This is a genomic window from Hephaestia mangrovi (assembly GCF_019880555.1).
Lineage (GTDB): Bacteria > Pseudomonadota > Alphaproteobacteria > Sphingomonadales > Sphingomonadaceae > Sphingomonas > Sphingomonas mangrovi.
This window is the reverse complement of the sequence record NZ_JAINVU010000003.1, coordinates 1-57,671: the sequence shown is the minus strand read 5'-3', so window position 1 is coordinate 57,671 and position 57,671 is coordinate 1. Positions and strand designations below refer to the sequence as shown.

Genomic DNA, 57,671 nt, shown 5'->3' with positions numbered 1-57,671 from the left:
CAGCGCTTCGGCCGCGAGTTTCGGTGTTGCCGCGCCGGCAATATTCGCGGACAAGCGGCGCTATTCGATCGTCAATCAGGAAGTGCGCCTGTCCCCTCGGTCGCCCGGCCCGGTGCGCTGGGTTGCCGGGCTCGCCTATCTCCACGCGTCGAGCAGTCTCGACGGCACGATCACCGCTCAAGGAGCGGCGCTGCCGGTCGAGTCGATCGATCAGGATGTCGCCGAATATGCGGCTTTCGGAGAATTTTCCGCGCCGATCGGCCCGCTGCGGTTGACTGCCGGCGCGCGATTGTTCGACACCGATGCGTCCGACAAGCGCAACGAAGCATTGTCGCGCCGCGAGCGATCGCGCGACAAACTCGGCTTTTCGCCGAGCCTTTCCTTGTCGTGGACGCCAGCCAAAGGGCGTTTCCTGTTCCTGCGTTATGCCCGCGCGCTGCGCCCCGGCGGGCTCGCGGCCGGCAGCGGCGCGCGCGAGGGTCGGTTCGATTCGGATGAACTGGAGAGCCTCGAGACCGGGGGGCGACTGGCGATCGGTGACCGTCTCTCGCTTGGTGCGGGGCTCTATTACACCAACTGGCATGACGTACAGTCGGATTACCTGCTGGCGAACGGCCTGATATCGACCCGCAACGCCGGCCAGGCGCGAATCATCGGCGCCGATGGCAGCATCGATTGGGCATTGGGAAGAGGCTGGTCGCTGAGCGCCGGCTTCAATGCGGAGCGGGCCGAACTCGTATCGACGGCAGACGGCACCCGACTTGAAGACCGGCGGCTGCCGGTTTCGCCCGATCTCACGCTCAGAGGACGAATCGACCATCGCTTCGTGCTCGGCGAGTGGACGATGCGGCTGATCGGGCAGGGCAATTATGTCGGCAGCGCGCGGCTCAGCTTTGATCCCGATCTCGATCGGCACATGGGCGACTATGCGGTGTTCGCCGCCGCCGCAACTGCGCGCAAAGGGCCGTTGAGTTTCACGGCACGGATCGACAATGTGTTCGATATTGCCGGTGACAGTTTCGCCTTCGGTAATCCGTTCTCGATCCGTCTTGGGCCGCAATATACACCGTTGCGGCCGCGCTCCTTGTCGATCTCCGCTGCGATCGACTGGTAACGAATTTCGTCATGAACCGACTGCGGTGCCGGTCCGCTCGCGTCGTCCTAGCTGCCGCAGGGAAAGCAGCTCGGATCGATCATGACTTCAACCATTGGTGGTACTACCGCCCTTGCCGCCCCCTCGGCCCGTATTGACAGCACGTTAGCCAACTCTGTCATCCTCGATTCTCCCCTGGCCGAGCGTCGCTGGACGGCATGGGCCGGTGGCGCCATCTCGCTCGCGATACTGGCGGTGGCGCTGGTCCAGCTTCGCGACATGCCGGTCGCGCATATCCTGTCGCTGGTCCCTCGCAGTACGGGATTCTGGGCGGCATTTGTGCTCGCCTATCTTGCGACGCCGATATCGGAGTGGCTGATCTATCGCCGGTTGTGGGCAATTCCGGCGCGGGGCTTCGCCGCGCTGCTGCGCAAGCGCGTCACTAACGAAATCGTGCTCGGCTATCTCGGCGAGGTGTATTTTTATACCTGGGTGCGCAGAGCGGGACTGATTACCCGTAGCGCACCGTTCGGCGCGATCAAGGATGTCGCGATCCTTTCCGCCTTTGCCGGCAATGCGATGACGCTCGTCATGCTGGCGGCGGCGGCGCCCTTCTTCGGGCTGCTCCAGTTGGGGCTTGGCGGGCGCGCGATGGTCGGATCGCTTTCGGTACTCGCGATCACGTCATTCGCCATGCTGCTGCTCCGTCGGCGGTTGTTTTCCCTGCCGCGCCCGGAATTGACGTGGATCCTTGCCCTGCATATCGCGCGGATCGTGGCGATGATCGGGCTGACGGCGCTGATGTGGCATCTCGCGCTCCCCGCCGTGGGCGTGACCTGGTGGCTGGTGCTGTCGGCGGTTCGCCAACTCCTGTCGCGCTTGCCGCTGGTGCCCAACAAGGATCTCGCCTTCGTCGGTGTCGCGGTGTTCATTATCGGGCGCGAAAGCGACGTTGCCGCGATGATCGCCATGATCGGCAGCCTGATCCTGTTGACGCATCTGCTGGTCGGTGCCGCGCTTGGTGCCGCTGAATTGCTCCAGCGCGAGCGCGCAGCATGATTGTCGCAGCCATGGCGCTGGCGCTCGGTGCTGGCCAGGCGCTTCCGTCGACGCCTGATCTCGGCAAGGCCGCCGGCAAGTGCCGGACACCGGAAACCGGGCCGTCGTTCATCGTTTCGGTGGTCGGGCTCAAGGACCGGCGCGGCAATCTCAAGCTCGAACTCTATCCGGATAACGATGCCGATTTCCTGGCCGACGACAACAAGCTGATCGCCGCAGGCAAGACGTTCCGCCGCGTCGAAGTGCCCGTGCCGCAATCGGGGCCGGTGCAGCTGTGCATCCGCGTGCCGGGGCCAGGGCGTTACGCTGTCAGCCTACTTCACGATCGCGATGCCAATCGCAAGTTCGGCCTGTCGACCGACGGGATCGGGTTCGCGGGCAACCCGAAGCTCGGGTGGTCGAAGCCGCATGCCGCCGCGGCCAGCGCAGAGGCAGGTGCGGGGCCGACGCCGATCACGATCGTGATGAACTATCGACACGGGCTTTTCAGCATGCGCCCGATTTCGGGAGGACGGTGATGCGGATCGTCGACGTCTGCGCCTTCTACACGCCGGCGGGCGGTGGGGTTAAAACTTATGTCGAGCGAAAGCTGCGCGCCGGCGCGGCCGCCGGGCACGAGATCGTCGTGCTGGCGCCGGGAGCGGAACATGGCGTTCGCCATTTCGGACGCAACGCCCGGATCGTGACGATCCCGGGGCCCACGTTCCCGCTCGATCGTGCGTATCGCTATTTCGATGACGAGCCCGCGCTCCACGCCGCGCTCGATGCGCTGGTACCCGACATGGTGGAAGTATCGTCGCCATGGACGAGCGCGACGATGGTCGCGCGGTGGCGCGGCAGCGCCCCGCGCGCGCTGGTGATGCATGCCGATCCGCTGGCAGCCTATGCCTATCGCTGGTTCGGCGCGGTAGCGCGCCGCGAAACGATCGATCGACAGTTCGACTGGTTCTGGCGGCACTTGCGCGCGCTCGACAAGCGCTTCGATCTCATCGTCTGCGCCAGTCGCGATTTGTCGCGTCGCCTGACGGCGGGCGGGCTTGAGCATATCGTCACCGAGCCGATGGGGGTCGAGCCGGGCATCTTCTCGCCGACGCTGCGTGACGAAGTCCTGCGTGCCACCCTGCTGGCGCGATGCGCCCTGCCGCCGGACGCGACGTTGCTGGTCAGCGTTGGGCGGTTCGCGCCGGAAAAGCGCTGGCCGATGGTCGTCGAGGCCGCCACGCGGGCAGGGTATGACCGGCCGGTTGGGCTGCTACTGGTCGGAGCCGGGCGCGAATGCGGCCGTATTCAACGCGCGACGCGGGGCAATCCGCACATCTGCATGGTGCCCCCCATTGGCGATCGCGCCGCGCTCGCCACGCTGTTGGCTTCTTGCGACGCGCTGATCCATGGCTGCGAGGCGGAAACCTTCTGCATGGTCGCCGCCGAAGCGCGGGCCAGCGGGCTGCCGCTGATCGTCCCGGAGGCTGGCGGCGCGGCCGATCAACTCGTGCCGGGCGAGGGGATCGGATATCAGCCGGCCGACACGCGGTCGCTGGCCGCCGCGCTCGAGACGTTCCTTGCTGGTAGCGCAGCGGCTTATCGTGCCCGCGCCGCCGTTGCGGCGCCCGGCGTCCGGACGATGGATGCGCACTTCGCAGACTTGTTCGCGCGTTATGCGGCGCTGACACCGGGGATCGTCGATGTCGCTTGATCGCACGCGACGCCTGCTCGTCTCGATCCACGATGTCGGTCCGAAATTTGGCCCGCAGGTCGATCAACTGGCCGATCGTCTCGCGGAAAGGCTCGACGGCTTGCGGTTTGCCATGCTGGTCGTGCCCAATCATTGGGGCGAGGCGCCGCTCGCCGGCGATCCTGCCTATCAGGCCAAGCTGCGGCGCTGGTCCGATGCCGGTGTCGAGATGTTCGCGCATGGCTGGTATCACCGTGACGACAGCTGCCATCGCGGCACGCTGGCCCGGTTCAAGGCGCGCCGCATGACGGCCGGAGAGGGCGAGTTCCTGGGGCTCGGCAGGAACGAGGCCGTGCGCCGCATGGCCGATGGCCGCAAGCTCATCGAGGATATCACCGGCCGGCCGGTCGCTGGCTTCGTGGCGCCCGCCTGGCTCTATGGCGACGGCGCCAGGCAGGCCCTGGTCGAAGCGAACTTCGCGCTTGCCGAGGATCACATGACCGTCTGGCGCCCCGCCACGGGCGCGGTCGTGGCGAAAGGGCCAGTTATCACCTGGGCCAGCCGCAGCGGACCGCGCATCGCGAGCTCGCTGATCGCCGCGCGGCTGGCTCGTGTCGGGTTGCAGCGGCAGCGCGTCGTCCGGATCGCGGTCCATCCGGGCGATACGCGCGTGCCGCGGCTGCTCGACAGTATCGACGGCGCGCTTGCGTCCTTCAGAAACCGCGTGGTGTCGCGCTACGCCGACCTTCTGAAAGCCCCTTGCTTGCCCGCAGCCAAGGACGGCGGCGGTCTGGTCCGCTCAACCCAAGTCTAGCGTGCCGGTCAGGTCGCCGGGCGGTGGCCCTCCGGCAGCGACCATCGCCCGCTCGCGCTCGATCAAGCCGGGGAGCTTCTTCAGCCCGAACCGGCGCGTAATAAAGCGGGCGATCGAGCCGGTGTCGTAGATCGTGTGATCGACTTGGCCGCGGCGTGCATGCGGCGAGATGACGATCGCCGGAATGCGCGTGCCAGGACCCCAGCGATCACCCTTGGGCGGCGCGACATGATCCCACCAGCCGCCGTTTTCGTCGAACGTGACGACGACCAGCATCTTCTCCCATTGCGGGCTCTTTCTCAGCGCATCGATCACGCCGGCGATATGCCGATCGCCGGCATCGACATCGGAATAGCCGGCGTGCATGTTGAGGTTGCCCTGTGGCTTGTAATAGGTGACCGCGGGCAGCCGGCCGGCTTCGACATCGGCGAGGAACTTGTTAGTCCGCGCCGTCTCGCCCATGCCGCCGTCGCGCAGATGTCGTTCGCGCGCCGCCGTACCCGGCGCGAACTGGACGAAATAATTGAGTGGCTGATGATGCGGCTGGAAATTGGGCCGCGAGGGGAACTCGGCGTCGGTGCCGTGCCCGGCCAGCGCCGCATCCCAGCCACCGGCATACCAGGCCCATGCCACGCCACGCGCCGACAGCCGGTCGCCGATCGTCTCGTGATGTTGCGGCATCATCGTCTTGGCGCTCGACCAGTCGGTATAGCCCGGCCGGTTCGGATCGAGGTCATAGCTTGGCGCATAAGGCGGCAGCATCGTGTTGACCGAATAGAAATCGGGGGTGAGCGAATTGGGCACGAACCGCACCGGGCCAACCATCGCGCTGGGCGGTGACCGGTCGGTCTGTTTGGGGCGGACGCCGTGCGGATCGCTGCCTTCCAGCACGGTGATCCGGCCCTTAGCCGGGCTCTTGTCGGCATTCGGATAATAAGGCGGTCGCGCGGCGATCAGATATTGGTGGTTGAGATACGAGCCACCGAATGCGCCCATGAAAAAATTGTCGCACAAGGTGAATTCGCGCGCGATCTGCCACAGCCGCAGGTTCGCGGCGTTGTCGGCATAATGGCCCATGACGAGCGCGCCGCTGTCGCCCCAGGCCACGAAGCCATCGTTGCGACCGCCGTTGATTTGCAATTGATTGTTGTAAAAGGCGTGGATCAGATCGCGGGTGACGAGACCGTGCGGCAGAGGGTCACCCTCCGGCGTGCTGAGCGCGAAGGGCGCGTTGGGAAGTGTGGCGATGTCCTTCTCGTCGATCAGATATTCGCGATGCTCGACGACCTGTTTGTTGGGGACGAGGCCTTCCCAGATCGGCGGCAGATGTTCGAGTACGCTGCCATTGCGATCGCGCTGGATGTAGCGCGCCGGCGATACCTTCGAGAGCGGCTGTTCAAGCCCGGGGAAGTCGCCGAACAGATTGTTGAAGCTGCGGTTTTCGGCGAAAATCACCACGACGGTGTCGATCGAGTCACGCAGCGCGGCATCGGATATCGCCGCGCCGCTCGCGCGCTTTGCAGGCGCTGCTTCCGCCGTGCCGATCGCGGCTGTGCCAACCGCCGCGGCCAACCCGCCCAGAAGCAGGCGGCGGTTCGGATCGACCGGACCGTCGGCGCCGGATTGATCGCGATCTGACATCGGGTTCTTCCTCATGGCGCCTCGTCATCCGGTGTGGATTGTCGCCGGCGGCAGTCGTGCTAGCCGCTACCGGGCCGGCCGGGACTAGGCAAGGAAATCAGAGGTGCCCGATCGGTGGCGGCGTCGTCCGAATTCATCGCCTGACATCCACTCCTCCCGCTACGAAGCTGTCCAGCTCGGCACGGCCGAACAGGCTCGCGTCGCCGGGCAGCGAATGTTTGAGCGCGGTGAGCGCCAGGCCGTCTGCTGCGGCTTTGTCGATCCCCTCGCCGATCCGCAGCGCGTGGAGCACGCCCGCGGCAAAGGCATCGCCCGCACCGATGCGGTCGACGATGCCCGAAAGCTCGAGTTCCTCGGTCTGCGCATGGCCGTCGCGCGCATCGACGCGGGCCGACAGGCGGTGATGGTCTGAATCGACCACATGGCGCGCGGTCGAGGCGATGATCTGAAGTTTGGGAAAGGCCGCGAATGCCGCCTCGGCCGAGGCGCGACGGCGATCTCCGCCATCGCCGCCAAACTCGCGGCCGAGCAGCAATGCGACATCGCGATGATTGCCGAACATGATGTCGGCATGGGTGATCAGTTCGGTGAGGATCGCGCGCGGATCACTGTCCCAGCTTTCCCACAGCCGTGCGCGGTAATTACCGTCGAACGAGATCGGTATGTTGCGTGCCGCGGCGGCGTCAGCGGCGGCCAGTGCGGCGGCGGTGGGAACGGGCCCGAGCGCCGGGGTGATGCCCGACAGATGCAGCCGGTCGACGCCGTCCAGCAGCGCCGCCCAGTCCCAGGCGTCGGCAGGCGCCTCGGCGAAGGCGGAATGGGCGCGGTCGTAGATGACCTCGGTGGCGCGCATCCCGGCACCGGGGACGACGTAATAGACCCCCATGCGCCCGTCGCGGCGCTGGACGCGGCGGCAATCGATGCCGTGGCTGCGCAGGCTCGTCAGCACGCCGTCGCCAAGCGGATTGGCGGGGAGCGCGGTGGCGAAGCCGACGTCATGACCCAACCGGGCGAGTGCAGTGGCGACGTTCGCCTCGGCGCCGGCGGTCCAGACGTCGAGGCGAGGCGTTTGCAGCAGCAGCTCGCGATTGGGTGGCGAGAGCCGCAGCATGACCTCGCCGAACGCCAGGAATTGAGACATTTACATCCTCCCCGTTCGTGCCGAACCTGTCGAAATCCCGTTCTTCTTCCACCTCGCGGAACAGAAGAACAGCCCTTCGACAGGCTCAGGTAGCGGCCTTCATCGCGCCAGCCAGCCGCCATCGACGGCGAGGATGTGGCCCTGGACGTAATCGGCGGCGCGGCTGGCGAGGAACACCGCGGCGCCGCCGAGATCGGCGGGGGCGCCCCAGCGCTCGGCCGGAATGCGGTCGAGGATCGCCTTGCTGCGCGCTTCGTCGGCGCGCAGCTGTGCGGTGTTGTCGGTCGCGATATAGCCCGGTGCGATCGCGTTGACGTTGATGCCTTTCACCGCCCATTCGTTGGCGAGCAGCTTGGTGATGCCGGCGACGCCCGATTTCGACGCGGTGTAGCTCGGCACGCGGATGCCGCCCTGGAAGCTCAGCATCGAGGCGATGTTGATGATCTTGCCCGATCCGCGCTCGATCATGTGACGCCCGGCCGCCTGGCACAGGAAGAACACGGTCTTGACGTTGATGTTCATCACGTCGTCCCAGTCCTTCTCGGAAAAGTCGACGGCGTCCTCGCGGCGGATGATGCCGGCGTTGTTGACGAGGATGTCGACCTTGCCGAGTGCGGCGATCGCTTCGTCAACCACGCGGCCGACCGGCTCGATCGATAGCAGATCGGCCTCGATGAAATGCGCGCGGCGGCCGAGTGCCTGGGCCTTCTCGATCGTCTCGCCGGGCGAGACATGGCCGACCACCGCAAGGTCGGCGCCGGCTTCCGCCAGCGCCAGCGCGATGCCCTGGCCGATGCCGGTATTGGCGCCGGTGACGAGCGCGACCTGGCCCGTCAGGTCGAACGGATTGTTCATGATGCTGTCTTCCCTGTTCGCGGTTTCGCCGGTCACGCCAACTGGCAGATGTCGAGGACGTTCATGTCGGTATAGTCCTGGTTTTCGCCGGCCATCGCCCAGATGAAGGCATAGGCCTTGGTGCCGGCGCCCATGTGGATCGACCAGGGCGGCGAGATCACTGCTTCCTCATTGGCCATGGTGATGTGCCGCATCGCCTCGCCTTCGCCCATGAAGTGCATCACCCGGTCGGTGTCGGCATTGTCGAGCTCGAAGTAGAAATAGATCTCGCTGCGGCGCTCGTGGATGTGCGGCGGCATGGTATTCCAGACCGAGCCGGGCTTCAGGACGGTCAGCCCCATGACCAGCTGTGCGCTGTCGCAGATACCGGGGATGACGAGCTGGTAGATGGTGCGCTCGTTCGATTCATCGAGGCTGCCGCGCTCGAGCGCATTGGCGTTTTCGATCGAAAGTTTGCGCGTCTGGCATGCCTTGTGCGCCGGACACGACGCGAGATAGAAGCGCGCGCCATCGCCGGCGAACACAACTTCCCTAGCGCCCATAGTGACATAGAGGCAATCCTTGTTGGCGAGCTCGAATCGTTCGCCATCGACCGTGACGACACCTTTGGCCGTGCCAACATTGACGATCGCCAGTTCGCGCCGCTCCAGAAACGGGTGGCCGGCTGCCGAGGGCGGCTCGGTCTGATCGGGCAGCTTGACCTCGCCCGTCGCGACGGCCACGCCGCCGATCACGAAGCGATCGGCATGCGTGTAGTTGAGCACGCATTCACCGTCGCGAAACAGTCCCTGGATCAGATAGCGATCGCGCAATTCCTCGTTGGAGACGCACTCCATCATGTCCGGGTGCGTGGCGTAATAGGTCCGGTCGAACATCGATAACTTCTCCATGGATTGCAGGCGCGGGACGCCAATGAGCGGCTATGCGACAATCACGTCGCATATTTTGGGATATTATCCCATAGTGAACAACGATCAGTCAATGCGGTAGGCCTTGCGAACGAGCCGGCTGGTAAGATCGAGCGCCACTTCGGCGGCTTCCCAATCCGCCATGCGTCCTTCGGCGACGAGACGGGCGAGGAAGGCGCAATCGGCGCGGCGCGCGACATCGTGGCGCGCCGGAATCGACAGAAAGGCACGGGTGTCGTCGTTGAACCCGACGGTGTTGTAGAAGCCGGCGGTTTCGGTCGCCAGTTCGCGGAACCGCCGCATTCCCTCCGGACTATCATGGAACCACCAGGGCGGGCCGAGGCGCAGGCACGGATAATGGCCGGCGAGCGGGGCGAGTTCGCGCGAATAGCTGTCCTCATCGAGGGTGAAGAGGATGATTGTCAGACCGCGCTCGTTGCCGAAGCGATCGAGCAGCGGCTTCAATTGCTCGACATAGCCGGTCTGAGTGGGAATGTCGGCGCCCTTGTCACGCCCGTGGCTTTCGAACAGGCCGGCATTGTGGTTGCGGAACGCGCCGGGATGGATCTGCATCACCATCCCGTCCTCGACGCTCATCGCCGCCATTTCGGTGAGCATCTGCGCGCGGAACAATTCCGCGTCCGGTGGCGTCCAGTTGCCCGAGACGATCTTGCGGAACAGTCGTTCGGCCTCGTCGGGAGCGAGGTTGGCGGTCTGCGCAGTCGGATGGCCGTGATCGGTCGCGGTGGCGCCGGCAGCGCGGAAATCGGCGCGGCGCTTGCGGTGCGCGGCGAGGTAGCCCGACCAGCTATAGACATCCTCGCCGGTCAATTCGGCAAAGACCTGCATCGCCGGCTTGAACGCTTCATGCTCGACGTCGATCACCGCGTCGGGGCGATAGGTGGTGACGACGCGGCCGCGCCAGCCCGACCGTTGGATGCGATGGTGGGCGTTCAAATCGTCCTGCGGTCCTTCGGTGGTCGCGAGGAAATCGATATTGAACCGGTCGAACAGCGCGCGGGGACGGAAGGCGTCGGTCGCCAGCGCGGCATTGATCGCATCATAATAATGATCGGCACTATCGCCATCGAGCGCGACGTCGATCCCGAACACCTCAGCGAAGACATGGTCGAGCCAGAGGCGCGACGGTGTGCCGCGGAACAGGTAATAATGGTCTGCGAACAACCGCCAGGCCGCGCGCGGATCGGTCGCCGGCGTGCCGTCGCGGCGCGGGATCGCCAGCGCGTCGAGATCCACGCCCTGGCTGTAGAGCATGCGATAGACATAATGGTCGGGCGCGAGCAGCAGGCTGGTCGCATCCTGCCACGGCGTATCGTCGGCGAACCAGCGCGCATCGGTATGGCCATGCGGGCTGACGATCGGCAGGCCGGCGACGTCCGCATAGAGCGCCCGCGCGATCGCGCGCGTCGTGGAGTCGGCCGGGAACAGCCGGTCGGGATCGAGGTCAAGCGGTCGTTTCATGCATCCTTCCCGGGGTCGCGCGATGATCGCGATTAGCGGTGATGGTAACCGGTGTCAGAGTCAAACTCAACCGGTAGCGGCGTTCAATCGTCAGGTTTCGGCCGGCGGCGCCACCGAAGCGCGACGGATCAGCGTCGATCTGAACATCGACGGCTCGGCGACGGGTTCCTCGTCGCCGGCGATCAGCTTGAGCGCCGCCGATCGCGCCATCGAGGCGATCGGCCAGCGCACCGTCGTCAATGGCGGCCAGATATGCGGCGCGATCGGCGTATCGTCGAAGCCGATGATCGAAAGGTCGCGCGGCACGTCCAGCCCGCGCGCCCGCGCAGCGTGGATGACGCCGGCCGCCATCTCATCGTTGCACGAGAAGATCGCGGTCGGCCGCGGCATCAGGTCGAGCAGGCGTTCAGCGGCGATGAGCCCCGATTCGAACGTGTAATTGCCGTCGGCAACCAGGCTGCGCGGAAAATTGATCTTCGCGGCTTTCAGCGCCTCCTCGAACCCCAGGCGGCGCTCGCGGGCCGAGCGGAAGCCGTGCGGCCCGGCGATCAGCCCGATTCGCTTGTGCCCGCAGGCGATCAGATATTCGGTCGCCGCGCGGACCGCCTCGCGATCGTTGGAGGCGACCATATGCTCGTCACTGTCGAGATGAGCAGACCCCATCCGCACGTAGCGGCAACCGATTTCGGTGCAGGTCTGCGCGACCTGATCGTTCTCGCTGACCGGCGGCATCAGTAACACACCGAACAGGCGCTGCCGTTCGAGGAAGTGACGCAGATCCTCGAGCATCGTCGCCGAGCCCCGGTCGACCGGGCGCACCACCATTTCGAACTCGGTGCCGTGCAGCGCTTCGAGCATGCCTTGCTGAACGTTCATCACCGTTTGCGCGTTGGGATTGTCATGGACCAGGCCGATCAGGAAGTTGCGCCGCAATGCCAGCGCCCGCGCCTGCGGATTGGGAATGTAGCCCAGTTCGGCGATCACGTCCTCGACGCGCTTGCGCATGTCGTCCGAAAGCAGCGGGGAGCGGTTGATTACCCGGCTGACGGTTTTCTTGGAAACGCCCGCGATGCGCGCGACATCGTTGATTGTCGGCTGACCTGTCTTCGCCATGACCGACGGCATAGCGGCGAATGACGAATTGCGCCATTGCCTTCCGCTGACCGAGCTATAGGTTCGCGCGCGAAAGCTGACACCGGTTAACTGACGAGGATACATGCAAGCGTTGCAGATCAATCCCGCCGATAGCGTCGCGACGCTGATCGAGGCGGTGGAGAAGGGCGGTCGCGCAACGGTTGCCGACGTGCGTCGCCATGGCGAGCGCGAGATCGCGTTGTGGAAGCGCGGGGTGACGCTGTGACGCGCCTGAATGCCCGGACAGTGGAACAGGCGAACGCCGCCAGGCCTGTCGCGCGGCCGACGGGGACCGGTATCGTGCATTTCGGCCCCGGCGCTTTCCACCGTGCGCACCAGGCTGATTTCATCGACCGCCTGATCGCGCAAGATCCGCGCTGGGGAGTCGCGCTGGTGTCGCTGCGCAGCGGCCGCACGGTCGTCGATATGGCGGCGCAGGACGGGCTCTACACGCTGGCGGTCCGCGACGCGCAGCCATCGAACCGCATCATCGGTTGCCACACGCACCTGCTTGGCCCCGACGATGCGGCGGAAACCCTGCGGCTGCTGTCCGCTCCGGAAACGGCGCTGGTGACGACGACGATCACCGAGAAGGGTTATTGCCTCGCGCCCGACGGGACGCTGGATATCTCGCATTCCGACATCGCCCGCGATCTGACGGGGGAGAGCGCGCCGGCGAGCGCGATCGGCTGGATCGTCGCCGGCCTTGCCGCGCGCCGTGCGGCTGGCCTGGCCGCCTATGTCGTGATGCCGTGCGACAATATGGCGAACAACGGCGCCAAGCTGCGCGCCGCGCTGCTGACCTTCGCGGCCGCTCGCGACACCGATCTGGCAGACTGGCTCGACGCCGAATTGCGGGTTCCGGCAACGATGGTCGATTCGATCACGCCTGCTTCCGATCCCGATTTCCTCGCCGCGCTCGCCGACGAGATCGGGCTGGAGGATCGTGCCGCGGTCCAGCGCGAGGCGTTCGCGCAATGGGTGGTCGAGGATATCGGCCCGATCGGCCCCGACCTCGCCGCAGCCGGCGTCGAGATCACGTGCGATGTCGCCGGGTTCGAACGGGCCAAGTTGCGCATCCTCAACGGAGCGCATTCGACGCTCGCCTATCTCGGGCTCTTGCGGGGTCATGCCAGCGTTGCGGAGGCGATGCGCGACGCGGCGCTGGCCGATTATGTCGAGGCGATGATCGTCGAGGAAATCCAGCCGATGCTGCCGCCGGTCCCCGGCCTCGATCTCGACGCTTATCGCGCGGCGGTGCTGACGCGCTTTCGCAACCCGGTCATCGTCCACGCGCTCGCCCAGATCGCCTATGACGGGTCGCAGAAGCTGCCCTATCGCCTTTACGATACGATCCTCGCCAACCGTGCTGCGGATCGCCTGCCGCGCCGCGCGCTCGGCGCGGTGGCCGGCTGGCTCGCCTTTGTCGCGATGCGCACACGTGCCGGCGAAGCGATCGTCGACCCGCTCGGCGAGACGCTGGCCGCGCTCGGCTCGCGCGGCGATGCCGAGACGATGATCACGGCGTTCGTCGCAGACCCTCGCCTTTGCCCGCCACGGCTCGCGCAAGATAAAGAAGCGATCGACAGCATCGGCCGAGCACTGGCGGCTTTGCACGCCGATCCGAAAAATCTCCCGGAATAACGGTAAATTAGACAGAATATTTCGATCCCTCTTGTTACTGACACCGGTTTCCCTTAAGCCCTCGAACATTCACAGGTAGAGCAGGGGAGGGTTCCGACTTGCCATCGGACGATTTTGCCGAACAGGCGCCGCGCATTGCCGCTGCGTTCGTCAGTGCCCGGCGCGAAGCGCGCGCATTACCCGATTATCCCGGCGTGTTGCCGACCCGGCTGGCCGACGGTTACGCGGTGCAGGACGCCGCGATCGGCCTGATGGGCGAGCGGATCGGCGGATGGAAGGTCGGGCGAGTCAATCCTCCGATCGGCGACATCGCCCGGCTGGCCGGCCCGATCTTCGCCGACCGTATCGTCGAGGCGAACAGCGAAACCCCTGAAATGGTGATCTTTTCGGAGGGGTTCGGCGCCGCGGAGGCGGAATATCTGCTGCGCGTCGCGGCCGCCCCGCTGATCGGCAAGACCCGGTTCACTCACGAAGAAGCCAAGGCGCTGATCGGCGGCGTGCATGTCGGCATCGAGGTCGCGAGCTCGCCGTTTCCAGGCATCAACAGCTATGGCGCACCCGTTACCGTTTCGGATTTCGGGAACAATAACGGCCTGGTGATCGGCGCACCGATCGCCGGTTGGCAGGACGATCGTTTCGAATCCTGGGCCGTCGAGCTGCGCATCAACGGCGACGTCGCGGGTTGCGGCCAAGCGGTAGACATGCTTGACGGCGCGATCGGCGCTGCGCGCTTCCTGTTCGAGGCGATGGCCGAGCGCGGCATCTCGCTCGAGGCGGGCCAGTGGATTTCGAGCGGCGCGGTGACCGGTGTCCATCCCGTCGGGGTGGGCGATACGGTCGAGGCGCTGTTCGACGGGCGGATGGGCGTGACCTGTACGATCGGAGCAGCGTAGATAAGGCAACCGAGAGAAGCCGCACGAGACGGCGATCAAATGGAGAGAGTGAATGGCTGAAGCGGACGCCGTGATCGATCGGGCAGCGGAGCGGGCGGGGCGCTATCGCTGGGTGATCTGCGGGCTGCTCTTCGCGGCGACGGCGATCAACTATGTCGATCGCCAGATGATCGGCGTGCTCAAGCCCACCATGTCAGCGGAAATGCACTGGACCGAGTCGACCTATGCCGACATCGTCATCTGGTTTCAGTTCGCCTACGCAATCGGTTATCTGGGCTTCGGCAAGCTGGTCGACCGGATTGGTGCGCGCTGGGGATATGCGCTGGCCTTCACGCTATGGACGATCGCGCACATGCTGCACGGCGCAGCGCGCAACGCGGCGCAATTCTCGATGGTCCGTTTCCTGCTCGGCATCGGCGAATCGGGCAATTTCCCCGGCGGCCTCAAGGCGGTCACCGAATGGTTTCCAGCACGCGAGCGCGCGCTGGCGACGGGCATCTTCAACGCGGGGTCCAATGTCGGCGCAATCGTCACGCCGATCATCGTGCCGATCATCACCATCGCGATGGGGTGGCGCGCGGCGTTCGTCATCACCGGGTTGTTCAGCTTCGTCTGGCTTGCCGTCTGGATCGCGGTCTACCGCCGCCCGCGCGAGAAAGCCGGCGTCTCCGCCGCAGAAATCGCGTGGATCGAGAGCGACCCTGCCGATGTCGGGGAGACAATTTCCTGGACGCGCCTGCTGCGCTATCGCCAGACGTGGGCCTTCGCGATCGGCAAGTTCCTGACCGATCCGATCTGGTGGTTGTTCCTGTTCTGGCTGCCCGATTATCTGTCGAAGCGCTACGATCTCGATCTCGTGAGCTTCGGTCCGCCGCTGGTTGCAATCTATGTCCTGTCGGACCTCGGCTCTGTTGCGGGCGGTTTCGCCTCGTCTCGGCTGCTGCGCCATGGCTTTTCGGCCAATGCTGCGCGCAAGCTGACAATGCTGGGTTGCGCGATCCTCGTCCTGCCGATTTTCTTCACGCAATATACGCACAACCTCTGGGCCGCCGTCGGCATCATCGGTCTGGCGACCGCCGCGCACCAGGCGTGGTCGGCAAACATCTACACGCTGCCGTCGGACATGTTCCCGCGCACGGCGGTCGGCTCGGTGATCGGGATCGGCGGAACGGCGGGGGCAATCGGCGGCATGGTGATGGCGAAATTCACCGGCTACATGCTCGATACGACCCACAGCTACACGCTGATTTTCGCAGTAGCGGGCTCGGTCTATCTGATCGCGCTGGCAATTATCCAACTGCTCGTGCCACGCGTCGAGCGCGTTGATGTCGCTACGCTGGAGGCGGACGCGGCCTGATCGGTCCGCGCGGAAGCGCCGAGCGGGCTCGACTAAGCTGAACCCTCGGCCGGGAGCCGTCTGGCCGCGCCGCCTCAATCGCGTTCGAGCGACTCGATCACGCCGGAAAAGTCGAGCCCGCCCTGGCCGGCAGCGACAAACGCCTCATAGATTTCGCGTGCCTTGGCGCCGACCGGGGTCGAGGCATGAACATCCTCGGCCGCTTCCATCGCCAGCCGGAGATCCTTGAGCATCAGCGCGGCGGCGAAACCGCCTTGATAATCGTGGTCGGACGGGCTTTCGGGCCCGACGCCGGGCACCGGGCAATAGCTCGTCATCGACCAGCTCTGCCCCGACGAGACCGAGGCGATGTCGTAGAAGGCCTGCGGCGCGAGCCCGAGCTTCTCCGCCAGCGAGAACGCCTCGCAGGTGGCGATCATCGTCGCGCCGAGGATCATGTTGTTGCAGATCTTGGCGGCCTGCCCCGCGCCGTTGGCGCCGGCATGGATCACCGCCTTGCCCATATCCTCGAGAAAAGGCCGGGCACGTTCGAACGCCTCCTCGCTGCCGCCGACCATGAAGGTCAGCGTGCCGGCATTGGCCGCGGCGATCCCGCCCGATACGGGCGCATCGACGGCCGTCAGTCCCTCGCCCTCGGCCGCTTCGGCGATCCGCTTGGCGGTGGCGACGTCGATCGTCGAGCAATCGATCAGGATCGCGCCTGAAGGCGCCGCGCCGAACACGCTTTCGGCATAGACCTGCTCGACATGCTTGCCGGCGGGCAGCATGGTGATCACCGCCTCGGCGCCATCGGCCGCTTCGCCGGCCGACGCGACCGGGAGGCAGCCGGCCGCCTTGGCCCGCTCCAGCGCTTCGGCCGAGATGTCGAAGGCGCGGACATCGTGTCCCTTCTTCGCCAGGTTGGCAGCCATCCCGCCGCCCATATTGCCGAGACCGATGAAACCGACGCGTGCCATTCTTCTCTCTCCATTACCGTCATCCCGGTGCAGGCCGGGATCGCATATTGCATGAGATGCCGGTCTTCGCCGGCCTGATCCTCTTTATTTACCCGTCCACTTGCCCGGCCGCTTCTCGACGAAGGCGGCCATGCCTTCCTTCTGATCCTGGGTGCCGAACAGGCCGTTGAACAACCGACGCTCGAACTGGACACCCTGCGCCAGCGTCGTCTCGAACGCGGCGTTGACCATTTCCTTGTTCGCCTTGACCGCGAGCGGCGCCATGCCGGCGATCGTCGCCGCCGTCTTCACCGCTTCCTCGACGAGCTCGGCGGCCGGGATCACGCGGCTGACGAGGCCGGCGCGCTCGGCTTCCTCGGCGTCCATCATCCGGCCGGTGAGCACCATCTCCATCGCCTTGGCCTTGCCGACCGCGTGGGTCAGCCGCTGCGAGCCGCCCATGCCGGGCGACACACCGAGCTTGATCTCCGGCTGGCCGAACTTGGCGGTATCGGCGGCGAGGATGAAATCGCACATCATCGCCAGCTCACAGCCGCCGCCGAGCGCATAGCCGGCGACCGCGGCGATCACCGGCTTGCGAGTGCGGGCAAATTGCTCCCAGCCGGCGAAATGGTTGGTGCCGTACATTTCGGCGAAGCCCATGTCGGCCATTTCCTTGATGTCGGCGCCGGCGGCGAACGCCTTCTCGCTGCCGGTCAGCACCGCGCAGCCCTGGCTATCGTCGGCATCGAAGGCTGCTAGCACGTCGAGCAATTCGCTCAGCACCTGCGCGTTGAGCGCGTTCAGCGCCTTGGGCCGGTTCAAGGTAATCAGCGTGACCGCGCCGCGCTTCTCGACCAGCAGGGTTTGATATTCAGCCACTTCCATCTCCATATTCGTCACCCTGAACTTGGTTCAGGGTCCATGGACCATCATCGCCGTTTCGCGCGCCATCAGTGTTGCGCCATGGATGCTGAAACAAGTTCAGCATGACGGTTCGAGTCAATTCGGCGTCCACGCCTCGTCCTCGGGCAGCGGCGCGAAGATCTGGTCGATCACATGGCTCGTCACGCCGTCGGGCGTCGCCGGGTTCCAGTGCGGCGCGTTATCCTTGTCGACGATCACCGCGCGGACGCCTTCGAGGAAATCGTGGCGCTGCACGACGCGGCTCGCGACGGCATATTCCTGACGCATCTCGTCGGCGAATGTCTGCATCCGTGCGCCGTCGGCGAGCAGCCGCAGCGAGACTTTCATCGTCTGCGGGGATTTGGCCTGCAACGTCGCAAGCTGCGCCGTCGCCCATTCGCTGCCATCGGCTTCAAGCGCAGCGAAAACCTCTTCCAGCGTATCGGAAGCGAACAGCCGGTCGATCGCATCACGATGCTCCATGATCGGCGCCGCCGGCGGGTCGGCCGCCAGCGGTTCTAGCGCCAGATCGATCGCGTGCGGCTTGTCGGCGATCAGCTCCTTGGCCTGGGTCAGCGCATCGGCGGGCAGATAGTGCGTCGCTAGCCCCAGCGCGAGGCACTCGGCGCCATTGAGCCGGTGGCCGGTCAGCGCCAGGTATTGGCCCATTCGCCCCGGCAGGCGCGACAGATACCAGCCGCCGCCGACATCGGGGAACAGGCCGATTCCCGTTTCGGGCATCGCGAACCTGGTATTCTCCGTCGCGATCCGCACCTTGGCCGGCAGCGAGATGCCGACGCCGCCGCCCATGGTAATGCCATCCATCACCGCCACCACCGGCTTGGCGTAGGTGAACAGCGCGTGGTTCATCCTATATTCGGCGTGGAAGAAGGCACGCGCGTCGGCGCCGTCGGTCCGGCCGCTCTCGGCGAGCATGCGGATGTCACCGCCGGCGCAGAAGCCGCGTCCTTCGGCATGGTCGATCAGCGCCGCTTCGACCGCGAGGTCGCCGCGCCAGTCCTCCAACGCTGCCGACATCGCCAGACACATCTCGGTATTGAGCGCGTGCAGCGCCTTGGGTCGGTTGAGCCGGATGCGGCCGATCCGGCCTTCCTTGAACGTCAGTACGTCGTCAGTCACGAATGCTCCCGTCTTGAATTATTGCCGCAGCAGATCGCGGCCGACGATCATCCGCATCACCTGATTGGTGCCCTCCAGAATCGAATGCACGCGCAGGTCGCGCCAGAAGCGTTCAATCGGGTAATCCATCAGATAACCATAGCCGCCGTGAAGCTGTAGCGCGCGATCGACCACCGCCGAGCCGGTATCGGTGGCAAGCCGCTTGGCCATCGCCGCGAAGCGCGTCTTGTCGGGCGCATTCGACGTCACCTTTGCGGCAGCGGTGTAGAGCAGCATCCGCGACGCCTGCAGCTCCGTTTCCATGTCGGCGAGCATGAACTGCGTGTTCTGGAAATCCGCCACTGCTTTGCCGAACTGGTGCCGCTCCTTGGTGTAGCGCACCGCCTCGTCGAGGCAGCGCTGCGCGCCGCCCAGTGAGCACGCACCGATATTGAGCCGACCGCCATCGAGCCCCATCATGGCGATGCGGAAGCCCTCGCCCTCGCCGCCGACCACATTTTCGGCGGGCACACGGACGTTATCGAACATCACTTGGGCGGTTGGCTGAGAGTGCCAGCCGAGCTTGCGCTCCTGCGCGCCGAAACTTACGCCCGGCATGTCCTTTTCAATGACGATGCAGGTGATGCCCTTGGGCCCATCCTCGCCCGTGCGGACCATGCAGACATAGATCTCGTTCTCGCCGCCGCCCGAGATGAACTGCTTCGAACCGTTGACAACGTAATGGTCGCCGTCACGCACCGCCCTGGTCTTGAGCGCCGCCGCATCCGAGCCCGACGAGGGCTCGGTGAGGCAATAGCTCGCGAGTCTGTCCATCGTGACGAGGCTGGGCAGATACTTGTCCTTGACGGCCTGACTGCCGAACCGATCGATCATCCACGACGCCATGTTGTGGATCGAGATGAAGGCGCTGGTCGAGGGGCAGCCATAGGCCATCGCCTCCATGACCAGCGCCGCCTCGAGCCGGCCTAGATTGATGCCGCCGCTCTCCTCGCTGACGTAGATCGACGCGAAGCCGAGTTCGGCGGCTTCCCTGATCACGTCGCGCGGAAAGATATGCTTCTCGTCCCACTCGGCCGCATGGGGCGTGATGCGGTCCGCGGTGAACTTGCGCGCCATCTCCTGGATCGCGCGCTGATCGTCAGTCAAATCGAATTGGTCGGTCATATCTCTTTCTAACACCGCTGGTAGCGATAGTGATCCGGCGTGCCCCCTTCGGCGCGCACCAGTTGCGTGGCCGCAGCATCGAGCGTCAGCCGCGTCGTGCTGGTCCAGCGTTGTCCTTCGCCGGTCATGTCGAGCACCAGCGTGACGTCATAGGGTGAATGGCGGACGATCCGTTGCACCGATCCCTTCGACTCCCAGAACTTCAGGTGATCGGCGCTGATCGTCAGCAATCCCTTGGTCGCAAGGCTGTTCGGGTCGCAATCGGCCTTGGTCATGCCCCAGCGCCCGACGAAGCTGGGCGGCAACTGATAGGCGAGGGCATGCGCGGTTGGCTGCGGCACCGGCAGCCCGCCGAGCTGTGCCGCCGTCTGATTGACCGATACGGCATTGTCGATCGCCGCCTTGGCCTCACGATCCTCATGCGACAGCGCATTGCCATCCTCGCTGGCGTGGCATCCCGCCAGCGCGATTGCGGCACCGATCAGAAGCGAGCCTGCCTTCATCGTCAGCCCATCGTCGGGATGACGAAGGCGTTCTCGCCGGTCGGCGAGCCGTCGGGCCAGCGCTGGGTGACGGTCTTGACCTTGGTCCAGAACTTGACGCCCTCGGTGCCGTATTGATTGGTGTCGCCGAACGCCGAGCGCTTCCAGCCGCCGAACGTGTGATAGCTGACCGGCACCGGGATCGGCACGTTGATGCCGACCATCCCGACATTCACGCGGCCAGCGAATTCGCGCGCGGCGTGGCCGTTGCGCGTAAAGATCGCGACGCCGTTGCCATATTGGTGATCCGAGGGCAGTCGCACCGCTTCCTCGAAATCCTTGGCGCGGACCATCTGGAGCACAGGGCCGAAGATTTCCTCCTGGTAGCTCTCCATGTCGGTGGTGACATGGTCGAACAGGCTGGGGCCGATGAAGAAGCCCTTCTCATGCCCCTGCAACGTGAAGCCGCGGCCATCGACGACCAGCTCCGCACCCTCGTCGACGCCTTTCTGAATCCAGTTTTCGATGCGCGCCTTGTGCTCGGCGGTGACCACCGGACCGTAATGCGCCTCGGCATCGGTCGAAACGCCGACACGCAAGGCTTCGATCGCCGGGATCAGCTTTTCCTTGAGCGCCTCGGCGGTCTTGTCGCCGACCGGCACCACCACCGGTAGCGCCATGCAGCGCTCACCCGCCGAGCCGAACGCCGCGCCCGACAGCTCGTTCACGACCTGGTCGAGATCGGCATCGGGCATGACGATGCCGTGGTTCTTGGCCCCGCCCATCGCCTGCACGCGCTTGCCCGCCGCGACGCCGCGCTTATAGACGTAATGCGCGATGTCCGACGATCCGACGAAGCTCACCGCGGCGATATCGGGATGGTCGAGGATCGCGTCGACCATTTCCTTGTCGCCATTGACCACCTGCAAAATGCCCTCGGGCGCGCCCGCCTCGCGGAACAACTCGGCAAGGCGCATCGGCACACTCGGATCGCGCTCCGAGGGCTTGAGGATGAAGGCATTGCCGCAGGCGATGGCCATGCCGAACATCCACATCGGGATCATCGCGGGGAAGTTGAACGGGGTGATGCCCGCGCCGATCCCGAGCGGCTGACGCATCGAATAGACGTCGATGCCGGGCCCGGCGCCATGGGTATATTCGCCTTTGAGTACCTGCGGGATGCCGCAGGCATATTCGATCACCTCAAGGCCCCGCTGCACATCGCCACGCGCGTCGGCGATCACCTTGCCGTGCTCGGACGAGAGGAGGTGCGCGAGCTCCTCCATATTCGCCTCGATCAGTTCCTTGTACTTGAACATCACGCGGGCGCGGCGCTGCGGGTTGGTGCGCGCCCAATCGGGCTGCGCGGCCTTGGCGGCGGCGACCGCCTTGTCGAGTTCGGCCTGGCTGCCGAGCGCGACCGTGGCCTGCACCTGGCCGGTATTGGGATCGAACACCACATGGCTACGCGAGGCGCCGCCGCCCGAATGGCCGACGATATGGTGGTCGATGGTACGCATGGTCTCTCTCCTTCAGGGGGAGGATGGCCAGTCGGACGGTTGCAGGCAACAGCGAGTTTTGCAATTAACATCTGCATTCATGCAGGCGCTTCAGTGGAACGATCTCCAGGATTTCCTTGCCATCGCGAGAACCGGTCAGCTCGCCCGCGCCGCGGCGCAACTCGGCGTCGATCCCACCACCGTCGGCCGGCGGCTTCGCCGGCTGGAGGAACGGCTCGGCCGCACGCTTTTCGAGCAGACGCGCGAAGGGCAGGTATTGACCGAGGCCGGCGAGGCGCTCCTCGCCCATGTCGAGACCATGCAGCGGGCGGCGGAGCGGATCAGCGAGCAGCCCTCGGGCCAGTCGCTGACCGGGCAATTGCGGGTGAGCGCGTCGGAAGGTTTCGGCACCTGGTTTATCGCGCACCACCTTCATCACTTCATTGATCGTCATCCCGATCTGACGATCGATCTGGCGGCAACCAGCGGATTCCTCAGCCCGTCGAAGCGGGAGACCGACATCGCGATCCTGCTGGCGCGCCCCCAGGCCGGCCCGGTGGTGAGCGGCAAGCTGGCCGACTATCGGCTGCGACTCTATGGCAGCCGGCATTACCTGGCGCAGCGCGGGACGCCGGATAGCCTGAGCGAACTCGCCGCAGGGCATCACCTCGTGGGCTATATTCCCGATCTGCTTTACGCGCCCGAGCTTCGTTACCTCGACGAGCTCGACGACCGCTTGTCGCCGACAGTGCGCAGTTCCAGCATCAATGCGCAATACCGGCTGATCCAATCAGGGAGCGGCATCGGCGTGCTGCCCTGTTTCATCGGCGATTCGGATCAGACGCTCGTCCCGCTGCTGCCGCGGGCGACGATCACGAGATCGTTCTGGATCGTCACCCACAAGGATACGCGACAGCTGCAACGCGTCCGCGCGTTCAGCGAATGGTTGACGGATACCGTGCGCCGGCATCGGCAAAAGCTGCTCGGCACGCGTGACCGAACGGCGCCGGAGCCGGCGCGATCAAATCATCTCTTGATATAGCCGGGTCGGCTCGCCGCTGATCGCGAACCACGGCAGGAACGTCTGCGGATCGGGGCCCGCCGACGTCCAGATCGGCGACCCGCCGGTCTTCCGGGACGCTGCCATCATGTCGCCGAGACGTTGCGGCGGGAAGCGATCGCCCGCCGCGAACAACGCCAGCGGGCCCTGCATCAGCGCGACACGATCGGGATGCTGGGCGTCCACCGCCTCACCGCGTAGCGGCATGTCGATATCGAGCGCGACGCGGTCGCCGCTCCGCCATTCGCGGGTGATGGTCGCGAAGCGGCCCGGCCGAATGCCCGAGACGGCGCGCTCGTTGACGGTGAGCCGTGTTTTCGGGCCGGCCCATGCCGGGATGCGCACGCGAAGCGCCATGGTCGTCGGCCGATCGGTCTCGATGCGCATCCGGATATCGGGCGAAAGTGGATAGCCGCCCGACTGGACCAGCGTCACCGCCTGTCCGCGCGGCGAGCGCCAAATGGCCTCGGAGGGGGTGTAGAGATTGACGTACAGGCCGCTCGCGTCGCGCAGATAGGCGCTGATCGCGTAATCCGCGGTAAGCTGGCCGATCGTTCCCGAGCAGCACGGGCAAGTGTAATCGAAATAGGTCTTCGCGCCGATGCGGTTGTAATCGGCATAATAGAAGGCCTCGCCGGTCGGCTTGAGCGGCAACAGGCCGAGCGCGGCATTGTAGAACAGCCGCTCCATGCTGTCGCCAAAATGGCTCTCGCCGGTTGCGCGCATGAGATATCGAGCGACCTTGAAATGGCCGTATGTGCCGCACGGTGCCTCGAAGCTGGCATGGGTTCGATCGAGACTGTCGCCCAGTCCGCCGGAGCCGGGCTCGATGAACGCCTCGTTCGGCCCCCAGCCGCCGGTGGCGAAACTCTGATCGAGGACGAAGCCGAAGCCGTTGCGCGCGGCGGCGAGGTGCAATGCGGTGCCGTCGACCAGATAAGCCTTCATCGCCGAGGCGAGCGCGTTCATGTGGCTATAGGCATGGCGATGCGGCAACACGTTGCGGCCTGCCGCTAGGGGGCCGAAATAGGTGCTGTCGAGCAGATAGGCCTGCGCCATCCGATGGAAGCGATCGCCGGCGCCGCACTCGGCCGCGATGTAGAGGTTTTCCGCCAGCGTGTAGGTCTCGTCCCAATTGAACGCGACGTTGGGATAGTGGCGATGCTGGTCTATTTGCCTGTCGAGCGCATGGCCCGGCAGATAGGGCGTGACGGCATCGGTCGCCTTCGGCACCAGCGCCAGTGCTTGACGATTGCCCGCGAACCGCCAGGCATCGAGCAAGCCGATCAATATCTTGTCGAACGTGTAAGCGGGGAGGGGATAGCCGCGGTAGAAATCGGGCGTGATCGTCGGCGCGAAGCCGGCCACCAGGCGATCGACCTTGGCCTTCGCCGCCGCATCGCCGAATGCTGCGTGGCCGCGGGCCATGGCGGACAGATACTGGCCCATGCTGTGGCCGGGGATGAACCCGTGCATGTCGCGCGGCGGATCGAAATCGGGCGAGGAATCGTACCAGCCGCCGAACCCGTTCGATCCTATCGGCATCCCGGCCGCCGCGCGGAACGGGCGCAACAAGGCGTCTTCGTCCATCGCCAGCAATGCGTCGAGCGTCTGCCGGGCCTGGCGGCGAGCGATGCCGTCGTGCAGCGTTACGTCCGCATAGTCGAGAAGCTCGAGCGCCTTGCCACGAACCGGCGCCGCATCGAGCCGGCCGCCACCGATCAGCGGCGCGGCAGACAGGATAAGAGCGCCTTTGACTATGGCCCGGCGATTCAGCGCCACGATAGTACCCGCGCCCTGTCGACCAAACCTCATGGCGCGGACCGGCTCGGCGTGGTGACGCTGCCGAAATCGACCAGCGACACCGTGCCCAACCCACCCGCGCTCGCATCGGGCTTCCAGACTGCGACGACGATGCTGTTGTGGCCCTTCGGATCGAGCACGCCGGTCGGGATGGGGAAGCGATGCTGCGGACCCATGCCGGCGATATAATTGCCCATCTGCCAGCCGTTGACGAAGATCGTCGCGCGATAATGCCGGCCCGGCGGATCGGTGATGTCGATCCCCACAGATGTGTCTTGCCCGCGAGGCAGATCGAGCGTCACGTCGGTGCGATACCAGGTAACGCCGGCGCCTGGATCGCTGGCGGGAAGCGTTGCTGGCTGCCAGGCGCCGGCCTTGCCCGGATCGAGCGGCCAGCGCTGGCGCTCGCCATACAGGCCGCCGAAATTGTACGGCCCGCGCAGGGCATCGGGCGCCGTGGCCCCCTGGATACGCCAGGTGACGGCATTCGCGGGGGCATCGATCGGCTTTGCCTCGATCAGGCCGCGCGCGGTGCGGTTTTCGCCGGTCGAGTTGTAATCCTCTTCATGGCCCATATCGACGGTGAGCACGGAGACGACATTGTCGCCCTCAGCGAGATATTGCGCCGGAAAGCCGAAGGACCGCTCCTCGTTGCCCGTAAGGCTGCCGAGGAAATGGCCGTTGAGCCAGACCGAGAAGGCGCCGGCCGGACCACCGCTCCGCGCCTTCAGATAGATGCCGGTGGGGGCAGCCTGGTGCGCGTCGGCGGTGAAATGGCCGCGATACCAGGTGTTGCCGGTGTGGAAGCCGTAATCGTCGGCGAACAATACCGGCAGCGATCCCGGCTCGGTGATGCTCGCGGTGGTCGTTTTGTCGGCGATCGTCCAGCCGGCGTCGTCGAAGCCACGCTCGATCTCGGGCGCGCCGGTGTGGGTCTGCCAATGATCGAGCGCCGGAAGCGTGATGGCGCGCGCGATGGGCAAGGTGACCGTTACCGAATGCGATGGCGTCGCGACGGTCGGCAGCGTCGCGCTGTTCCAGGTGATGGACGTGCCCGAAGCCGCGAAGATCTCCGCGGCGGGATTATCGGCGTTGTCGCCGGTGAGCGCGAGCGTATTGCCGTCATACCGCGCTGTCCGCAGCAGATGGCCGCCGAGCATCAGGACGGGGCCCTGCGGCGTGTCCTGCCGCCAGATGCGGCGCGTGGCGGGCGTGTCGGCGAGCAGCAGCAGCAGCGGCTTGGCGCCGCCTTCGATCAGCACGCGCGCGATGCCGTCATGCTTGTAATCGAGGGTGAGTTGCCCGTTCTTCCATTGCTGCGCGACCTTGCCTGACAGGACGGAGACGCGGGGGCGTGAAGCGAAGGTGAGCGTGGTTTCGCCGTCGGTCCCGGGCCGGCCATAAAGAACCGCGACCTCGCGCCCGCCGATCGCGGCATCGGTCATCAGCTCGGACGTCGAATAGACAAGGCGCGAACCGCCGAGATCGTAATCGGCGAGCAGCATCCTGCTCTCGCGGCCGTCGACGGTGATGGCGGTGCCCGGTGCCTGCGGCACGCGATCGAAATGACCCTCCATGGTATCGAGCGCGAGATGCGTTTGTTCGACCGAGGTCGCGGTGGTGTCGCCGTGCCGGATCAGGTGAAACTGAGTGCCGGTATCCGGATTGGTGCGCGCGATATCGACCAGTTCGGGATTGTCGAGCCGCGCCGCCGCGCTCGCCTTCGTCTTGAGGAGCGGTGCTGTGCTGTGCAGGAAATAGCCGATCCGCTTGTCCTCATAGTATTTAGGGCCGAGCTGTCGCGCCTCGGTGATCGCCGCGCCGTAATCATAGGAGGTGTAGTTCTGCGGGATCGCCTGCCAGCCCCAGGACGTGCCGCCAAACAGCATGTAGAAATTCTGCGCAGTGGCGCCGCGCGCAATATTCTCTTTGTAGAAGACGTTGGCGAAGCGATCGTTGATCAGATCGGCGCATTTGTCATAACCGGGGCCGCCCCAGGGATCGAAGGCGCCGCCCTGGAATTCGGCGGTGAACAGCGGTTCGCCGGCGAACTTGTGGGATGCCATGTTCGGCGCGGGCTTCCACTTTTCGGGATGCGAGCAATCGAAGCCCTGCGGGTAATAATCCCAGCCGCTGACCTGGACCGCGCCGGTGCCGCTGACAAAGGTGGCGTCGTGGTTGCCGACCAGCGGCACGGTGATGCCGTCGGCCCGCGCCTTGTCCTCCAGATGCTGCATATAGGCACGGCCGTCGTCGGTGCCTTTATAATATTCGTTCTCGATCTGATAGGCGATCACACTGCCGCCGCCGTCGGTGATCTGGTGGCGCGCGAGGATGCGATCGATTTGCGTCATCCACTCGTCGGCGAGCCTCAGATAAGCAGGATCGGGGCTGCGGTTCTTGACCGGCTTGTTAGTCAGCCAAAGCGGAAAGCCGCCGCTGTCCACCTCTGCATTGATATACGGGCCGGGCCGGGCGATCACGTAGATGCCGGCATCTCGCGCGTCGTCCAGCAGCTTGTCGAGATCGCGCACCCCGGTGAAATCATATTCACCCTCGCGCGGCGAATGATATCCCCAGGAAAAGTAGATCGAAGCGGTGTTGAAGCCGGCCGCCTTCATCTTCTGGAAGATATCGGGCCACAATTCGGGGCTCGGCAAACGATAGGGATGAACTTCGCCCGACCAGAGATAAACTCGCTTGCCGTCGATCATGAAGCTGTAATCATCAAACGTGACGCGGTGGGGCCGGGCGGAGACCGCGGCCGGCGCGGCGTGCCCCGCGCCCGATGCCGGAAGCAACGAGACGGCAATCAGCGAGGCAAGCGCGCGGCGTTTCATGATAATCCCCTCGATTTTTGTCTTCGATCGGCGACGACGCGGTGATTGACCGGGTGGCGCGCGCCGCCAACATCGCCCGCACCGTAGCAATCTGTCCTCGAAAAACAATATATCTGTTATATATGACGATCTGCGTGACGGTCTCGTGCCGATTCTTGGTCAGGATCGCTGAAATCGAGCCCTTTGGATTTATCAGACAAGCTGGTTGGGCGCCAGTTTTCGGATTCTTGCCGGTATGACACTGGGCGAGATCAATCGGTGGGATGCGTTTCGCCATCGAGATCGATCGCTTCGCGCACCACGGCAATCCGATCGCCGTCGTCACGCATGACGTAGAGCTTGCCGCGCGCATGATGGAAGGGGCGGTGCAGCACCATCATCAATTGGCCATCGAAACGGCGGAACAGCATGCCGTGGCCACTATCATGCTTGACCAGTGGCGCCAGCTGTTCCCACGGCCCAGTGATCCTGCCGCTTGTGGAGCGCGCCAGGGTCTCAACATAGCTGCCCTTCTGATAGCTCGACCAGAGCATCAGAAGCGTGCCGGTATGCGTGCGGAAAAGTTCAGGCCCGTCGGTGACGAGATTGCCCTTGGCCTTGTCAGCCGGGGTCAGCCACGGCGCCGCGGAGGCGTTGAACAACAGGCGCGGCGGCCCAGCCTCGCCGAGACGGTCGTCGAGCGGCATCGCCTCCATCGCGCCGTCGCCGATCTGTACCCATTCATGCGCGTAGACGAGCCACGGCTTGTCGTGCGGATCGACATAGAGCGTGCCGTCGAGCGTCATGCGACTCTTGTCGGCGATCGGCGCGCCGTTGCGGACCAGCCGATAGGGGCCGTTCAGTCGATCCGACACCGCGAGGATCGTGCTGCGTCGAATGCCCTCGCGATTGCCAACAGCCGGAATCGGCGCGTCTTGATTGTGAAAGGTGGAAAACAGATACCAGCGGCCGCGCCAGCGATGGACTTCGGGTGCCCAGGCGCCGGCGTTCGCCCAGCTGTTCTTCGGCAGCGCGAAGACGACTGCAGGGCGCGTCCAGTGTTTAAGGTCGTGGCTCGAATAGGCCATGATGCCGAGCCGGGGATCGCCCGTCATGCGCGGCTGGTTGGTGGTGAACAGCCAATAGGTCCGCGTTGCCCTGTCCGCGATGATCCACGGGTCGTGGAGCGGCATGTCGGGAAGCGTCAGCGGCGCAGATGCCGAGGCGATGGCCGGCGGCACGTTCGGTGCGGCGAGGGCGGGAGCGCACAGCAGCAGGGCACCGCTCATCAACGATAGGAGGCGCATGGCTCTCCTCCTGCATCGCCCCGGCGCAAGATGAGCGTCGCAATCGCACGCGGCGGAACCGTGGTGCCGTCGACGCAGGCGGCATCATGGGTTGCATCGGTCAGCACCATGCGTGCGGTCCACCCCTTGGGCAGCGCTAGCGCGCGCGCCACGAGGCCGCCGTTGACGTGCACCAGCACGAGTTCGTTGCCGTCCGGCGACAGCGCGCCGGCAGTATCCACGTCGTCTACCGCGACCAGCCGGAATCCCGGCCGTATATAGCGGCTGAACTGCGCCATCGCCCAATATTTTCGGGTGACATGAATGGGATGAGGCACATCGGCGGACGCGCGCAAGTCGGTCTTGATCAAGCCCCAGTTGGAACCGCCCGCGCCATCCACGGCGCTGACATTCTCGACCGCTTGCCAGAACACCCAGGCAGAGGGCCGGAGCCGCTTGAGATCGAGAACGACGTGCTCGGCGAAGGCGAGCGGCGAGGTCATGCCCTCAAAGTTTTCGGGATCGTCCGGCATCGGATGGTCGTTTTCGCTCATCCACAAACGGATGTCGGCGGCGCGGGCGATATCGCGCACCGCGCTCTGGTGGACGGTGCCGTAGCTGTGGACGTTGAGCTGACCGATCTTCGCGCGCGCCGCCGGCGGAAAACCGGCCCAGTCCGTGACGAACAATTGCGAGCTGGTTTCATCGGGGGCAGCGACCGCCGTGTCGAGGCCGCGCGCCTCGATCGAGGCAGCGGTCGCTTCGATCATCATCGCCTGGCGGGCGGGACTCCAATGCGCGCCCTCCTGGCGATTGCCGGCATACCAATAATCAGTGTCGGGCTCGTTGACCGGCGAAAGCGTGCGGAAATGGATGTGCTGGCGCCGTTCCAACTCGGCGACGACGCGGGTCAGATAGTCGGCGAAGCGGCGTTCGAAACCGGGGCGGAGATTGTCGTCTGTCGCCTTCCTGGCCCCGGAAACCTCGCCCGAAACGGTCATGAACCATGGCGGCGAGTTGGAGAAGGCTTCGAAGATCGGTTTCGCGACGCGCTGCTTCACCGCATCGAGCCACCAGCGCTGGTTCGCGTCCTGCGACCAGTCCCACATCGCGGGATCATCGGGCCGCCACCAATCGCGTCCGGTCGATGCGTCGGGTTCGTGCCAGAAGCCCGCGACATTGGCGCCCGGTTGCGATAGCGCCTTGGCGTCGGGGGCGGCGCCGCCGCCGATATTGTAGCGCGCAATGGTCCAGCCGAGCCCCTTGGGGCCGTAAAGCAGATCGGCGAGATGCTGGCGGTCGGCATCCGGCCATCCGCCAGTGACGTTGGCGAACCACGCGAGAGCGGTGCCCCAGCCCTCGAAGCGCGTCGTCGGTCGATCGATCTCGGGGTGGAGCGCGATGCGAACCGTCGCGGCGGGGCCGTCACGCCGGGCCTGCGCAGCCGCACTGGTGATCGTTGCGCCGGAGGCCAATGCGGCGAGCACCAGGCGGACCCCGGCGCGCCTCACGCCGGCGCCAAGCGTAGCAGCGACGCGCCGTGCGGCGGGATCCGGCGGGCGATCCGCTTTGCGGCGACACCATCCGCGTCGCGTGCCCAGAGATTGCGAACGGCAACCTCGCCGCGGATGCCGATCGCATCGAGATCGACCCCGATGTCGTGGGGGTCGTCGCTTGTATTGAACAGCGCGAGATAGATGTCGTCGTTGGGCGCAACCGCCGTCCAAATCCGCGCGTCGTCTTCAAGGAAATGCGGGCGATTGTCCCGCGCCGCCTGGTTGATGGCGATGACTTCCGGGTTGGTCAGCAACGCGGTCGTCGCGGCGTCGAGATGACGTAAATCCCCGCCCATGATCAGCGGCGACCGCGCGATCGACCACAAGGTCATCAGCGTGCGCTGTTCGTCGGGTGTGAATTTGCTGTCGCGCTTGCCGAGTGCGATCCGGCCAAGGGGCAGCATATCGGCATCGGGCCAGAAGCCGTCGCCCATATAGGCATTCCAGTTTTCGAGCCGCGTGAATTGTGCCTTGAGTAGAGCCCACTCATCCCAGAAATCATCGGATATGCGCGTCATTTGTGCGTACCGCTTCGCATGGTCACCGCGCGCTACCGGCGTTTCGCCGGGGGACATCGACAGGATCATGCGGCGGCCGCTCGCACCTATCGCGCGATGAATGCCCTCGATCTCGGCGGCGTGCGCGTCATAGGGGCGGCTCAGATCGTCGACCTTGACGAAATCGACTCCCCAGGACGCCAGCAGCGCGAAGACCGAATCATAATAAGCCTGCGCGCCCGGCTTCGTCATGTCGACGCCGTACATGTCGGGGTTCCACGAGCAGGTGCTGCTCGTGTCGGCGATGTCTCGCGCACGCACGTCGGTGCCCAATACCGGCAGATTGCGCTCGACCGCGAGGCGCGGAATGCCCCGCATGAGATGGACGCCGAAACGCAGGCCGAGGGCGTGAACCTTGTTTGCGAGTGGCGCGAATCCGTTGCCGTTCGCGCTCGACGGGAAGCGATTGGGCGCCGGCAGCAAGCGGCCATGGCCATCCATCGTCGGCACCGGCTGCGCGCTGTAGGTATAGCTGTTCGCGTCCGGCTCGTACCATTGGATGTCGACGGTCAGGATATCGTAACCGGCGGGCTTCAGCACACGCGCCATGATCGAGGCCTGTTCGAGCGTCTGCGCCTCGGTGATGGTGGTGGCGAAGCTGTTCCAGCTGTTCCAGCCCATCGGCGGCGTATGCGCCAACGCAGGCCCCGCATGCGGTCGCGCGACGACCCGCGGCGCAGCGGCGAGCGAGAGCGCGATCGCGCCACCGCCGAGCACCCCGCGTCGCGACGGGCCGGTCACTTGACCTCCTGAATCGTCACCATCAGCGATCGGCCTTCGGGAGGCAGCCACAAGCCGAACGCGGTCTCGTCGCCGTTGAGCAGATGTTCGCCAACCCAGCGACCGTCTTCGAAATGCCCTTGCTCTACGCTCACAAGTTCGATCGATCCGTGATCGCCGAGCTTGGGCGCGAACTTGAGGTTCGCCGAGGCGCCGGTCAGGATGAAACGGTCGGGCGCTACGCGAGTGGCGATCACGCGGCCGGCGAGATCGCCATTGCCTTGTCCACGCGGCCCGCCATAGCCGTCCTTGACCTCGCCGAAGCGCGCGACGAGATCAACGTTCGGGAACGCCATCGGCACATTGGCCAGCCCGTCCTCCTCCACCGCGACGCGCATTTCGCCGGCGTCGCGCAAGGGAAGCAGGAATGGTGCCGAACCGCGGAGCAACCGGTAATCCACCGCGATCGGCTCATCCTGATCCTTGCCGTCGTGCATGCCGAAATCGGTATCGATGCCGAATTTGGAAATGCCGAGGCTGTGTGGCTGCGCGATCGTCCAGAAGGCATGGCGCGCATGCGCGACGCTGCCGCCGGTTTCGGGCACGAACAGCGGATTGCCGGAGATGTCGTACGCCTTGGCGATCTCGGTATAGGGCGCGACATTGGTGTCGTAATTGTCGACGCCGACGACGTCGATGGCAGGCGCCAGCGCACGCCATTCGGGCAACAGCCACGAAGCGGCGCCCCCCGAAGGCGAGCTATCGCCGGGGCGCAGCAGACCGGGTTGCTGACGCGGCCAGACATTGGCGTAGAGCGGCAGGTCATAAGCCTGCTTTCCGGCGGCAGCGACGGCGCCGATATATTTCGCGGTGTAATAGGCCATGAAGGCTTCGGGCGCGCGATCGCCGTAGGTCGCAGTCCAAGTGCCGGGCTTCGCGTGAGGCATATCGGCGGGCACGTCGCCATCGAAAAGCGCGTCGGCCGCAGGTGAATAATCGCGATCGGAACCGAGCGTACCCGCCTCGTTCTCGACCTGCGCCATGATGACGGTGCCTTGCCTGCCGTCCTTGGCCTTGAGATGCGCCATAAGCGCGCCGAAAGCGCGCGCGTCGGCCTGCATCGCATTGGCGGAAATCGGCGATAGCACATCGATGGGATCGCCGTTCCGATCAATCACGCGCGGAAATCGTTTCGTGTCGCGCTTCACCCAAGCCGGGGTGTAGCTCATCTTGGCGTTTTTCCACGTGCCGAACCACAAGAGAGCGACGCGAACATCCTGCGCGCGCGCCTCGTCGATAATGCCGTCCACCACCGACCAGTCGAACCGGCCTTCCTCGGGCTCGACCGACTCCCAGCCGACCGGCACCATGACGGTGTTCGCATGGCTGCGCTGGATGGCGGATTTGAGGTCGTGGAAGACCGGGGCGAAGCCGCTCGAATTGTTGAGCTGGATGCCGAGAATCAGGTAGCGGTGGCCATCGACCGTCAGTGCAGGCTTCCCGGTGCCAGGCTCGGTGACGAACCGGCTCTGTTGCGCGAATGTCGGTGCGCTACAGGCGGCCAGCATCGCAGCTGCGATCAAGGCATGCTTCATCCGTTGATTTCCTCGATGCTGTCGTGCCGGCCACTGCTCGACCAGAGCCTCTGGTGGTGACTATGAAAGAGGCAGCGATGATGGGGGGAAGTTGGTTGCGGGTGACCTCGCCTATGCTTTGGCGAGGTCATAACGATCGAACCGCGATGCTTTCGGGGGCAGCTTCGGCCAGCGGGTTGCGAAGGGGGAGGGCGAACGGGGCGGCTTCGATTTCGAACTGATCGCCCACCTGGGTCTCGATCTGGTCCGCGCAGGATAGCGTCGCTGTGCCGAAGAAATGAACGTGCACATCGCCCGGGCGGCGGAAACCGGGATATTTGAAATGGTGCGCTTCCAGATTGGCCAGCGTGTGCGACATATTGTCCTCGCCGGTCAGAAACGGCTTTTCCCAGAGCACCGCGCCGTCGCGGCGGATGCGACTGGTGCCTCGGATGTCCGTGGGGGGCGAACCGAGGAGAAGCTCCGCGCCCAGCGCCGCCTGGCGGAGTTTCGAATGGGCGAGCCACAGATAGTTGTGACGCTCAGTGACGTGATCGCTGAACTCGTTGGCGAGTGCCACGCCGAGGCGCCATGGCGCCCCGTCATCGTCGATCAGATAAATCCCGGCGAGCTCGGGCTCCTCGCCGCCATCGCCAGCGAAGAATGGCGAGGTGAGCGGCGCTTCGGGGCCAACCAGCGCTTGACCATCGCCCTTGTAGAACCATTCGGGCTGTTGGCCGGTTTGCCCTGGGGCCGGCTTGCCGCCTTCGACGCCTTCGAGAAACATGCGCATCGAATCGGTCTGATGTGCGGCCTCGGCCGCGGCCTTGTGCATGGCGTCACGGCCTTCCGCCGAGCCGAGATGCGTAAGACCGGTGCCCGCGAGCATTATCCTGGCGCTGTCGGGATGGTCGATCGCGGGCAGCAATCGCCCGGCATCGAGTGCCGCGGCCAGGTTCGCCGGTTCGGACGAGCGTCGCGCGCGCGCAGCGGCGGTGAGCGTCACCCCCTCGGCAAGCGCGGCCCTGGCAAGATCGAGCGTCGTCGAAACGCCGTCCAGGAAGAATGCCTCGTCGCCCTCGGCGAGAATGACGCGGCGCCTGCCATCGTCCGCGCGGTGCTGAATGAGCCGGCTATACATGGTTCGATCTCCTCAAACGGCTGACACCGATACGGCAGGGAGAGCCACGTGCGGCCGGCGGCCCCGCCGCACCGTACTGGAGGCAGATAGAGGCGGCCGCTTCTATCGCGATATGTTCGGCCGGCACCGGCAAGCATCCTCTCCCGCATTTGTCGCAACTTATTTGTCCGACTTAACTGGGAGGGCGGCGGTGTCAAGCAGGTTTGCCGTCGACCAGCCGTGGTTCGGGGGCGCCGTTCCGCAGCATCGGCGGCAGCAACGCCTCGGGCAGATCCTGATAGCAAACCGGCCGCAGAAACCGCTCGATCGCGAGCGTGCCGACCGAGGTCGATCGGCCGTCCGACGTTGCGGGGAAGGGGCCGCCGTGAACCATCGCGTGCGCGACCTCGACGCCGGTCGGCCAGCCGTTGGCGAGAATCCGGCCCGCCTTGCGCTCGAGGATCGGGACGAGTGGCTTTGCCGCATCGCTATCGGCGTCATCGAGATGCAGCGTCGCGGTCAGCTGGCCTTCGAGCGATTCGAGGATCGTGGCCAGCTCTTGCGCGTCCTTGCAACGGACGATCAGTGAAGACGCCCCGAAAACTTCCGCTGCAAGCGCCTGATCCGCCAGGAACTCGGCGCCGCTAGTCGAAAACAGCCGCGCCATTTCCCGTGCCACGCCATCGCCTTCGAGACCCGCGGCAAGCTCAGTCACCGACGCGTTGGCGGCGAGCGACGCGGTCCCAGCCGCGAAGGCCTTGCGAATGCCCGAGGTGAGCATTGGTTGCGGCGCATGCTGGCGAAGCTTTTCGGCGGCGGCGGCGGCGAAGGAATCCAGCCCCGGCCCTTCGATCGCCAGAACCAGGCCAGGATTGGTGCAGAACTGGCCAGCGCCCATCGTCAGCGATCCGACGAAGGCCTCACCCAGCGCCGCGCCGCGCCGGGCGAGGGCGGCCGGCATCAGCACCACCGGATTGACGCTCGACATTTCCGCGAACACCGGGATCGGCACGTCACGGGCATTGGCGAGCTGGACAAGGGCCAGACCGCCCGCACGGGATCCTGTAAAGCCCACCGCCGCGATCCGGGGATCGCTGACCAAGGCGGCGCCGATCTCGTTGCCGGGACCCCGAAGGTGCCCGAATACCCCGTCTGGCATGCCCGTCCGCTGCGCGGCCTTGGCAATAGCATCGGCCACCATCATGTCGGTTCCCGGATGCGCCGGGTGGCCCTTGACCACCACCGGACAACCCGCGGCGAGCGCCGCTGCCGTATCACCGCCTGCGGTCGAGAAGGCGAGGGGGAAATTGGAGGCGCCGAACACCGCGACCGGGCCGAGCGCCACCTTGCGCATGCGCAGATCGGGGCGCGGCAAGGGCTGGCGATCGGGCAGCGCCGGATCGATCCGAATCCCCAGCCAGGCGCCGTCGCGAACGGTTTGCGCGAACAGCTTCAACTGGTTGACGGTACGCCCGCGTTCCCCGGTCAGGCGTGCGACCGGCAGCCCGCTTTCGCGGCTGGCGCGCTCGATCAGCGCGTCGCCAAGCGCCATGATCTCTTCGCCGATCGCGTCGAGAAACGACGCACGCGCCTCGGCATCTGTCGAACGATAGGCATCGAAGGCCGCTGCCGCGGCGTTGCAGACGGCGGCAACGTCATCAATCGTGCTGGCGGAAAAGCCGGGCTCGAGGCGTTCGCCCGTATGAGCGTCGATCCCGTGGAATGTCTCCTGCTGGCTTGAATATGCCATCACTTTCTCCGTTCGATCTGTCTGAGTTATGCCCGTATAGTTATCGCCGGCATGAGCGACAACCTCGTCGCCGGTAATAACGGGGAAGACCAGCCGTACCGACGCCCCCGTTGCGACGGGGCGAGACAGGAGCGCCGGTCGCGCCGGACGAACCGACCGATTGTTCCCAGGCGATTGCCCCGCGTCGCTGCTATTTCGGTAGTCCCGCGACCGCAGGTGTGTCGGATGCCGGCATTTTGAGCGGATCGGTGACTTTCGCCCCCCACAGCGCGTAAAAGAGCGTGTACAGTTCGCACGCGGCTGTCAGCAGGAACGACATCTGCAAGCCATAAGTGTCGGCCAGCCAGCCCTGGACCACGACCAGTGCACCACCGGCGATCGCCATGATAAGCAGCCCGGAGCCTTCCTCGGTGAGCGGACCGAGGCCGCGGATGCCGAGCGTGAAGATCGTCGGAAACATGATCGAGTGGAAGAAGCCGACCAGAATGAGCGACCACATCGCGATCGGGCCGGTCGCGAACACCGTGACGATCATTACGGCAAAAGCGCCGATCGAAAATCCTGCCAGAACCGTCTCGGCGGGAATCCGCTGCATGATCGCCGATCCGAGGAAACGGCCGACCATCATCCCGCCCCACAGGAAGGTGAGATACCGCCCTGCTTCCTCGTGCGTCAGGTTGGCGATCTGCGGCTGGCTCACGAAATTGACGAACAGGTTGGCGACGCCGATCTCGGCGATCAGGTAGATGAAGATCGCGGGAACGCCGAACACCAGGTTGCGGTGCTTCCAGAGCGAATGCCGCTTGCGCTCTTCCTTGGCGACGCGGCTCGTCGCCGAGCCCATCGCGGGAAGCGGGAAGCGGGCGATGACGATCGCCAGGACGACGAGCACGACCGCGACCAGGACATAGGGCAGGATCACCGAATGCGCATCGGCGAGGCGGTCGGCCGGCGTGAGCACCGTGCCTGCCGTTGCCGTTCCGCTCTTTGATCTGCCGAGGATCAGATAAGCGCCGAAAAGGGGCGCCAGCATGGTGCCTGCCGAATTTAGAGCCTGAACGAGATTCAGTCGGGACGACGCGGTTTCGGCTGGACCGATCACCGCGACATAGGGATTGGCCGCGACCTGCAGCAGCGTGATTCCGCTGGCGATGATGAACAGCATGACAAGTGTGACGCCGTATGACGGAATGCTTGCGGCGAGCACCATGCCCAAAGCGCCGGCAGCCATGATGAGCAGCCCGACGACGAGCGATTTCTGATAGCCGATCCGCTCGATGAGCTTCGCCGACGGGATCGACGCGAAGAAATAGGCGATGAACCAGACCGATTCGATTAACGTCGTCTGCGTGTAATTGAGGTCGAACACGCTTTTCAGGTGCGGCAACAGTGTGTTGTTGATGACCGTGATGAAGCCCCACATGAAGAACAGGCTCGCGAGCAGCACGAGCGCCGGAACGTAAGTCGCGGTTGCGGCGCGGCCCGAGGGCGCTTTGATCGGTGATCCGGCTGATCCAGGCATATCACTCTCCATTGTGCCGTCGCTTCGCCGGTGAAGCCTTGCGTCGGTTCGATATGTCCGACTATATGCAAGCCGCGATATGGTCAACGCGTAAAAGGGCGCGTTTCACGGCGGGAGAGGTTCGAATGAAGATGCTCGTGATCGGAGCCGGGCTGTTTGTAGCTGCAGTCGGTGGCATCGTCGGCGCTGCACAGGCTGCGACTGCCGAGCGTGCCCCCTTCGGCAAACTCGCGGACGGTACTCGAATCGATGCCGTCACCCTCACGGGCGCGAATGGGGTAAGCGCGACGATCATTTCGTTCGGGGCGACTCTGCAATCGTTCAAGGTGCCGGATCGGAACGGTAAGATTGCCGACATCGAATTGGGATACGACACGCTCGAAGAGTATGTCGCCAGGCCCAATTACTGGGGCGCCACGATCGGCCGCTACGCGAACCGCATCGCCGGCGGCCATTTCGAGCTCGACGGCAAATCATACCAATTGCCGCTCAACGACAATGGCGTGAATTCGCTTCACGGCGGATCGATGGGGTGGGACCGCTTGCCATGGCGCATCGTGTCGGTGACGCAAGGCAAGGTTGCCAGCGTGAAGCTGGAGATCACCAGTCCCGCCGGCGATCAGGGATATCCGGGCACGGTGCATGCGACCGCGACCTATTCACTCGATGACGCCGGCAATCTGGTCATCGACTACGACGCGACCACCGACGCCCCCACCATCATCAACATGACCAATCATGCGATCGTGAACCTCGCCGGCGAAGGCGCGGAACGCGGCGTTCTGGGCGAGCGGCTGACGGTCCCTGCCTCGCGCTTCACGCCGGTCAACGCCAAGCTCATCCCCACCGGGGAAATGCGGCCGGTGGCCGGGACCGTGTTCGATTTCACCAAGGGACGAGTCATCGGCGACGGAATCCGCGACGGCAAGGATCAGCAGATCGTCTACGGCCGCGGATACGACCACAATTTCGTGCTCGACGCCGGTCTGACAGCGCAGCCGAAGCTGGCGGCCAAGCTGGAGGATCCGCAGTCCGGGCGTGTCCTCGAGGTGCTTTCGACCGAACCCGGCGTGCAAGTATATACGGGCAACTTCCTGGACGGCACCTATGTCGGGAAGGCCGGTCATGTGTACCGGATGGGCGACGGCATCGCACTCGAGCCGCAACGATTCCCCGACACGCCCAATCATCCCGCGTTCGGATCGGCCGAGCTGGTACCGGGCAAGCCCTATCATCACCGCATGATCTTCCGCGTTTCGACAACGCGTTGATCTGGAGTTTTTTTGGAATGAATGACATCGTTGACGTATCACGCAGACTTCGAAGCCGGGCGTGGTTTGATAATCTGGATAACGTCGACATGACGGCGCTTTATCTCGAGCGCTACCTCAACTTCGGCTTGAGCCTCGAGGAATTGCGTTCGGGAAAGCCGATCATCGGCATCGCCCAGACCGGCTCCGATCTGTCGCCCTGCAACCGCCACCATCTGGTGCTGGCGGAGCGCGTGCGCGAGGGGATTCGTGAGGCGGGCGGCGTCGCGATCGAATTCCCTACTCATCCGATACAGGAAACCGGCAAGCGGCCGACGGCGGGGCTTGATCGCAATCTATCGTATCTGAGTCTCGTCGAGATCCTCTACGGCTATCCGCTCGACGGCGTCGTGCTGACGATCGGCTGCGACAAGACCACGCCCGCCTGCCTGATGGCCGCGGCGACCGTCAACATTCCCGCGATCGCGCTTTCCGTAGGCCCCATGCTCAACGGCTGGTTCAAGGGCGAACGCACCGGATCGGGCACGATCGTCTGGAAGGCGCGTGAATTGCTGGCCGCCGGCACGATCGATGACGAGGAATTCATCAGGCTGGTCGCGTCGTCGGCGCCGTCGACCGGCTATTGCAACACGATGGGCACGGCGACGACGATGAACAGCCTCACCGAGGCGCTGGGCATGTCGTTGCCCGGATCGGCGGCGATCCCGGCGCCATATCGCGACCGCCAGGAAGTCTCTTACCACACCGGCAAGCGCATCGTGGACATGGTTCGCGAGGATCTGAAGCCCTCGGACATCCTTACCAGGCAGGCATTCCATAATGCGATCCGGGTGAACACGGCGATCGGCGGCTCGACCAACGCGCCGATCCACATTGCGGCGATCGCGCGCCACATCGGCGTCGACCTGCCGCTCGAGGATTGGGAGGAGCAGGGGCACGACATCCCGCTTCTCGTCAACCTGCAGCCGGCCGGCGAGTATCTCGGCGAAGACTATTATCGCGCCGGGGGCGTTCCCGCGGTGGTTCGTCAACTCATGGATCACGGGCTGATCGACGAGGCGGCGATGACGGTAAATGGCCGAACCATCGGAGAGAATTGCCGCGACGCCTTTATCGCCGATGAGAATGTCATCCGCCCGTTCGAGCGGCCGCTGGTCGAGAATGCCGGGTTCATCGTGCTCAAGGGCAATTTGTTCGACGCGGCAATCATGAAGACGAGCGTGATCTCGGACGCGTTTCGCCAGCGTTATCTGTCGAATCCCGATGATCCCGAAGCCTTCGAAGGGCCCGCAGTCGTGTTCGATGGCCCCGAAGACTATCATGCCCGGATCGACGACCCGGCGCTGGGGATTACGAGCAATACGCTGTTGTTCATGCGCGGTGCCGGCCCGATCGGTTACCCGGGATCGGCCGAGGTCGTGAACATGCGCGCGCCTGCTTATCTAATCACCGAAGGCGTGGGCAATCTTCCATGCATCGGCGACGGCCGGCAATCGGGCACCAGCGGCAGCCCCTCGATCCTCAATGCCAGCCCAGAAGCCGCGGCAAATGGTGGCCTCGCGCTGCTGGAGACCGGCGACCGGGTGCGCATCGATTTGGGCAAGGGTAGGGTCGACGTGCTTATCGACGATGCGACACTCGCGGCGCGTCGCCAACGGCTATTGGCTGCCGGCGGCTATCCTTATCCCGCTTCGCAAACCCCATGGCAGGAAATCCAGCGCGCGATCGTGGGGCAGTTGGATAGCGGCGCTATTCTCGAGGGCGCGGAGAAGTATCAGCGGATTGCGCAGACAGAAGGCGTGCCGCGCGATAGCCATTGAATTCGTTTCGGACGTTTCAAGCGTCGAGAGCAGCCTCGGTGTCGATCAGCGCTTGTTCGATCAGTTTTTCGGTCGCCTGGCGCGCGAGTTTGGGATCCGATTTCGCGATCGCTTCGAACAATATCCGATGATCCTCGATTGGATTATGGGGATGGCGGCTGGTGCGGTATTTGAAGAATGTGGTCCAACGAACCGCCGCCGAAATCGTGCTCGAAAGGCTGACGAGAAGTTCGTTTCCTGAGGCTTCCAGGATGATTGTGTGGAAGCGCTGATCGGCGGCCTGGCCGGTCTCTGTGGTCAGGCCGTGGGCGTCCATTTGTTCCAGCGCATGACCCAGCTGCGCCAGTTGGCGCGAACTGCGCCCAGCGGCAGCAAGCTCCGCGGCGGCGGGCTCGATTATCATCCGTAACTGGAACAGGTTTCTGACGAATTCGAGCGGGGGAGCGCCTTCGAACATCCAGCCGAGCAATTGCGGATCGAGCAAGTTCCAATCGCTGCGGTCGCGAACCCGGGTGCCTGCCTTGGGGCGGCTTTCCAGCAACCCTTTCGCCGTCAGCATGCGCAACGCTTCCCGAACGACGCTGCGCGAAACGCCCAATCGTTCGGCATATTCCACCTCGCCGAGCAGCACGGTTCCCGGCGGATGCCGGCCAGTGACGATGGCTATGCCGAGATCCTTGGAAACTTTCACATGAGAGGGTTCGTGCCGTCTACCGTTTGCCAATCGCCTCTCCTCGGGGCCTGCCTCAGCCGTTTCAGCGATGTCATCCTATCGGAACCGTCGCGATGGCCGTGAATACGGCAAGTTGCGCCGTCCTGCTAGCCCGTATGGCAGCAACTCGAGCATCCGCTTTCTATTGTCAGACAAGAGATGGCGCTATAGGGTGGTCCGGCATTCGATGGTCGTGCCAGGGGGTAATGGTCGCGCCTGGCGCCGATTAGTCCGGGCATAGGACCCGAACGACGATCAGGGAGAGGTATACAATGCCGAGGATATTTGCCGCAGCCGTGTTGATGCTCGCGTCCACCGCGTTCGCGCAGCCGAAAAACGCCACGGTGGATACGGTAGAAATTCATGCCAACACACCCGGTGCGACGTACAATCGGCATTTGTTCGGCCAATTCGCGGAGCACCTCGGGCATGGCATCTACGGCGGCCTGTGGGTTGGCGAAGATAGCAAGATTCCAAACGTGCAAGGCTATCGCAAGGACGTCATCGACGCGCTTCGCGAAATTCGCGTGCCCGAAATTCGCTGGCCGGGCGGATGCTTTGCCGACGAATATTACTGGCGCGAAGGCATCGGCCCGCGGTCCAAGCGGCCGGTGAAGGTCAATACCAACTGGGGCGGGGTTACCGAGGACAATTCCTTCGGAACGAACGAATTCATGAACTTCACCGAACTGGTCGGCGCGGACGCCTATGTATCAGGCAATGTCGGCTCGGCCCCGCCCAAAGACCTGCAGGAATGGGTCGAGTATATCACCTCGCCGACCAATTCTACCGTCGCCCAGGAACGGCGGGCGAACGGGCGCGACAAGCCGTGGAAGCTGGCCATGGTCGGGATCGGCAACGAGCTATGGGGCTGTGGCGGGAACATGTTGCCCGAATATGCGGCGGATGTGACGCGTCGCTACAGCACATTCATTCGCGCCCCGGAAGGGCAGCACATCATGAAGGTCGCCAGCGGCGCGAATTCCGATGACTATCATTGGACCGACGTCATGATGAAGAAAGCCGCGAGCGCCTTCGATGCGATCGGTGTCCATTATTACACCATTCCATATGAGTGGAAGCACAAGGGCGCGGCCACGGGTTTCGACGAGGACCAATGGGCCCGTACGCTCGTGAAGACCGAAAAAATGGACGAATTGCTGACCAAGCATTCGGCGATCATGGACAAATATGACCCCAAGAAGCGCGTGGCGCTTCTCGTCGACGAATGGGGAACCTGGTACGATGTCGAACCGGGCACCAATCCGGGGTTCCTCTATCAGCAGAACACGCTGCGCGATGCGGTCGTGGCCAGCCTTAACTTCAATATTTTCGCCCGACATGCCGACCGTGTGCGCGGCGCGAATATCGCGCAGATGGTCAACGTGCTGCAGGCGATGCTGCTCACCAAGGGCGACAAGATGGTCCGAACGCCGACCTATTGGGCGTTCGATATGTACAAGGATTATCAGGACGGCACCGTGCTTCCCGTCGACGTCACCGCGGGCTGGTACAAGAAGAACGAATGGACGTTGAAAGCGGTCAGCGCCAGCGCGGTGCGCGGCAAGGATGGCGTGATCCATCTCGGCATGACCAATGTCGATCCCAATCACGCGCAGCGGATTTCGATCAAGCTGGATGGTGAGCAGGCTCACGAAATTCACGGCCGCATCCTGACCGCGGCCAGGATGGACGCGCACAATACATTCGACGATCCGGATCATATCCGGCCCGTTTCGTATGACGGTGCCCATCTGTCAGGCGGCACATTGTCCGCAACACTTCCCGCCAAATCGATCGTGATGCTGGATATCAAATAATCGGATTGTTGGGGCGGCGGTTTCCTGCCGCTCCAACTTTGCCGACATGCCTTCCAGCATCGTCGGCCCCAAGCACGAACGCGATTGACGGCGCGCTGTCGCATGCGGGTCCCGGCGACATCGTTTCCGATCGGCTGGCTTATTGTTGTTTGACAAAAGAATTGGCGCCCTCTCGTGGAGCCGAGGTAATTCCGCCGAGCAAATGAGGGCGGCGCTCCACCTGTCATAAGCAACGCGAGTCGGAGCGGATCATCTGTTGCTATCGACGCTCGGCTCACGGGGCCGCGTTGCGCGTGGGCGAGCGACGCGCAGATCCGTCAAGTGATTTTGTCAGTCATTAAGTGACGGATTCTGCGCCAAAGCGTACAATTTTCAACGGTTTTGAATCACATTGATCATATTGTAGTTGATTGCACTTAAATTGTCCGATAAATGACATCTAAGCGCAATGGCGCTGTTTGCTGTCGTTAGGGAGGAATGCAGTGAAAAGGATCAGTCTATTTGGCGCGTCGGTTCTGGCGATCACGATGGCCGTACCGGGGGCGGCCTACGCCCAGGCAAGCGATCAAAACGGGTCGGCCGATGGCGCGGATCAGGCGTCCGATGCATCGGCGTCGGCTCGACAACTCGGACAAACCGGCGGGGCAGACGCTGCCCCCGTTGCAGCAGACAGCGCGCAATTACAGAATCCGCCGCAGGCGGCCGACATCGTTGTGACCGGCGTGCGCGCGAGCCTTCGGTCGGCGCAGGCGATCAAGCGCAATGCCAATCAAATCGTCGATTCAGTCCAGGCGCAGGACATCGGCAAGCTGCCCGACGCGAATACCGTCGAGGCGCTGCAGCGCATCACCGGCGTTCAAATCCAGCGCCGTTACGGCGAGGGCGCGACCGACTTCGATCACCGGACGCAGCCCGCGATCACGGTGCGCGGCCTGACGCAGGTCAGCAACTTCATCGACGGCCGTGCCGCGATCTCCGCCGCTGGCGGACGCACGCTTGATCTCGAGGCGCTGCCCCCCGAATTGCTTGCCGGAATCGACGTCTATAAGAACCCCCCGGCCAGCACGATCGAAGGCGATATCGCCGGCGTCGTGAACGTGCGGACGCGTTTGCCGTTCGATACGCCGGGCCAAGTGATCAGCGCCACGATCAAGGGGAATTACTATGATCGGGCGGACAAGTTCGGCTATTCGGCGTCGGGGCTTTACAGCAATCGCTTCGAGACAGGCGTCGGCGAAATGGGCATCCTGCTCAACGCCAGCTACGCGCAAAGCTATTACCGCCAGGATGCCATTCTCATTGGCGCTTATGGTCCCATTCCGGCGGGCATCACCATTCCGGGCGCTCCCGCCAATGCGCAAGTGCCCTATGGTGAGCAGATCTATGACGATGGCGGTGACCGCCGGCGGCTTGGTATTGCGGGCGCGTTCCAATGGCAACCGGCGTCGAATTTCCTGCTGACCGCGCAGGCGCTCTATTCCCGGTACAAATTTTACCGCCAGGGCAAATATTATTATTACAACAACAACGGCAACGCGGAAACGACTCCGCTCGACGGGGCCACGTTTACCTTTGATGATCAGGGTTATGCGACATCCGGATCGCTCGACCATCAGGTTTTCGAATCGTCGCGCTTCGATCAGGATCTTACCGATACGGTCGGAAACTATACGCTCAACGCGAAATGGGACGTTTCGGACAAGCTCCACGCGACGTTCGATGCTCAATATCTGAAGTCGAGCTACAATGCCGATCGCAACGGCTTCGTCATTTCGCTCTATGACCAGACAGGTGAAACGCCCTATACCGCGCTGCATCAGAGCATCGTCGATTTCGATCTGCGGGGATCGCGGCCGGTATGGAATGTTCGCGATCCGGGCCTGCTATCCGATCCGAACAATTATGCCTTCACCTACATGGCCGATGCCATCCAGCGGAACGATGCCGATCAACTCGCGCTTCGCTACGATCTTGAATATGACGTCGAGGGCGGCCTGTTGCAGAAGCTGCGCGCCGGGGTTCGCTACGCCGACAGCACGATCGACCTGCGCGGCACGTGGAATGCCTTTTGCCTTGTGCCCAGCGGCCCCAACCCGGCTTGCAACACGCCGGCTGGCGTCTCCTTCGTGCCGCTGTCCGATCATCCAGAACTAGCTTTGAGTGGGCCGACGCCCAACTTCTTCGATGGAAAGACCCTCACCGGCGGAATTCTGTACCCGAATTTCGAACCGGGGAGCAGCCTGTGGGACAGCCTGACCAAGACCGAAGCCCTGTTCGGTGCGACGCCGAAGGATTATTTTGCGCCGGCGGACCTCAACCATCAGACCGAGCGGACGCTCGCGTCCTATGCTTTGGCTGAATTCGGTAGCACGGCGGCGGGACTGCCGTTCGATGGCACGGTCGGCATTCGCGTCGTGCGAACCCGCACTGGATCGGCCGGCACCGTTTTCAACAGTGACGGCACCGAAGCGCCGATTGATGTCCAACGGACCTACGTCAAGGCTTTGCCGAGCTTCAACCTGCGTCTCCACCTGACCGATAATTTGCAGGCGCGCGTGGCCTATTCGAAATCCTTTGCGCGCCCGAACTTCGATCAAATGTCGACCAATGTAACGCTCAATCCGGCTACGGACGTCAGCCCCATCACCCATCGACCAAGCGGCGGATCAGGCAACCCCTATCTGCGGCCGATCACTTCGGACAATTACGACGCGACGCTGGAATGGTATTTCGCGCCCACGGGATCGGTCACGGTTGGCGCTTTCTACAAGAAGGTCAACGGCTTCCTGGCCAGCGGCACGGTCGTTCGGACGTATAACGGTACTGCCTACGACATCGGAACGACCGTCAATTCAGGCAACGGAACGATCAAGGGATTCGAGGCGGCCTATCAGCAGTTCTTCGATTTCCTGCCCGGCCTCCTGAGTGGTCTCGGCATTCAGGCCAATTACACCTTCGTCGACAGCAACGTGACCAACCCCTTCGCTGTCGCCGGTTCCGATATCCCGACACGGGTTCCGCTCGAGAAGCTGTCCAAGCACAGCTATAATCTCGTCGGGCTGTACGAGAAGGGGCCGGTATCTGCGCGCCTGGCTTGGAGTTGGCGTGGTAAATATCTCGATACGACCTATGGCAGCGGCGCCAATGGCATCCCGCAATTCCAGAAGCCTTATGCGTCGCTCGACGGCTCGATCAGCTATGATCTGAACAAGCACATCGCGGTGTCGATCGACGCCGTGAACCTGACCGACCGGATGAACGTGACGTACATCGGAACGCCGAGCCAACCGCTCCAATATACGCTCAACGATCGACGGTTTGGCATCTCGGTGCGGGCGACTTATTGATCTCCCCTCTACCGGCGCGCGTTAGGGCGCGCGCCGGCCTTTGTCGTTCGGAGCGCTGGTTTTGGGTTCAGGCAGGGCAGCGGAAGAAGGTGGGACGTCGCCAGCCCCATGTTGTCGGGTGCTCCGCGTTGGCCGGGAGCGGGAACCCGTCGTTATCATCGATCACGCGACGGGCGCGGCGGAAAGTCTGATCGATGCCGCTTCGCGATCCGGCTTTGAACCGGCGTCGGCAGTCGGCAGCCATTATCCGGGGCTGTTGGGCCCGGTGCCGCGGGCCTATGTCGATGCAATGGTGCGGTTCGTTCTGCCGTTCATCGAAGCGCATTTCGATCTTGGAAAGATCGCGCCGGCTCGTGCCCGCGGCAATTTTTCGCTGGTGACGACGCCGCCGGCCGACCTCGAGCCGGAACAACGCATGCCGCATATCGACGCGGCTGACCGGCTGCAGTTCGCCACGGTCCATTTTCTGTGCGATGAAGATCATGGCGGCACCGGCTTCTTTCGTCATCGCGCGACGGGTTTCGAGACGATCGACCGTCAACGGCTCGACGCGTACAATGGTGCGTTGAGCCGCGAGACGGCAGATGACCGTGCCGGCTATCAGCACTCGACCGATTCACGTTTCGAGCGGATCGCGGCATGTGAGGCACGGTTCGATCGCATGCTGCTTTACCGCGCTGCTCTGCTTCATTCCGGCCTGATCGAAAAGATCCCCGATCACGCCGCTGATCCACGGCGTGGCCGGTTGACTGGCAATCTATTTTTGCAATGCGCGGTTCGGCGGTGAGGGGCAGCGGGCTCAAATCGATCGCGATCCTCGGCGGCGGGACGGCCGGCTGGATGGCCGCGGCCGCGCTGGCCAAGGTTCTCGACACCGCTCGCACGTCGATCACGCTCGTCGAATCGGAAGAGATCGGGACGGTCGGCGTCGGTGAGGCGACGATCCCGCCGATCCTCGCCTTCAACAAGTTGCTCGATATCGATGAAGATACGTTCGTCCGGGAAACGAGCGCGACCTTCAAGCTCGGGATCGAATTCGTCGATTGGTTGCGCGTCGGCCATCGATATTTCCATCCATTCGGCAATTACGGGATCGATTTCGGAACCGTGCCGTTCGACGGGCTGTGGCATCGTCTTCGTGCCGCCGACGCGGCTGCCGGTCTCGACGCCTATTCGATCTGTGCGACTGCCGCGCGCGCCGGCAAGTTCATGCGCCCGGCGAGCGGCGGCAACACGCCGCTCGCCCATATTGGCTATGCCTTCCATTTCGATGCGGCTCGCTACGCCCGCTTCCTGCGCAGCTATGCCGAACAGCGCGGGGTCACCAGAATCGAAGGCCGAGCGATGGATGTCGAACGGTCCCATGACGATGGAAGCGTGAGCGCGATCCGGTTGGCCGATGACGGCAGAGTCGAGGCCGATTTCTTCATCGACTGTTCCGGTTTCCGCAGCCTCCTGATCGGCGCGGCGCTGGGCAATGCGTTCGACGATTGGAGCCGGTGGTTGCCGAACGATCGTGCAGCGGTGGTGGCATCGTCGCCGCTCGACGACCTGCCGCCCTATACACGGGCAACCGCGCGCGAGGCCGGCTGGCAATGGCGCATTCCGCTGCAGCACCGCGTCGGCAATGGCTACGTTTTCGCCAGCGACCACCTTTCCGAGGCGAGCGCGATCGAGGCGTTGTCCGGCGCAGTCGAAGGCGAGCTGATCGGAGAGCCGCGCCTTCTGCGATTCCGCACCGGCTGCCGGGCCGTCCTTTGGGATCGCAATTGTGTTGCGCTGGGGCTGTCGAGCGGGTTTCTCGAGCCGCTCGAATCGACCAGCATCCACCTCGTCCAGGCAGGCATTGCTCGCTTGCTGGAGATGCTGCCCAACGGCGAGATCGAGCCCGCCGACGTTCGCCGCTATAATCGCCTCATGCGCGCTGAGTTCGAGAGCGTCCGCGATTTCCTGATCCTGCATTTCCACGCCGTCCAGCGCGACGACACGTCTTATTGGCGGCAACTGCGTGCGATGCCGATCCCGGAAACGCTCGCCGAGCGCCTTCGCATCTATCGCGCTTCCGGGCGCGTTTTCCGTGAGGCGGACGACCTGTTCAGCAAGACGAGCTGGCTGGCGGTGATGAACGGGCAGGGCCTTCGAGCCGAAGGGTACGATCCGCTCGCTGACCGCCTGCCTTTCGATGACGCGAATCGCATGATGGCGAGAGTGGCGTCAGTGACACAGGCGGCCGCAGAACACATGCCGACGCACCGCGATTATCTCGATCGCATCGTCAGTGGCGCGGCGGAGGGAGCCGACCGGGGATGAGCAGGCGCCCGTCGGGCATTGGCCCTATTGCCAGCCGCCGCCCAATGCCATGAACAGCGCGACCTGATCGTCGACGAGCTGGGTCTGCGCGGCGGCGTGTGTGGCTTCGGCCTGGGCGAGGCTGCTTTGCGCTTCGAGCAAGGAGAGGAAATCGCCTCGGCCAAAGCGGAACAGCTTGCTTGCCTGCTGTGCCGACAAGGCGGCGCTGTCGCGGGCACGGCCCAGGGCTGCGGCCTGATCTCGATCGCGGGCGTAGGTTTCGAGTGCGGTCTCGGTTTCGCGAAGCGCGGAAAGAACGGTTGAATCGAAGCCGGCGAGATCGGCATCCACTTGCGCGTTCGCCTCCGCGATGCGCGCCTTCACCACCGGCCGGTTGGGAAAGCTCCAGCTAATCAGCGGCCCGAGGCTGAAGCCGAACGAGGAGGGGCCGCCGATATCCTTGAGGGGCCCCGATATTCCCGCCGAACCGCCGAGGCTGATCTGCGGATAGAGATCGGCCGTGGCGACGCCGATCTGCGCGGTGTCGGCTGCGATGGTCCGCTCCGCCTCGCGGATGTCGGGGCGCCGCCGGATCAGCGCAGCGCCGTCCCCGATCGGAATGGGACGCCCGAGCACCGGCAGCGTTGTGCATTGCTCGACATCGAGGGGATAATCGGCCGGTGGCCGGCCGAGCAACGTGGCCAACAGGTAGAGCGCGCTCTTGCGCTGGGCCGTGAAGGCGGGGAGGGTCGCCTCGCTGGCATCGACCGCGGCCTGGGCGCGGCTGACGTCGAACGCGGTGCCACGGCCGCCGCGCTGCAGCCGCTGTGTCGCATCGAGCGTCTCGCGCTGCAGCTTGACGATGCGGTGCGTGACGGCGAGCCGGTAATTCGCGCCGCAGACGTCGGCATAGGCCTTGGCGGTCGCCGCCGCGACGCTGACGCGGATGGCGTCGCGTGCTGCTTTCACCGCTTCTTGGTTCGCCTGGCTCGCTTCGATCGCGCGGCGGATCTTGCCGCGCAGATCGAGCGGATAGCCCAGCGAGATGCCGAGATCGTAGCTCAATACGCCAGGCAACGATTCGCCCGTGCCCGAAGGCCGGGCGAGCGTCGCGCCGCCCGATAGGCCGGTCGTCAGCGAGCGCCCGGCAGCGGTTTCCCGAACGATCGCATCGGCCTTGCGCAGGTTGGCGTCGGCGGCGCGCAGATCGGCATTCACCGCGAGTGCCTGCTCGACCAGAGCATCAAGGCGCGGGTCGTTGTAGAGGCGCCACCAATGATCGGGCAGGGGGGTATTGGCGAAGGCGGCATCATGGCCGGAGGCGAAGCCGCCGGTCGCGGCGGGATCGGTCGCCACCGAATGTTCTGACGGGCGGTAGTCCGGCCCCGCGGTGGCGCAGCCCGCAAGCAACGCCAGCGCGGCGAGCGAAGCAAGACGGCGTTGCATCACTGCGCTTTCCCGGCGCGCTCGGGCTGGATCGTCACTGTCGCGGTGCGGCCGGATACGAGGCGGATGCCCTTGGGGATGCGGGTCAATTTGATCCGCACGGGAATACGCTGTGCGAGGCGAACCCAGGTGAAGGTGGCGTCGACGCTGGGCAGGAGATTGCCCGAATTGCTCCGTGTCGTATCGTTGATGCCGGCGGCGATGCTTTCGACGCGGCCGTAGAGCGGGCGCGAATCGCCCATCAGCCGCACCGTGGCGGGCGCACCGATGCGGATCAGCGGCAATTTGGTTTCCTCGAAATAGCCCTCGACGCGCAGGCTGTCGGTATCGAGCAGCGCCATCGCCTGCTGCCCGGCGGCGACATAATCCCCCGGATGCAGATCGAGGTTGGTGACGACGCCGTTGACCGACGCCTTGACCTGCGTCCGCGCGAGATTGAGTCGGGCGCCGTCAAGCGCGGTCAGCGCCTCGTCGAGCGCGGCGCGCGCCGTGGCGACGGCGGCGACGTTCTGCTCGTGCGTCTCGGTGGCGACGAGATCGCCCAACGCGAGGTCACGCTTCACCGTGCGCTGCGCCTGGGCGAGCGTGGCACGCGCGCTGGCGACGGTCGCTTCCGCTTGCGCGACGGCGAGCGAATAACGCGGCTTGTCGATCACGAACAACATCTGCCCCGCCTCCACCGGCTGATTGTCGTGCACGTCGACCTCGGTGACGAGGCCGCCGATATCCGGGGTCACGCGCACGACGTCAGCGCGGACGCGGCCGTCGCGCGTCCACGGGCTGCGCTCGTAATGGTGCCACAGCCATATCGCGACGAGCGCGGCGAGGATCACGATCAGGATGGTCGCGGCGCTGCGGCCGATCTGGGTGAGGATGCGATTCATTGGTGAAAGCCGATGATGGGGGAAAGCCAGGCGAAAAAGCCCAGCACCAGGATGAAAAGGCACAGGTCGACAAGCGCCCGATAGGCGAAGAGGCGGTATACGCCGACGAGGTTGAACAGGCGCATCAGCGCCATCGTGACGAGCGACGCGGCGATGCCGAGGATCAGCAGCGTCGGCACGAATACGCCGTAGATCGCGATTTCGCCGGTCATGCGCGCGCCTCCGCTGCCGGATCGGCGTCAGGATAGAGATTGCGGCGGAGGCTGACCAGCGCGAGCGCCGCGGCGCGGCGAACGGCGGCATCGCCGTCTCGTGCAAAGGCATGGATCGCGGCATCGATCTCCGCGAGCAGGCCGGGGCCGGCGGGGGCGGGCGCATCGGGATCGAGCGAGCGATAATAGGCGCCGGCACCGGTCAACACATGGCGCAGGGGTTCGCCGCGATCAGGCGGCAGATCAAGGCGCAATTGGCGCAACTCGCCGATCGCCACCCCGGTGCGCAGGTCGCGCAGCGCATCGTAAAGCGGCGTGCCGGGGGCTCTGCCGCTCACCGCCAACCGCGGTGCCAGCAGCGCGACGCGATCTAGCATGCGATTGATCCATCCGCGCAGATCGACCGGCACCATCAGCGTGCTGCGCTCGGCGATGTCGATCCAGCCGGCGCGAATCGTTCGCCGGATCGCGCCGCTGACGCCGGCCGACTGGAGCAACCGTGCCATGACGATCGCGAAGGCGACGCCGACGAGCTGCGCGACGGCGCCGTTGATGAACGACTGGAAGTCGCTGATGTAACGGTCCGCGATCAGCAGCGGACTGCCGAGGCCGAGCAAGGTCGGCAGCGCTATTCCCGACCAGCGCGGCGAATGCATCAACGTACCGAGGATCAGCAGCGGTGGAGCGTAGGCCGCGGCGAATTGCGCGAAGCCATCGAGCCGCGGCATGATCGCATAGCCGTAGATCGCGCCGAGCAGCGTCGCGATGAGCGTGCCGAAGAAGAACGCGCGCAGGGGCACCAGCGGATCGTCGCTCGCCGAGAACAGCGCAAGGAACACGCCGGCGAGCATCACCGCGGTCGATCCGTCTTGCCAGCCGCTGGCGATCCACAGCGCGGAGCCGACGACGATCGTGAGGAACGCGCCCGTCGCGCCGCGCAAGGCGCCGGCGACATCGCGATGCAATTCGCGGTCGCGGCGCCCTTCGAGGAGCTCGGCGACGCGAGGGGAGACGGGGCGGCGGTCGAGCGTCGAGAGCTGCTCGGAAAGATCGCGGCAATCGCGGTGCGCGGCGATCAGTGCCGAGAGGCGTGCGGCGAGGCTGAGCATCAGCAGATCGCGCCAGCTGCTGCCTTCGGCGACGGCGGGCTCCAGTGCCGCACAACGCGCCTGCAAGGCGATCGCTTCGTCTTCGCGCGCCGCACGGCCCGTGTGGCCGAGCGCATCAAGCCAGGCACGCGTATCGGCAAGTAGCGTCTTGAACGCCGGAGGCACACCGCCGGCGCCGCGGAGTTGCGCGACCCGATCGGCGACCGCGGCGCCGAGCGGCATCAGCAGCGACAATTGGTCCTGTAGCGCGCGTACGGTGCGGACACGCGGCGCGATCCGGCTCGTCTCGAATGGCAAGTGGATCGAAAGCTGATGCAGCTCGGTGATATCCTGCGCGAGGCGGCGGCGTTCGACGTCGACCGCGGCATCGGGCTCCAGCTCGAGCGAATCGCGTGACCATCGCTCGGCATCGCGCACGATCACTGCGACGCGGTTGAGCAGGAATTCAGCGATCGACCGCGGCAGGATCACGGCATGGACCAGGCTGCCGCACAGGATGCCCAGGGTGATTTCCTGCACGCGCAGCGTTGCGACGGTGAAGATCGTGCCCGGCGCCTCGACGCTGGGCAGCGCGATCAGGATGGCGCTGTATCCGGCAAGGACGAACATATACGCGCGCGGCGTTCGGTCGAGCAGTGAGATGAAGACGCACAGGCCCAGCCACAGGCCGATCGCCAGCGTCAGCAACTCGGGCGCATTGTCGAGCGCGGGCACCATCACCACTGCGGCGGCAGCGCCGACGAACGTGCCGATCACCCGGAACATCGCCTTGGAGACCACGGCCCCCGCGAGCGGTTGCGCGACGATATACGAGGTCAGGAACGCCCAATAAGGCCGTTGCAGCCCGATCGACAGCGCAAGATACAGGGCGAGCATCGCCGCCAAATAGGCCTTGATCGAGAAGATCGCGGCATCGATCCCGAACCGCGACGTCATGGCAGGCCACGCCATTCGGCAATCCGCCGCGCAACCAGATCGAGCGTGCGCGTGGTCACCGTGATATCCTCGTCGGTGACTCCCTCGAGCAGATAGGCGCGCAGCGCGATCAGGCGCTCGTCGATCCCGGCCGCGATCGCCGCGCCCGATTCGGTGAGCATCAGCCGATTGGTCCGCCGATCGTCACGATCGGGCTGGCGCGTGACGAAACCGGCATGTTCGAGCTGATGCAGGGTGCGGACCAGCGATGCTTCGGTGATGCCGATCGCTTGCGCCAGATCGGCCTGGCGTGTGGTCGGGCCGAGCCGGGCGAGATGGACCAGCGCCCAGCCTTGCGAATTGGAGATTTCGAGCGACGCCAGCGCTCCATCCGCCAGCCGGTGCCATGCAGCCGCCAACGGGCGCACGCTATTTGCCAGGGCAAACTCCAATTCACGACGCGAGGGCATGGGATTCAATTAGATTGCTAACTAATTAAATCAAGACGTCGGCTGCACGCGTGATGAGTGCGAGGCGCGATCCCTCGGTAATGCGTCGGCCATTAGGGAAGCGATCCGGGCAGGGCCGTCGCCGGTGCGACGTTCAATACGCGCGTGCTACCGCGAACTCGACGGCTTCGATCATTGCATCCTTCGCCGGCCCGCCGGAGAAGATGCCGAGCGCATCAATCGCCCGCTGGCCATAATGGCGCGCCCGTGCCAGCGTGTCCTCGACGGCGCGCGTGGCGCGGACCAGCTCGATCGCATGGGCGAAATCCTCGTCGCTCGCGCGATGTCCGGCGATCGCCTGTTTCCAGAACGCGCGGGCATCCTCATCACCGCGTGCATAAGCCAAGATGACGGGAAGCGTCATCTTGCCTTCGCGGAAGTCGTCGCCGGCGTCCTTGCCCATCGTGCCGGCGTCCGACACATAGTCGATCGCGTCATCGACCAGCTGGAATGCGATGCCGAGGTTGCGGCCGTACGCGTCGAGCGCCTCCTCCTCGCTATCGGGCCGCTCCGCGACCACGGCGGCGATCCGGCAGGCCGCGGCGAACAGCGCCGCCGTCTTGGCGCCGATGATGTCGAGATAGCGTTCCTCGCCGAGATCGATGCGCCGCGCGGCGGTGAGCTGGTTGACCTCGCCCTCGGCGATGATCGCGCTGGCGCCCGACAGGATCTTGAGCACCTTCAGGCTGCCGTCCTCGACCATCAGCTCGAAGCTTTTCGAGAACAGGAAATCGCCGACCAGCACGCTGGCCGGGTTGCCCCAGATGATATTGGCGGTGCGCTTGCCGCGCCGGAGATCCGACCCGTCGACGACATCGTCGTGCAGCAGCGTCGCGGTGTGGATGAATTCTACCGCCGCGGCGAGGCGATGGTGGCGCGTGCCGGGATAGCCGAGCAGCTTCGCGCTGGCGAGCGTCAGCATCGGCCGCATCCGCTTGCCGCCGCCGGCGATCAAATGGCCGGCAAGCTCCGGGATCAACGGGATTTGCGACTGCATCCGATCGAGGATCACGGTATTCACCGCGTTCATGTCGGCAGCGGCGAGCGTCATCATCGGCTCGAGCGAGGGCGCGTGCGGCGTCGGCAGGCGATGGATGGTCGCGGTCATCGCGGCGCGATGTGGCGCCATTATCCGACAAACGCAAGACGCGAAGGGTTGCGTGGGTCGGTCTGCCCGCGCAAAAGGCGCCCGAGGGCGGCACCAGCCCGCACCTCGCCGGCCACCCGATACGATTATCCTCATGGGTGGTCGGGTGGGGAACGGGCCGCGGCCGTGAAAGGAAGAAAATGCCCGACGATACGCTCAGCCGTTACCGCCAGAGCATCGACAATATCGACGCCGCGCTGGTTTTCATGCTCGCCGAGCGTTTCAAGATCACCCAGGCGGTCGGCCGCTACAAGGCGGAAACCGGGATGCCGCCCGCCGATCCGGGGCGCGAGGACCGTCAGATCGCGCGGCTGCGGCAGCTCGCTCACGATGCCGATCTCGATCCCGAGTTTTCGGAAAAATTCCTGCGCTTTGTCATCGACGAGGTGATCCGCCATCACGAAAGGCTGCGCGATGAGCGCTGACCCCGCGATCGGCATCTACGGCAGTGCCGGGCGCATGGGGCGGACGATTGCTGCCCTGCTGCCGGCATTCGGCGTCCGTCTCGCCGGCGGCGCCGATGCCGGGGACGATCCCGCGCCCCTGGCGCGTGACGCCGACGTGCTGGTCGATTTTTCCGCTCCGGGGGCTTTGGCCACCAATCTCGCGGCGGCGCGCGGGGCGTGCACACCGATCGTCGTCGGCACGACCGGCCTGACCGGCGCCCATCACGACCTGATCGATCAGGCCGCTGCCGAGATCGCAGTGCTGCAGACCGGCAACACGTCGCTCGGTGTCACGCTGCTCGCGGCGCTGGTTTGCGAAGCCGCATCCCGGCTGGGCACCGATTGGGACATCGAGATCGTCGAAATGCATCACCGCGAAAAGGTCGATGCGCCGTCGGGCACCGCGCTGCTGCTCGGCGAAGCGGCTGCTGCCGGCCGTGGCGAGGAACTGGCCAACGACAGCGTCGTCGGCCGCGCCGGCCTGACCGGGCGACGCATCGAGGGCACGATCGGCTTCGCCAGCCTGCGCGGCGGCAGCGTCGCGGGCGATCATCAGGTCGTCTTCGCCGGCGATGGCGAGCGGCTCGAACTCGGCCACCGCGCCGAGAGCCGGGAAATATTCGCCCGCGGTGCGATCCGGGCGGCGCTGTGGCTACGTGGCAAGCCAGCTGGGCGCTATACGATGGCCGAGGTGCTGGATTTGTGAAGAAGGCCGATATCGTCGCTTTCTTCTCGCGGCTCGCCGAAGACAATCCGCATCCCGAAACCGAGCTCGAATCGGTCAACGACTATACCTTGCTCGTCGCCGTGGTGCTGTCCGCCCAGGCGACTGATGCCGGCGTGAACAAGGCGACGCGGGCGCTGTTCCAGCAGGTCGATACGCCGGAAAAGATGCTCGCGCTCGGCGAGGAAGGGTTGAAGCGGCACATCAAGACGATCGGCCTGTTCAACACCAAGGCGAAGAACGTCATTGCGCTGTCGCGGGCGCTGATCGCGGACCATGGCGGCAAGGTGCCGGCGAACCGCGATGCGCTGGAGAAGCTGCCGGGCGTCGGCCGCAAGACCGCCAACGTGGTGATGAACGTCGCGTTCGGCGCCGAGACCTTCGCGGTCGATACGCACATCTTCCGCGTGTCCAACCGCACCGGCCTGGCCCCCGGCAAGACGCCGCTTGCGGTGGAGAAGAAACTGGAGAAGGTCGTCCCGCAACCCTTCCGCCTGCATGCACATCATTGGCTGATCCTGCACGGCCGCTATATCTGCAAGGCGCGCCGCCCCGAATGCTGGCGCTGCCCGGTCGCCGACCTGTGCGCCTACAAGCCCAAGACGCCCGCGCCGAAGGCCAAATGAAACCGCTGGCGTGCCGCGCCCGGCTTTGCTAGGCGCGTGCCCGGCCGGCACCCGTAGCTCAGCTGGATAGAGCGCTGCCCTCCGAAGGCAGAGGCCACAGGTTCGAATCCTGTCGGGTGCGCCATATTTCAATGGCTTAGAGGGCCATTGACGGAAATGGTCAAATATCCGTCAAATATCTTTTGGCGGACTTTGGCGGACGCCATCAATGAAAGTGTTCGACGCGCCCCTCTCAAAAGGCTCTATGATTCGCGTGGATCATTCGGCGAAGCAGGCCGACCGGACGCGGTACGAGCCCTTCATTCCCGCCCGCAAATCGAACGCCAGCTATTGTCAAAAGCCGACGTTGAGCGCGTAGCCGCGCAGCGTCGCGTTACGACTGAAGCTGGGCCGTGAGCTGACTGGCAGCTTTGACATAGCTAGAGTGGAAAGCGGACGTTCGTTCCGGCAGGTGATCGAGAAGCCAAGACCTCACGTGCCTACGCACGCCTCTCGAACGTGACCCCTCGTTCATCTATTTCGCGACGTGAGCGAGGACCGTATTGCCGCTCATCGTTGGCCTCGGACCCGCATCGCAGTATGTTTAAACATGGCCACCGAGCGCCTTTACATTGACCTCCTTGCGCTCGCGGCTGAGGCGAAGCCCGCTGGCAGCCTTGAGACGCGCGTAAACAGCTTTCTTGAACCGCGCCGGGTTTGCCGGAGGCTCCAACTCCTGAGAAGGTGGAGCCTGTATGAGCAAGACGACGAACAAGTTTGCGCCGGAGGTCCGCGATCGTGCGGTGCGGATGGTTTTCGATCACGAGCG

47 protein-coding genes and 1 tRNA gene (1 of these 48 running past the window's edge) are annotated in these 57,671 nt (G+C 64.7%); 20 read left to right on the top strand and 28 right to left on the bottom strand.

Annotation, left to right across the window (positions count from 1 at the left end; all coding sequences use genetic code 11):
- The 5 genes from K7G81_RS07710 to K7G81_RS07690 all read left to right on the top strand — a co-directional run.
- A protein-coding gene (locus tag K7G81_RS07710; RefSeq protein ID WP_369412079.1) for a TonB-dependent receptor crosses the window boundary here: on the top strand, positions 1-1,114 show its 3' portion. Its footprint begins 1,070 nt before the window's first position; the window shows 1,114 of its 2,184 coding nt (coding positions 1,071-2,184); the start codon falls outside the window, past its left edge; its stop codon occupies positions 1,112-1,114.
- 81 nt (positions 1,115-1,195) lie between these two features.
- A complete protein-coding gene (locus K7G81_RS07705) occupies positions 1,196-2,152 on the top strand; it encodes a hypothetical protein (RefSeq protein WP_255586776.1) in 957 nt (318 codons plus the stop codon).
- Positions 2,149-2,670 (top strand): DUF2141 domain-containing protein, encoded by a 522-nt coding sequence (locus tag K7G81_RS07700; RefSeq protein ID WP_223030209.1) that lies wholly within the window; start codon positions 2,149-2,151, stop codon positions 2,668-2,670. The genes K7G81_RS07705 and K7G81_RS07700 overlap by 4 nt, the downstream gene beginning before the upstream one ends.
- Positions 2,670-3,845, top strand: coding sequence for a glycosyltransferase (locus K7G81_RS07695; RefSeq protein ID WP_223030208.1), 1,176 nt, complete (start codon positions 2,670-2,672; stop codon positions 3,843-3,845). The genes K7G81_RS07700 and K7G81_RS07695 overlap by 1 nt, the downstream gene beginning before the upstream one ends.
- Positions 3,835-4,638 carry a DUF2334 domain-containing protein gene (locus K7G81_RS07690; RefSeq protein ID WP_223030207.1) on the top strand — a complete coding sequence of 268 codons (804 nt, stop codon included), beginning with the start codon at positions 3,835-3,837 and terminating at the stop codon, positions 4,636-4,638. The genes K7G81_RS07695 and K7G81_RS07690 overlap by 11 nt, the downstream gene beginning before the upstream one ends.
- Here K7G81_RS07690 and acpA read toward each other — a convergent pair.
- The 6 genes from acpA to K7G81_RS07660 all read right to left on the bottom strand — a co-directional run bounded on the left by acpA (position 4,624) and on the right by K7G81_RS07660 (position 11,778).
- Positions 4,624-6,279: an acid phosphatase gene (gene acpA, locus K7G81_RS07685; protein ID WP_223030206.1), complete on the bottom strand. Its 1,656-nt coding sequence runs from the start codon at positions 6,277-6,279 to the stop codon at positions 4,624-4,626. The genes K7G81_RS07690 and acpA overlap by 15 nt on opposite strands.
- A gap of 133 nt (positions 6,280-6,412) precedes the next feature.
- Positions 6,413-7,420: a sugar kinase gene (locus K7G81_RS07680; RefSeq protein ID WP_223030205.1), complete on the bottom strand. Its 1,008-nt coding sequence runs from the start codon at positions 7,418-7,420 to the stop codon at positions 6,413-6,415.
- Between the two features lie 99 nt (positions 7,421-7,519).
- Complete coding sequence (gene kduD, locus K7G81_RS07675; protein WP_223030204.1) at positions 7,520-8,275, bottom strand: 2-dehydro-3-deoxy-D-gluconate 5-dehydrogenase KduD; 756 nt, start codon at positions 8,273-8,275, stop codon at positions 7,520-7,522.
- Between the two features lie 32 nt (positions 8,276-8,307).
- Positions 8,308-9,150 (bottom strand): 5-dehydro-4-deoxy-D-glucuronate isomerase, encoded by an 843-nt coding sequence (gene kduI, locus K7G81_RS07670; protein WP_223030203.1) that lies wholly within the window; start codon positions 9,148-9,150, stop codon positions 8,308-8,310.
- 99 nt (positions 9,151-9,249) lie between these two features.
- Positions 9,250-10,665 (bottom strand): glucuronate isomerase, encoded by a 1,416-nt coding sequence (gene uxaC / locus K7G81_RS07665; RefSeq protein ID WP_223030202.1) that lies wholly within the window; start codon positions 10,663-10,665, stop codon positions 9,250-9,252.
- 90 nt (positions 10,666-10,755) lie between these two features.
- Positions 10,756-11,778, bottom strand: a complete 1,023-nt coding sequence (locus tag K7G81_RS07660; RefSeq protein WP_223030201.1) for a LacI family DNA-binding transcriptional regulator — start codon at positions 11,776-11,778, stop codon at positions 10,756-10,758.
- 103 nt (positions 11,779-11,881) lie between these two features.
- Here K7G81_RS07660 and K7G81_RS07655 point away from each other — a divergent pair, with 103 nt between their 5' ends.
- From K7G81_RS07655 to K7G81_RS07640, 4 genes are all read left to right on the top strand, one after another.
- The gene (locus K7G81_RS07655) at positions 11,882-12,025 is read left to right on the top strand and encodes a hypothetical protein (protein WP_223030200.1); all 144 of its coding nucleotides are present in this window, start codon (positions 11,882-11,884) and stop codon (positions 12,023-12,025) included.
- Positions 12,022-13,443 (top strand): mannitol dehydrogenase family protein, encoded by a 1,422-nt coding sequence (locus K7G81_RS07650; RefSeq protein WP_369412058.1) that lies wholly within the window; start codon positions 12,022-12,024, stop codon positions 13,441-13,443. Before K7G81_RS07655 ends, K7G81_RS07650 begins: the two co-directional genes overlap by 4 nt.
- Before the next feature lie 98 nt (positions 13,444-13,541).
- A complete protein-coding gene (locus tag K7G81_RS07645; protein ID WP_223030199.1) occupies positions 13,542-14,336 on the top strand; it encodes a 2-keto-4-pentenoate hydratase in 795 nt (264 codons plus the stop codon).
- Positions 14,337-14,388: 52 nt separating this feature from the next.
- Positions 14,389-15,693 (top strand): MFS transporter, encoded by a 1,305-nt coding sequence (locus K7G81_RS07640; RefSeq protein WP_223030198.1) that lies wholly within the window; start codon positions 14,389-14,391, stop codon positions 15,691-15,693.
- Positions 15,694-15,767: 74 nt separating this feature from the next.
- Here K7G81_RS07640 and mmsB read toward each other — a convergent pair whose 3' ends face one another.
- The 6 genes from mmsB to K7G81_RS07610 form a co-directional block, all read right to left on the bottom strand.
- On the bottom strand, positions 15,768-16,649 hold the full coding sequence (gene mmsB / locus K7G81_RS07635; RefSeq protein WP_223030197.1) for a 3-hydroxyisobutyrate dehydrogenase: 882 nt from the start codon (positions 16,647-16,649) through the stop codon (positions 15,768-15,770).
- Between the two features lie 84 nt (positions 16,650-16,733).
- Positions 16,734-17,516 (bottom strand): enoyl-CoA hydratase, encoded by a 783-nt coding sequence (locus tag K7G81_RS07630; protein ID WP_223030196.1) that lies wholly within the window; start codon positions 17,514-17,516, stop codon positions 16,734-16,736.
- Positions 17,517-17,630: 114 nt separating this feature from the next.
- On the bottom strand, positions 17,631-18,674 hold the full coding sequence (locus tag K7G81_RS07625) for an enoyl-CoA hydratase/isomerase family protein (RefSeq protein ID WP_223030195.1): 1,044 nt from the start codon (positions 18,672-18,674) through the stop codon (positions 17,631-17,633).
- An 18-nt stretch (positions 18,675-18,692) separates the two neighbouring features.
- Positions 18,693-19,838 (bottom strand): acyl-CoA dehydrogenase family protein, encoded by a 1,146-nt coding sequence (locus K7G81_RS07620; protein ID WP_223030194.1) that lies wholly within the window; start codon positions 19,836-19,838, stop codon positions 18,693-18,695.
- An 8-nt stretch (positions 19,839-19,846) separates the two neighbouring features.
- Positions 19,847-20,341: a hypothetical protein gene (locus tag K7G81_RS07615; RefSeq protein WP_223030193.1), complete on the bottom strand. Its 495-nt coding sequence runs from the start codon at positions 20,339-20,341 to the stop codon at positions 19,847-19,849.
- 2 nt (positions 20,342-20,343) lie between these two features.
- Positions 20,344-21,840, bottom strand: coding sequence for a CoA-acylating methylmalonate-semialdehyde dehydrogenase (locus K7G81_RS07610; protein WP_223030192.1), 1,497 nt, complete (start codon positions 21,838-21,840; stop codon positions 20,344-20,346).
- 79 nt (positions 21,841-21,919) lie between these two features.
- On the opposite strand from K7G81_RS07610, the gene K7G81_RS07605 reads away from it, so the two are divergent.
- Positions 21,920-22,861, top strand: coding sequence for a LysR family transcriptional regulator (locus K7G81_RS07605; protein WP_223030191.1), 942 nt, complete (start codon positions 21,920-21,922; stop codon positions 22,859-22,861).
- Here K7G81_RS07605 and K7G81_RS07600 read toward each other — a convergent pair.
- From K7G81_RS07600 to K7G81_RS07560, 9 genes are all read right to left on the bottom strand, one after another.
- Positions 22,841-24,661 carry a beta-L-arabinofuranosidase domain-containing protein gene (locus K7G81_RS07600; RefSeq protein WP_223030190.1) on the bottom strand — a complete coding sequence of 607 codons (1,821 nt, stop codon included), beginning with the start codon at positions 24,659-24,661 and terminating at the stop codon, positions 22,841-22,843. The two genes, K7G81_RS07605 and K7G81_RS07600, sit on opposite strands and share 21 nt — an antisense overlap.
- A 29-nt stretch (positions 24,662-24,690) precedes the next feature.
- On the bottom strand, positions 24,691-27,522 hold the full coding sequence (locus tag K7G81_RS07595; RefSeq protein ID WP_223030189.1) for a beta-galactosidase: 2,832 nt from the start codon (positions 27,520-27,522) through the stop codon (positions 24,691-24,693).
- Between the two features lie 251 nt (positions 27,523-27,773).
- Positions 27,774-28,808, bottom strand: coding sequence for a glycoside hydrolase family 43 protein (locus tag K7G81_RS07590; protein WP_255586775.1), 1,035 nt, complete (start codon positions 28,806-28,808; stop codon positions 27,774-27,776).
- Positions 28,790-30,298, bottom strand: a complete 1,509-nt coding sequence (locus K7G81_RS07585) for a glycoside hydrolase (protein ID WP_369412057.1) — start codon at positions 30,296-30,298, stop codon at positions 28,790-28,792. Before K7G81_RS07585 ends, K7G81_RS07590 begins: the two co-directional genes overlap by 19 nt.
- Positions 30,295-31,641: a glycoside hydrolase family 27 protein gene (locus K7G81_RS07580; RefSeq protein WP_369412056.1), complete on the bottom strand. Its 1,347-nt coding sequence runs from the start codon at positions 31,639-31,641 to the stop codon at positions 30,295-30,297. Before K7G81_RS07580 ends, K7G81_RS07585 begins: the two co-directional genes overlap by 4 nt.
- Entirely contained in the window at positions 31,638-33,215 is a 1,578-nt protein-coding gene (locus K7G81_RS07575) for a DUF5597 domain-containing protein (protein ID WP_223030188.1), read from the bottom strand. Before K7G81_RS07575 ends, K7G81_RS07580 begins: the two co-directional genes overlap by 4 nt.
- A 127-nt stretch (positions 33,216-33,342) precedes the next feature.
- Positions 33,343-34,335, bottom strand: a complete 993-nt coding sequence (gene araD1 / locus K7G81_RS07570) for an AraD1 family protein (protein ID WP_223030187.1) — start codon at positions 34,333-34,335, stop codon at positions 33,343-33,345.
- Positions 34,336-34,528: 193 nt separating this feature from the next.
- Entirely contained in the window at positions 34,529-36,064 is a 1,536-nt protein-coding gene (locus K7G81_RS07565) for an aldehyde dehydrogenase (NADP(+)) (RefSeq protein ID WP_223030186.1), read from the bottom strand.
- A gap of 190 nt (positions 36,065-36,254) precedes the next feature.
- Positions 36,255-37,586 carry a sugar MFS transporter gene (locus K7G81_RS07560; protein ID WP_223030185.1) on the bottom strand — a complete coding sequence of 444 codons (1,332 nt, stop codon included), beginning with the start codon at positions 37,584-37,586 and terminating at the stop codon, positions 36,255-36,257.
- Positions 37,587-37,717: 131 nt separating this feature from the next.
- Between K7G81_RS07560 and K7G81_RS07555 the strand changes: the two genes are divergently transcribed.
- Both K7G81_RS07555 and K7G81_RS07550 read left to right on the top strand, forming a co-directional pair.
- Positions 37,718-38,857: an aldose epimerase family protein gene (locus K7G81_RS07555; protein ID WP_255586849.1), complete on the top strand. Its 1,140-nt coding sequence runs from the start codon at positions 37,718-37,720 to the stop codon at positions 38,855-38,857.
- Between the two features lie 17 nt (positions 38,858-38,874).
- Entirely contained in the window at positions 38,875-40,677 is a 1,803-nt protein-coding gene (locus K7G81_RS07550) for an IlvD/Edd family dehydratase (RefSeq protein WP_223030183.1), read from the top strand.
- Positions 40,678-40,693: 16 nt separating this feature from the next.
- On the opposite strand, the gene K7G81_RS07545 is transcribed toward K7G81_RS07550, so the two are convergent.
- Positions 40,694-41,368 carry a FadR/GntR family transcriptional regulator gene (locus tag K7G81_RS07545; protein ID WP_369412055.1) on the bottom strand — a complete coding sequence of 225 codons (675 nt, stop codon included), beginning with the start codon at positions 41,366-41,368 and terminating at the stop codon, positions 40,694-40,696.
- Positions 41,369-41,661: 293 nt separating this feature from the next.
- Between K7G81_RS07545 and K7G81_RS07540 the strand changes: the two genes are divergently transcribed.
- The 4 genes from K7G81_RS07540 to K7G81_RS07525 all read left to right on the top strand — a co-directional run bounded on the left by K7G81_RS07540 (position 41,662) and on the right by K7G81_RS07525 (position 48,866).
- Positions 41,662-43,209, top strand: a complete 1,548-nt coding sequence (locus K7G81_RS07540) for an alpha-N-arabinofuranosidase (RefSeq protein WP_223030181.1) — start codon at positions 41,662-41,664, stop codon at positions 43,207-43,209.
- A 713-nt stretch (positions 43,210-43,922) separates the two neighbouring features.
- On the top strand, positions 43,923-46,556 hold the full coding sequence (locus tag K7G81_RS07535; protein WP_369412054.1) for a TonB-dependent receptor: 2,634 nt from the start codon (positions 43,923-43,925) through the stop codon (positions 46,554-46,556).
- Between the two features lie 118 nt (positions 46,557-46,674).
- Entirely contained in the window at positions 46,675-47,343 is a 669-nt protein-coding gene (locus tag K7G81_RS18000; protein ID WP_223030180.1) for a DUF6445 family protein, read from the top strand.
- The gene (locus K7G81_RS07525; protein WP_223030179.1) at positions 47,325-48,866 is read left to right on the top strand and encodes a tryptophan halogenase family protein; all 1,542 of its coding nucleotides are present in this window, start codon (positions 47,325-47,327) and stop codon (positions 48,864-48,866) included. The genes K7G81_RS18000 and K7G81_RS07525 overlap by 19 nt, the downstream gene beginning before the upstream one ends.
- Before the next feature lie 24 nt (positions 48,867-48,890).
- Here the strand turns inward: K7G81_RS07525 and K7G81_RS07520 are convergent, their stop codons facing one another.
- From K7G81_RS07520 to K7G81_RS07495, 6 genes are all read right to left on the bottom strand, one after another.
- Positions 48,891-50,291, bottom strand: coding sequence for an efflux transporter outer membrane subunit (locus K7G81_RS07520; RefSeq protein ID WP_223030178.1), 1,401 nt, complete (start codon positions 50,289-50,291; stop codon positions 48,891-48,893).
- A complete protein-coding gene (locus K7G81_RS07515) occupies positions 50,291-51,175 on the bottom strand; it encodes an efflux RND transporter periplasmic adaptor subunit (protein WP_223030177.1) in 885 nt (294 codons plus the stop codon). The genes K7G81_RS07520 and K7G81_RS07515 overlap by 1 nt, the downstream gene beginning before the upstream one ends.
- Entirely contained in the window at positions 51,172-51,387 is a 216-nt protein-coding gene (locus K7G81_RS07510; RefSeq protein ID WP_223030176.1) for a DUF1656 domain-containing protein, read from the bottom strand. The genes K7G81_RS07515 and K7G81_RS07510 overlap by 4 nt, the downstream gene beginning before the upstream one ends.
- A complete protein-coding gene (locus tag K7G81_RS07505) occupies positions 51,384-53,432 on the bottom strand; it encodes an FUSC family protein (protein WP_223030175.1) in 2,049 nt (682 codons plus the stop codon). Before K7G81_RS07505 ends, K7G81_RS07510 begins: the two co-directional genes overlap by 4 nt.
- Positions 53,429-53,839, bottom strand: coding sequence for a MarR family transcriptional regulator (locus K7G81_RS07500; protein WP_369412053.1), 411 nt, complete (start codon positions 53,837-53,839; stop codon positions 53,429-53,431). Before K7G81_RS07500 ends, K7G81_RS07505 begins: the two co-directional genes overlap by 4 nt.
- Positions 53,840-54,014: 175 nt before the next feature.
- Positions 54,015-55,028, bottom strand: coding sequence for a polyprenyl synthetase family protein (locus K7G81_RS07495; protein ID WP_223030173.1), 1,014 nt, complete (start codon positions 55,026-55,028; stop codon positions 54,015-54,017).
- Between the two features lie 179 nt (positions 55,029-55,207).
- On the opposite strand from K7G81_RS07495, the gene K7G81_RS07490 reads away from it, so the two are divergent.
- The 4 genes from K7G81_RS07490 to K7G81_RS07475 all read left to right on the top strand — a co-directional run bounded on the left by K7G81_RS07490 (position 55,208) and on the right by K7G81_RS07475 (position 56,987).
- Positions 55,208-55,492, top strand: a complete 285-nt coding sequence (locus K7G81_RS07490) for a chorismate mutase (RefSeq protein ID WP_223030172.1) — start codon at positions 55,208-55,210, stop codon at positions 55,490-55,492.
- Positions 55,482-56,219, top strand: a complete 738-nt coding sequence (gene dapB / locus K7G81_RS07485; protein ID WP_223030171.1) for a 4-hydroxy-tetrahydrodipicolinate reductase — start codon at positions 55,482-55,484, stop codon at positions 56,217-56,219. The genes K7G81_RS07490 and dapB overlap by 11 nt, the downstream gene beginning before the upstream one ends.
- Positions 56,216-56,863 carry an endonuclease III gene (nth, locus tag K7G81_RS07480; protein ID WP_223030170.1) on the top strand — a complete coding sequence of 216 codons (648 nt, stop codon included), beginning with the start codon at positions 56,216-56,218 and terminating at the stop codon, positions 56,861-56,863. The genes dapB and nth overlap by 4 nt, the downstream gene beginning before the upstream one ends.
- A 47-nt stretch (positions 56,864-56,910) precedes the next feature.
- Positions 56,911-56,987, top strand: a tRNA-Arg gene (locus tag K7G81_RS07475).
- Positions 56,988-57,671: the final 684 nt, after the last annotated feature.

What these genes read in the sequence shown, in the direction of transcription:
- K7G81_RS07705 (WP_255586776.1), top strand. Translation starts at nt 1,196, where the DNA reads ATGACTTCAACCATTGGTGGTACTACCGCCCTTGCCGCCCCCTCGGCC.
- K7G81_RS07700 (WP_223030209.1), top strand. Translation starts at nt 2,149, where the DNA reads ATGATTGTCGCAGCCATGGCGCTGGCGCTCGGTGCTGGCCAGGCGCTT.
- K7G81_RS07695 (WP_223030208.1), top strand. Translation starts at nt 2,670, where the DNA reads ATGCGGATCGTCGACGTCTGCGCCTTCTACACGCCGGCGGGCGGTGGG.
- K7G81_RS07690 (WP_223030207.1), top strand. Translation starts at nt 3,835, where the DNA reads ATGTCGCTTGATCGCACGCGACGCCTGCTCGTCTCGATCCACGATGTC.
- acpA (WP_223030206.1), bottom strand. Translation starts at nt 6,279, where the DNA reads ATGTCAGATCGCGATCAATCCGGCGCCGACGGTCCGGTCGATCCGAAC.
- K7G81_RS07680 (WP_223030205.1), bottom strand. Translation starts at nt 7,420, where the DNA reads ATGTCTCAATTCCTGGCGTTCGGCGAGGTCATGCTGCGGCTCTCGCCA.
- kduD (WP_223030204.1), bottom strand. Translation starts at nt 8,275, where the DNA reads ATGAACAATCCGTTCGACCTGACGGGCCAGGTCGCGCTCGTCACCGGC.
- kduI (WP_223030203.1), bottom strand. Translation starts at nt 9,150, where the DNA reads ATGTTCGACCGGACCTATTACGCCACGCACCCGGACATGATGGAGTGC.
- uxaC (WP_223030202.1), bottom strand. Translation starts at nt 10,665, where the DNA reads ATGAAACGACCGCTTGACCTCGATCCCGACCGGCTGTTCCCGGCCGAC.
- K7G81_RS07660 (WP_223030201.1), bottom strand. Translation starts at nt 11,778, where the DNA reads ATGGCGAAGACAGGTCAGCCGACAATCAACGATGTCGCGCGCATCGCG.
- K7G81_RS07655 (WP_223030200.1), top strand. Translation starts at nt 11,882, where the DNA reads ATGCAAGCGTTGCAGATCAATCCCGCCGATAGCGTCGCGACGCTGATC.
- K7G81_RS07640 (WP_223030198.1), top strand. Translation starts at nt 14,389, where the DNA reads ATGGCTGAAGCGGACGCCGTGATCGATCGGGCAGCGGAGCGGGCGGGG.
- mmsB (WP_223030197.1), bottom strand. Translation starts at nt 16,649, where the DNA reads ATGGCACGCGTCGGTTTCATCGGTCTCGGCAATATGGGCGGCGGGATG.
- K7G81_RS07630 (WP_223030196.1), bottom strand. Translation starts at nt 17,516, where the DNA reads ATGGAAGTGGCTGAATATCAAACCCTGCTGGTCGAGAAGCGCGGCGCG.
- K7G81_RS07620 (WP_223030194.1), bottom strand. Translation starts at nt 19,838, where the DNA reads ATGACCGACCAATTCGATTTGACTGACGATCAGCGCGCGATCCAGGAG.
- K7G81_RS07615 (WP_223030193.1), bottom strand. Translation starts at nt 20,341, where the DNA reads ATGAAGGCAGGCTCGCTTCTGATCGGTGCCGCAATCGCGCTGGCGGGA.
- K7G81_RS07610 (WP_223030192.1), bottom strand. Translation starts at nt 21,840, where the DNA reads ATGCGTACCATCGACCACCATATCGTCGGCCATTCGGGCGGCGGCGCC.
- K7G81_RS07605 (WP_223030191.1), top strand. Translation starts at nt 21,920, where the DNA reads ATGCAGGCGCTTCAGTGGAACGATCTCCAGGATTTCCTTGCCATCGCG.
- K7G81_RS07595 (WP_223030189.1), bottom strand. Translation starts at nt 27,522, where the DNA reads ATGAAACGCCGCGCGCTTGCCTCGCTGATTGCCGTCTCGTTGCTTCCG.
- K7G81_RS07590 (WP_255586775.1), bottom strand. Translation starts at nt 28,808, where the DNA reads ATGCGCCTCCTATCGTTGATGAGCGGTGCCCTGCTGCTGTGCGCTCCC.
- K7G81_RS07575 (WP_223030188.1), bottom strand. Translation starts at nt 33,215, where the DNA reads ATGAAGCATGCCTTGATCGCAGCTGCGATGCTGGCCGCCTGTAGCGCA.
- araD1 (WP_223030187.1), bottom strand. Translation starts at nt 34,335, where the DNA reads ATGTATAGCCGGCTCATTCAGCACCGCGCGGACGATGGCAGGCGCCGC.
- K7G81_RS07565 (WP_223030186.1), bottom strand. Translation starts at nt 36,064, where the DNA reads ATGGCATATTCAAGCCAGCAGGAGACATTCCACGGGATCGACGCTCAT.
- K7G81_RS07560 (WP_223030185.1), bottom strand. Translation starts at nt 37,586, where the DNA reads ATGCCTGGATCAGCCGGATCACCGATCAAAGCGCCCTCGGGCCGCGCC.
- K7G81_RS07555 (WP_255586849.1), top strand. Translation starts at nt 37,718, where the DNA reads ATGCTCGTGATCGGAGCCGGGCTGTTTGTAGCTGCAGTCGGTGGCATC.
- K7G81_RS07550 (WP_223030183.1), top strand. Translation starts at nt 38,875, where the DNA reads ATGAATGACATCGTTGACGTATCACGCAGACTTCGAAGCCGGGCGTGG.
- K7G81_RS07540 (WP_223030181.1), top strand. Translation starts at nt 41,662, where the DNA reads ATGCCGAGGATATTTGCCGCAGCCGTGTTGATGCTCGCGTCCACCGCG.
- K7G81_RS07525 (WP_223030179.1), top strand. Translation starts at nt 47,325, where the DNA reads ATGCGCGGTTCGGCGGTGAGGGGCAGCGGGCTCAAATCGATCGCGATC.
- K7G81_RS07520 (WP_223030178.1), bottom strand. Translation starts at nt 50,291, where the DNA reads ATGCAACGCCGTCTTGCTTCGCTCGCCGCGCTGGCGTTGCTTGCGGGC.
- K7G81_RS07515 (WP_223030177.1), bottom strand. Translation starts at nt 51,175, where the DNA reads ATGAATCGCATCCTCACCCAGATCGGCCGCAGCGCCGCGACCATCCTG.
- K7G81_RS07510 (WP_223030176.1), bottom strand. Translation starts at nt 51,387, where the DNA reads ATGACCGGCGAAATCGCGATCTACGGCGTATTCGTGCCGACGCTGCTG.
- K7G81_RS07505 (WP_223030175.1), bottom strand. Translation starts at nt 53,432, where the DNA reads ATGACGTCGCGGTTCGGGATCGATGCCGCGATCTTCTCGATCAAGGCC.
- K7G81_RS07495 (WP_223030173.1), bottom strand. Translation starts at nt 55,028, where the DNA reads ATGACCGCGACCATCCATCGCCTGCCGACGCCGCACGCGCCCTCGCTC.
- K7G81_RS07490 (WP_223030172.1), top strand. Translation starts at nt 55,208, where the DNA reads ATGCCCGACGATACGCTCAGCCGTTACCGCCAGAGCATCGACAATATC.
- dapB (WP_223030171.1), top strand. Translation starts at nt 55,482, where the DNA reads ATGAGCGCTGACCCCGCGATCGGCATCTACGGCAGTGCCGGGCGCATG.